The following is a 53,925-nucleotide window of genomic DNA, read 5'->3' on the forward strand; positions in this document are numbered from 1 at the left end:
GCCTTGGCTTCGGCCCTGGCGCCATCGGGCGCCGGCTCGTCCTCGTCGCTCAGGCGCGCGCGCTTGATCGACACGGCGAGCGTGAACTCGACCACCTGGCGGCTGGTCTTGCCTTGGGTCAGGGCGACGGCGCGGACCTCGGTCAAGTCCGGGTTTTCCAGCCATTGCGAGCCGCCCGACAGGTTACGCAGCAGTTCGGCCACCCTTTCCTGCGACTGGGCGTTACCGCCCAGGATCACGCGCTGGCCGCTCTGCTTGACCGATTTCAGGGACACGCCGTCCGGCGTCTGGCGCACCAGCTCGTCGAGCAGGTGGACCGGCTGGTTGCGATCGCCCTGCAAGTCCTCGACCGCCTGCTGGCGCGCCTGCAGGGCGGCGATGTCTTCTTTCAGGGTCTTGATTTCGCCGATCTTCTGGTCCAGCTCAGCGCTGGCTTTTTTCAGCACCTCGTTGCGCTGGTTCTGGACCGAGATCTGGCTGGCGTTATAGCCGCCGACCAGCATCACCACGATGGCGCCGAGCACGCCGCCCAGCGCCAGCAGGGCCACGAAGGCCTTCTGCCTCTGCTTGCGCTTGGCCTCGCGGTGAGGCAGCAGGTTAATCCGGATCATCAGCCAAACCTCCGCAGCGCCAGGCCGCAGGCGACCAGGTAGGCCGGGCCGTCCTGGCGCAACTGGTGTTCGCGCACGCCGGCGCCCAGCTGCATGCCGTCGAAGGGTGCGGCGAGCAGCGTCGGGATGCGGGTGCGGCCCGCCACGATGTCGAGGATCCCCGGCAGCAGCGCGCAACCGCCGGCCAGGTACAGCTGGTCGATCCGGGTGTACGGGGTCGAGGTATAGAAGAACTGGATGGCGCGCGTGATTTCCAGCGCCGCGCTTTCCAGGAACGGCGCCAGGATGTCGGCGCGGTAGTTCTCGGGCAGGTCGCCCGCCTTCTTGCGCGTCTCGGCTTCCTCGAACGCCATGCCATAGGCGCGCACGATGTCCTGGGTCAGCGCATTGCCGCCGAACGGCTGCTCGCGCTCGTAGACCGCCTCGCCGTTGAGCAGCACCGACACGTGGGTGGCCTGGGCGCCGATCTGGAACAGGGCCACGATCTGGTCCGGCTTCGGCAGGGCCGCGTGTTCGAGCGCGCTGCGCGCGGCGTAGGAATCGATGTCCATCACGGTGGCGGTGAGGCCGGCCGCTTCGGCGATCGCGACCCGGTCCTCGACTTTTTCGCGACGCGCGGCGGCCAGCATGACTTCCATGTCGTCGAGCGAGTTCTGGGCCGGGCCGATCACGTCGAAGTCGAGACTGACCTCGTCGAGCGCGAACGGGATATACTGGCTGGCCTCGGACTCGACCTGCACTTCGAGCTGGTCTTCCGACAAGCCGGCCGGCAGGATGATCTTCTTGGTGATCACGGCGGCAGGCGGCATGCCGAGCACCACGTGGCGGGCGCGGGTGCCGCTTTTCTTCCAGACCCGGCGCACGGCGTCCGCGACCTGGTCCATGTTTTCAATATTGCCGTCCACCACGGCGCCACGCGGCAGCGCCTCCAGGGTGTAGCGCTCCAGGCGCACGATGCCCTTGCCGGCGTCGGCCAGCTCGACCAGGCGAACGCCGGACGTGCTGATATCGAGCCCAACCATCGGTGGACTCGATTGTGCAAACAAGGAACCCAGATTGATCACCAATACACTCCCTTGGCTGTCTTTTGGACAGAATGAGCTGAAATGCCCGACGTTGGATGTTGTCGTAAGTAAAACAGATATTTACTTCTTATAAATTTCTCATAAAAATCCGATACTTACGTGCAGCACCGCCAAGGATCGTAGCAACAAAGGATGACTACGGACAAGAAATTTCTGTACTGGAACACTCTATTCCGGGCGTCCGCGCCACACTCTGACGTGTTTCTTGCCAGGTCAATATTGCCCTTGAGTTCCGTTAAGCTCCGGCCAGTGTCGGGCACCAAACTGCTGCCTTATAATGAGGCGGATCAACAAAGCGAAAGTCAGCATGAAAGAGAAACAAGCAGCAGCCTCTTCCTCCTCGAAGTTCAGCCCCAAACGCCTGGTTCTGTGGGCCGTCGCCGGCCTGTTCGGCCTGGGCGCCATCGGCGTGCTGGTCGTCGTGTTCGCCCTGGCGATGGCCTATCCGAACCTGCCGGCGCTGGACACGATCACCGACTACCGGCCCAAGATGCCGCTGCGTATCTTTACGGCGGATAACGTCCTGATCGGCGAATTCGGCGAGGAGCGCCGTACCCTGGTCCACTTCAAGGATATCCCCGACGTCATGAAGAAGGCCGTGCTGTCGATCGAGGACGACCGCTTCTACGAGCACAGCGGCATCGACTACCTGGGCATCATGCGCGCCGCCTTCCGCAACGCCACCGGCGGCTCGCGCCAGGGCGCCTCGACCATCACCCAGCAGGTCGCGCGCAACTTCTTCCTGTCGTCCGAGCAGACCTTCAAGCGCAAGGCCTACGAGGCTCTGCTGGCCTGGAAGATCGAGAAGAACCTGACGAAAGACCAGATCCTCGAGCTGTACATGAACCAGATCTACCTGGGCCAGCGCGCCTTCGGCTTCCAGTCGGCGGCCCAGATCTATTTCGGCAAGGACCTGCGCGACATCACCGTGGCCGAAGCGGCCATGCTGGCCGGCCTGCCGAAAGCGCCGTCGGCCTACAACCCGGTCGTCAACCCGACCCGTGCCAGGACCCGCCAGCAGTACATCCTGCAGCGCATGCACTCGCTGGGCTATATCACCGATGCGCAGTTCGCCCAGGCCAAGGACGAGCCCCTCAAGATCAAGTCGGACAGCACCGCCTTCGGCGTGCACGCCGAATACGTGGCCGAGATGGCGCGCCAGCTGGTCTACGAGCAGTTCAAGGAAGACACCTATACCCGCGGCCTGAACGTGTTTACCACCATCACCAAGGCCGACCAGGACGCCGCCTACCTGGCCCTGCGCCGCGGCGTGATGGACTACGAGCGCCGCCGCGCCTACCGCGGCCCGGAATCGTTCATCGAGATCCCGGGTGCCAAGGGCGAGGCCGACGAAGCGATCGAGGCCGAGCTGGCCGAGCATCCGGACAGCGACAACATCATTGCCGCCGTCGTGCTGCAAGCCTCCGCCACGCAGGTCCAGGCGACCATCGCTTCGGGAGACACGATCACCATTTCCGGCCCCGGCCTGACCTTCGCGCGCGCCTGGCTGTCCGACAAGGCGGCGCCGAACCGCCGCGTGCGGCGCGGCGCCGTGATCCGCGTGATGCAGGACGACGAGTCGAAATGGCTGATCACGCAGATGCCTGAAGTGGAATCGGCGTTTGTCGCGGCCAATACCGAGGACGGCTCGATCCGCGCCCTGGTCGGCGGCTTCGACTTCAACCGCAACAAGTTCAACCACGTGACGCAGGCCTGGCGCCAGCCTGGCTCCTCGTTCAAGCCATTCATCTATTCGGCTTCGCTCGAGCGCGGGCTGTCGCCGGCGACGATCGTCAACGACGCCCCGATCAGTTTCGACGCCGGCCAGACCGGCGGCCAGGCCTGGGAGCCGAAGAACTACGACAGCAAGTATGACGGCCCGATGACCATGCGGCGCGGCCTGATGCAGTCGAAGAACATGATCTCCATCCGCATCTTGAACAAGATCGGCGCGCGCTACGGCCAGGAATACGCGGCCCGCTTCGGTTTCGAGCCGGAGCGCAATCCCGCTTACCTGACCCTGGCGCTGGGCGCCGGCGCGACCACGCCGCTGCAGATGGCCGGCGCCTATGCGGTGTTCGCCAACGGCGGCTATCGCATCAGCCCCTACCTGATCTCGAAAGTCACCGACAGCGACGGCAAGGTGCTGTCCGAGGCGCGCCCGGCGCGCGCCGGCGACGAGGCGAACCGCGTGATCGACGCGCGCAATGCCTTCCTGATGGACAGCATGCTCAAGGACGTGGTGCGCCACGGTACCGCGGCCAAGGCGATGGCGCTCAAGCGCACCGACCTGGCGGGCAAGACCGGCACCACCAACGATTCGATCGACGCCTGGTTCGCGGGTTACCAGCCGAAGGTGGTCGGCATCGCCTGGATGGGTTACGACAAGCCGCGCAACCTGGGCGCCCGCGAAACCGGCGGCGGCCTGGCCCTGCCGATCTGGATCGGCTATATGCAGAAGGCGCTCAAGGGCGAGCCGAACGTCGAACGCGAGGTGCCGGCCGGGCTGGTGCAGTATGGGTCGGAGTACTACTATGCCGAGACGCCGCCGGGCAGCGGGGTCGAGACGCTGGACGTCGGACCGCCACCGGCGCCGGAGCAGCAGAAGGAGCGTGATGCGGTGAGGAACGAGCTGTTCTGATCCGCTGATGCGGAAATGACAAAGGCGGCCAATGGCCGCCTTTGTTCATGCCATGGTCAGACCAGCGACACCTGGGCTCCGCCCTGCTCGCCCGCGTACCTCGACAGCGACGCGAAGAACTCGCTGTCGTCACGCGTATTACGCCACTCGTCGCCCACGCGCTTGTAGTGATAACCACCCGAACGCGCCGCCACCCACATCTCTTGCAGGGGCGCCTGGCTGTTGACGATGATCTTGGAGCCGTTGTCGATGAATTCGATCTCCAGCACGTTGCCGCTGCGCTTGCACTCGACGTCGATCACGTCCTCGTCGTTCAGGCGATCGAAGGCTTCCTCGATCTGCTTGAGAGTCAGGTCGGCAAGGTCCAAAAATTCGGTTTCGGTCATGCTACACTCCAAAATCTGCTAATCAAACCGTGATTCTAATCGTGAAGTCCTCTCTTGCGCTTCTTCCGGCTGTTTTACTCGCCGCCGCACTGTCCGGCTGCGGCCAGACCGGTGACCTGTACATGCCGACGCCACCGAGCAGGCCGGCATCTGCCCCGGTCGCGGCGCCGATCGAACAACCACCCCAGCCCGTCCCTTCGAACAACACTTCCACCCCTGCCCCGCACCGCTGATGTCCTATTTTTCGCACCAAGACGGCGTCCTGCACGCCGAAAACGTGTCGCTGTCCGCCATCGCGGAACAATTCGGCACCCCGACCTACGTCTACTCGAAGGCCGCCCTGCTCGAGAATTTCGCCGCCTACCACGACGCCTGCCAGGGCCGCGACGCCCTGGTCTGCTATGCGATGAAGGCCAACTCGAACCTGGCCGTGCTCGACCTGCTGGCGCGCCAGGGCGCGGGCTTCGACATCGTCTCGGGCGGCGAGCTGCTGCGCGTGATCGCCGCCGGCGGCGATCCGGGCAAGACCATCTTCTCGGGCGTCGGCAAGACCGTCGAAGAGATGCAGCTGGCCCTGGAAAAAGGCATTTTGTGCTTCAACGTCGAATCGATTCCGGAGCTGCACCGGCTGGATGAAGTCGCCGGCAAGCTCGGCATGCGCGCGCCGGTCTCGCTGCGCGTGAACCCGAACGTCGACGCCAAGACCCATCCGTATATCGCGACCGGCCTGAAGGCCAACAAGTTCGGCGTGGCCTTCGACGATGCGCTCGACACCTACCGCACCGCGGCGTCGCTGCCCAACCTCGACGTGATCGGCATCGACTGCCATATCGGCTCGCAGCTGCTGGACGACGCCCCACTGCTCGAAGCGCTCGATAAGCTGATCGAATTGATCGATACCTTGCACGCCGAGGGCATCCACCTGCATCACCTGGACATCGGCGGCGGCATCGGCGTCGACTACGGCGTGGCCGGCGACAAGCCGCCGGTGCCGGTCGGCGACTACCTGGGTCGCCTGTTCCAGCGCATCGACGCCTGGCGCACTGAAAAACATGGCGGCCAGCCGGTCAAGGTGATCTTCGAGCCGGGCCGCTCGATCGTGGCCAATGCCGGCGTGCTGCTGACGAAAACCGAGTTCCTGAAGCCGGGTTCGGAAAAGAACTTCTGCATCGTCGACGCCGCGATGAACGACTTGATGCGTCCGACCCTGTACCAGGCCTGGATGAACGTGCAGCCGGTGACCCCGCGCGACGGCGAAAAGCTGGTGTGGGATATCGTCGGCCCGGTGTGCGAATCCGGCGACTGGCTGGCGCGCGAACGCACGCTGGCGCTCGAGCCGGGCGACCTGCTGGCCATCATGACGGCCGGCGCCTACGGCATGACGATGGCGTCCAACTACAATACCCGCGGCCGTGCGGCCGAGGTGATCGTCGACGCTGACGTCACCCATCTGGTGCGGCGCCGCGAGACACCGGCCGAGGTGTTTGCGCTGGAGACGATGATCAATACCTGATCAAACCAGGCGCTAGGTTGCCCTGGAGGCGGCGACATCCGGCATCCGCGTTCGCGTGACGAGCCAGATGCCGCCGCACACCAGCACCAGCGCCACGAGGTTCTTCCACTCGAAGATGGTCTCGCCCAGGAACAGCGCCGACAGCGCGGCGCCGAACACCGGCACCAGGAACGCAAAGATCGTGATCCTGCCGACCGGATTGTGCTTGAGCAGCAGGCTCCACAGCGTGAAGGCGACCGCCGACAGCAAGGCGAGGTAGAGCAGCAGGACGGTCGACGCCGGCGTCATCGCGCCGTAGACGCCGCCGCTCGCGTAACCGCCGGCCAGCAGGGCCAGGCCGCCGATGGCCAGCTGCCAGCCAGTCATCACCATGGCATCCATGCCCGCGGAAACGCGTTTGCCATAGATGGACGCGGCCGACAGCACGAACGCGGCGATCACGATGAAGCCCTCGCCCTGCAGGGAAGCCGGCGCATCGAGCGGGCCGGCGCCGGCATTGACGGTCAGTACGCCGGCAAAGCCGAGCAGGCACCCCACGCTCTTGCGCGTTGACAACTTGTCATTGTGGTAGACGAAATGCGCCAGGAGCACGCTGAAGAAAGTAGTCGTCGCATTCAGGATCGAAGCGCGCACCCCGGTCGTGTAGGCCAGTCCAATGTAGAAAAACACGTATTGCAGGCCGGTCTGGGTCGCGCCGAGCACGACGAGCTGCCCGAATTGATGCCGGCTGAGCCGCAGGACGGGTTTGCCCATGATCGCCGCCAGCACCAGCAGGCACAGGCCGGCCAGCAGGAAGCGGTAGCCTGCGAAAATCAGCTTGGACGGTACATCCTGCTGGGCGATGCCGAGCATCTCGTAGCCGGTCTTGATCGCAGGATAAGAGCTGCCCCACAAGACACAGCATAGCGTCGCCAGTACCAGCACGACCCTGGCCTGGGAGAAAAACTGCAGCCCGTAGCGCTGAGCTGTTTGATTCATTGCTTTGACTCACTGGAACGGTGGCAAAGCTGACAATGATACTAGGCATTGGACGACCCTGCCTGGCGTCGCCCGAGTCGACGCTAGGCCCGGCGCCTGACATGCCAGAACACCCGCAATGCGAGCAGCGCGGTCACGATGGCCCCGAACAGGATTGGCTGCGCGAAGTCGCTCTTGCCCTCCTTCATCCACCAGAAATGCAGGATCGCCAGCGGGCCGATCACATAGACGAGCCGATGCAGCCACTGCCAGCGCTTGCCGCCCAGGCGCTTGATCATCGCGTTGGTCGACGTCGCCGCCAGCGGGATCAACAGCACGAAGGCGATGAAGCCGACCAGGATGAACGGCCGTTTCACGACGTCGGCCAGCATGGCCGCCACATCGAAGAAGTGGTCGAACCACAGGAAGGCGACAAAGTGCACGAATGCATAGAAGAAGGTGAACAGCCCGACCATGCGCCGCAGCTTGACCAGCCAGTTCCAGCCCGTCACGCGTCTGAGCGGCGTGATGGCCAGAGTGATGCACAGGAAATACAGCGCCCACTCGCCGCTGCCGCTCGTGATCGCCGCCAGCGGGTCGGTGAAGGCGCCGGTCGCCGTCCCCCACGCCAGGCGCGCGAAGGGCAGCAGCGCCAGCACGAAGATGGCGACCTTGAGCCACCCGACCTGCTTATTGGAAAGCTGCAACGCCATCAGTAATAGCGCTTCAGGTCCATGCCGGTGTACAGCGAGGCGACCTGGTCATAACCATTGAACATGAGCGTCTTGCGCTTGGGCTGGAACAGGCCGGTCTCGCCGATGCGGCGCTCGCTGGCCTGCGACCAGCGCGGATGGTCGACATTCGGGTTCACGTTCGAATAGAAACCGTATTCGCGCGGCGCCGAGTCGTTCCAGGCGGTGCGCGGCTGGCGCGACACCAGGCGGATGCGCACGATCGACTTGGCGGACTTGAAACCGTATTTCCAGGGCACGATGAGGCGCACCGGGGCGCCATTCTGGTTCGGCAGCACCTGGCCATACATGCCCATCGTCAACAGGGTGAGCGGATGCATGGCTTCGTCGATGCGCAGTCCCTCGACATAAGGCCAGTCGAGCACGCCGCTGCGCAGGCCCGGCATCTGCTTGCGGTCGGCCAGGGTAGTGAATTCGACGAACTTGGCGTTGCCCGTCGGCTCGACCTGCTTGAGCAGGTTCGACAGCGAATAGCCGACCCAGGGGATGACCATCGACCAGCCTTCGACGCAGCGCAGGCGGTAGATGCGCTCCTCGAGCGGCGCCAGCTTGAGCAGGCCGTCGATATCGAGCGTGAGCGGTTTGTTGACTTCACCCTCGATGCGCACGGTCCATGGACGGGTGCGCAAGGTGTGCGCGTTCTGGGCCGGGTCGCCCTTGTCGAGGCCGAATTCGTAGAAATTGTTGTAGCCGGCGACGTCCTTGAACGGCGTCTGCTTTTCATCGGTCGACAGCGCCACATTGGCGCGCGCCGCCAGTTTCTGGGCAGGCGCGCCCTGGGCGAAGGCTTCGCGGTTCGCCATCTCCCAGACGCCGCTGCCGACTGCCGCCGTGGCCGCCATGCGGGTGATGAACTGGCGGCGTCCTTCGTACACCGCCCGCGGTGTGATCTCGGACGGGAACGGGAGGTCGATCCCGTTCGGATTGCGTTTGAAGAGCATGGCTGGCCTCGCGAACAAATGGTGTGCTTACATTACACCAAGTTCACTTAAGCCAAGGTTAGGTGCCCAACCCAGGGGCTTACAGCTCGCCGTACGAGTGCAATCCCGACAGGAACATATTTACGCCCAGGAAGGCGAACGTCGTCACCAGGAGACCCACCAGCGCCCACCAGGCCGCCACCCGCCCGCGCAGTCCCGTCATGAGACGCATGTGCAGCCACGCCGCATAGTTGAGCCAGACGATCAGCGCCCAGGTCTCTTTCGGGTCCCACGACCAGTAACCGCCCCAGGCCTCGGCCGCCCACAGGGCGCCCAGGATGGTCGCGACGGTAAAGAACGCGAAGCCGACCGAGATCGACTTGTACATCACGTCGTCCAGCACCTCGAACGATGGCAGGCGGTCGGCCAGGATGCCGTGCGACTTGAGCAGGTAGGCGCTGGCGACCATCGCCGCCAGGGCGAAGGTGCCGTAGCCGATGAAGTTGGCCGGTACGTGGATCTTCATCCACCAGCTCTGCAGCGCGGGCACCAGCGGCTGGATCTGGGCGGCGTCGCGCGACACCGTGTACCACAGCAGGAAGGCCACGGCCGCGCCGATGATCAGCATCACGAACGGGCCCAGCTGGCGGGTGGCGTAGTGTTCTTCGTAGTAGAGGTGGAACAGCGCGGTGATGATCGCGAACAGGATGAACACTTCGTACAGGTTCGACACCGGGATGTGGCCGACGTCCGGCCCGATCAGGTAGCTTTCGTACCAGCGCACCATCATGCCGACCGAGCCGAGCACCACGGCGGCCCAGCACAGGTTGGCGCCGACGCTGCCGCCGAACTTGCCGCGGCTGAACAGGCCGACCCAGTAGAACACGGTCGAGAACATGAACAGCGCGCTCATCCACAGAATGGCCGAGCCGCTCGACAGCATGTATTTCAAGAAGAACTTTTGCTCGGCCGCCGCCAGGCTGCCGTCGTACATCGAGATCGCGCCCAGGGACAGGACGCCGACCAGCGGCACCAGCCAGCGCATCGGTTTCCAGTACCAGCCCAGCGCCGCGAACACCGGCGCGGTACAGATCAGGATCGCTTCTTCATAGATGTCCATGAAATAGCCGTATTGAATCTGCGCGTACAGGGCCGCCGCGCACAGCGCGAGTCCGTACAGCCAGTCGGCCACGGTCAGGCGGCGGAAGTAGCCGACCCGTTCCTGGTATCGCTCAGTCGAACGCGCTGCGGCGCCGGTTTTGGTTTGGGACAATTCCATCGTTTTCTCCAGATCGCCACCAGCTTACGCCGGTTGCGGCAGCTTGACCGACAAGTCGTCGAATTCGCGCTCGAAATCGAGCGTCTTGCGCTGGGTGCTCATCGCCATCAGGGCTTCGGCCCCACCATCTACGTCACGCACCCAGATCCAGACGCGCCGCTCGCGAATATAAAACATCGCGAACACTCCCAGCGTCAGCAGCACGCAGCCGAAGTACACCACATTCTTGCCCGGCGAACGTGTCATCTGCAGCACCGACGCCTTCACTTCGGTGAATTCATCGAGCTGCAGATACACCGGCGCGCCGTACAGGAAGCTGTCGGACAGCGCATTGGTGGCCAGTTGCAGGAAGCGGCCGCTTGCCTCGGTCGGCTCGGCCGCCGCGTCGCCGTTCCGCTCGCGCGCCACCTGCCACAGCTCCCACAGCGCGCCGTTGAGCATCTTCATGAAGATGCCGGCGGCCTTTTCCTGCTCGGCTTGCGGGATCTGTTCCAGGAAGCGGGCCACGCCGACGAAGCCGCCACGACCATCGCCGCCGGCGAAGATGTCGAGCGTGCGCGCCGCCGAATCCTTCAACTGGCCGGCCAGCGCGCCGCTGCGCTGCTCGGCGCTCAGGGCGCGGGCGGCGTAGCGGGTCGCGGCTTCCTGGCGCGCGACCGGATCCGACAGCGCCGCGCGCAGGCGCATCCAGTCGCCCACGCCATGGCGTTCGTCGGAAGGAATGCGCAGGAAGCTGAAGTTCTCGGACGGGTTCGCGCGCACGCCGGCCAGGTAGACTTGCGCGCCTTCGAGCGTCAGCGGCTGCATGTAGTTCATGTATTCGCGCGCCTGCCCCGTTTGGTCGCGCAGCTTGTATTGCACGCTGGGGCCGACGTTTTTCAGGTCCTTGTTGGCGTCCGGGTCGGCCGCGGCGCCCGATGCCTTGCCCAGGGTGGCGGACAGCTGGGCGTTGAGCGAGGTGTTCCTGCTCACCCCGCGCGTGTCGTTGCCCTGGGCGATATTCTCGACGTTGAAGGGACGGAAGCCCGACCACTCGACCGAATAGATGTCCTTGCCGAACTTGAGCTCGGTCTCGCCATTGACGATGCCCTCGATCGCGAAGCTGGCCGCGCTGCCGCCCGTCATCGGGAAACCCGTCAACTTGAGCTTGCTGCCGCCATCGTCGAAGCTCGACTGGTAGACGGCGATGCCCTTGTAGATCAGCGGGTGGTTGACCTTGATGGTGGACTCGAACTTGTGGCCGGTTTCCAGGTCGTGCACCACGACGTCGCTGGCGAACAGCTTGGGCATGCCGGTCGAGTAGAACTCGATATGGAATTTCTTGAGCTCGATCCCGAACGGCAATTCCTGCACCAGCACGCCGGACGGTTGATTCAGGATCGCGGTATGGCTGGTCTGGCCCTCGGCGATCGCGGTATTGCCGCGAAAGCTCGGGTTGCCCACGCCCAGGCGGTGCTGGGCCGGGATCTCGGCGATCACGCCACTGCCGGTGAAGGGCGTTTTACCAAGGAACCACTGCTGGACGCGCACCGGGAGTTCCGAGTCCAGCATGCCGCCCAGCAGGATCACGATGATCGCCGTGTGGGCGAAGATATAGCCGAACTTGTTGCCGGCGCCCTTCTTGGCCGATACCAGGACCGCACCGTCTTTTTCGACCATCCTGGTCGCGTAGCCGGCGTGGCGCAGGCGCAGCGCGCTCTGGGTGGCCAGCTCGGTGCGCGCCAGCGGCGACTGCCATTGGTGCTTATGATGGAAATTGCGCAGCGACTCATAGCGCACGCTGTCGCGCCAGCTGCGCATATCGCGCAGCATCCGGGGCGTGTTGCGTACCACGCACAGGGCGGTGGAGACGATCAGCACCACCAGGATCACCAGGAACCACCAGCTCGAATAGACGTTGTACAGGCCGAGCTTGCTGAAGATCTCGAACCAGAACGGCCCGAACTGGTTTACGTAATTGGGCATCGGCTCGTTCTGCTTGAGCACGGTTCCAATCACGGAGGCGATGGAGATGATCGTGAGCAGGCTGATCGCGAAACGCATCGACGAGACCAGCTCGACCGCCTCGGCCAGCCAGCGGCGGCGGGTATTGAGTTCAATTCCGGTGGTACTCATACGCTACAACTTTCATCCGGCGCGGGTTCTGGCCCGCGCGTGGAAAAAAGGGCGCCAGCTCCACGCTGCCGCCCTTTCTCCGTTCATCTCATGCTCATGCTGGCGCTAAAGAAACACTTAACGCAGGCCGGCGATATAGTCGGCCACGGCACGCATCTCTTCTGGCGACATGCGCTGCGACAGCACCGTCATCTGCGGGCTGTTGGCGCGGGTACCGGTCTTGAACGCCTCGAGCTGGGCGGTGGTGTAATCCTGGTGCTGGCCGGCCAGGCGCGGGTATTGCGCCGGGATGCCGTTGGCGGTGGCGCCGTGACAGCTGGCGCAGGCGGCCACCCCTTTCTCGGCGATACCGCCACGATAGATCTTGCGACCCAGCTCGACGGTATCCTTGTTTTTCGCCGCGCCAGGCTTGTGCGCCTGCGTCGCGAGCCAGGCTGCGATATCCTTCTTCTCCTGCTCCGTCAGCATCTTGGCATACGTCGTCATGATCGGCTGCTGGCGGTGGGCGGTGGTAAAGTCGATCAGCTGCTTGTGCGTATAGGTCGCGAACTGGCCCGACAGCTTGGGATTGACCGCGATCGTCGAGTTGCCGGCAGCGCCGTGGCAAGAAAGGCAGGAAGGCAGGCCGCGTGCGGGATCGCCGTTTTCGTACAGGGCGCCACCCTTGGCCGGATCGGCTTTGACCGCTGGCGCGGTTGCGGCGGACGCCGCCATCGCCGCCGGTAATCCCCCAAAAACAGTTAGCGATGTAACCAACAGTGTTGTGAGCAGGGGGGACGACAAGCGATTCATAAACGCACCTTGAAAAAGTCAACGTTGAAAAGTTCAGTGCAGCGCCTCTAGATCGTGACCGCCGGAGGGCGGAGCAGCAATCAACCCCTTATTGTACAATAGCTTTGTTTCCCAAACGCCATTTCGTAGCCTCTTATCCCTCTCCCCAATGTCCAGATTATGGCAAGCCCGGTTCTTCACGACCGTTAACCAGCTACGCGATTTGCCCGGCACGCAAGTACCGGAAATCGCCTTCGCCGGGCGCTCGAACGCCGGCAAATCGACAGCGATCAATATCCTGACGAACCAGAAGGGTCTGGCGTTCGCGTCCAAGACGCCTGGCCGTACCCAGCACATCAATTATTTCTCGATCGGCGGCGCCCACGTGGGCCAGCACCGCAAGGATGCCGTCCGCGTCGACGAGATCGAAGCGCTGCTGGTCGACTTGCCGGGCTATGGCTATGCCGAAGTCTCGGGCACCGCCAAGCTGCACTGGCAAAAGCTGCTGGGCGACTACGTCCAGCGCCGCGACCAGCTGGCGGCGCTCATCCTGATCATGGATTCGCGCCGTCCGTTCACCGACCTCGACGTGCAAATGCTGGAATGGTTCGCCCCGACCGGCAAGCCGATCCACTGCATCCTGACCAAGGCCGATAAGCTCAACCGCAACGAGTCGACCAACGCCCTGCGCGAAGCGCGCGCCGTGCTCGACAGCTATGTCGATGAAGAAGGCAATGGCTTCCCGTTCACGGTGCAGCTGTTCTCGGCGCTCAAGCGCATCGGCATCGAAGAGGCGGACGCGAAGATCCTGGAACTGGCCGGCTTGACCGGCACGGATGGCGAGGCAGAAGCAGGTGAAGACACCGGCAACATAGAAAGTGCTGCGCCGTCGGCGGACGACGATAATCCCTCCGCCTGAATTTGCAAGACCCTTTGCAAGGACCAACACGATGACCATCATCACCTCCGCCTATCCGGCGGCCCGCCCGCGGCGCATGCGCCGCGACCCGTTCTCGCGCGCCATGATGCGCGAAAACACCATCACGTCCGCCGACCTGATCTATCCGGTGTTCGTGCTCGAGGGACAGAACCAGCGCCAGCAGGTGGCGTCGATGCCGGGCGTGGAACGCGTCTCGCTCGACCTGCTGCTGAAAATCGCCGAAGAGTGCGTGCAACTGGGCATTCCGGCCATGGCGCTGTTCCCGCTGGTCGACCAGTCGGTCAAGACCTATGACGGCATCGAGGCCACCAATCCTGACGGCCTGGTGCCGCGCGTGGTGCGCGAACTGAAAAAGAATTTCCCGGAGCTGGGCGTCATCACCGACATCGCGCTCGATCCCTACACGACCCACGGCCAGGACGGTCTGCCGGACGAGAACGGCTACATCGTCAACGAAAAGACGATCGAGATGCTGGTGAAGCAGGCGCTCACCCACGCCGAGGCCGGCGTCGACATCGTGGCGCCGTCGGACATGATGGACGGCCGCATCGGCGCCATCCGCCAGGCGCTTGAAGCCCAGGGCCACATCCATACCCGTATCATGGCCTATTCGGCCAAGTACGCGTCGAGCTTCTACGGTCCGTTCCGTGACGCGGTGGGCTCCAGCGCCAACCTGGGCAAGGCCGACAAGAATACCTACCAGATGGATCCGGCCAACAGCGACGAGGCGCTGCGCGAAGTGGCGCTCGACCTGGCCGAAGGCGCCGACATGGTGATGGTCAAGCCGGGCATGCCCTACCTGGACGTGGTGCGCCGTGTGAAGGACGAGTTCAAGGTACCGACCTTTGCCTACCAGGTCAGCGGCGAGTACGCGATGCTGAAGGCGGCGGCGCTGAACGGCTGGCTCGATCACGACAAGGTCATGATGGAATCGATGATGGCGTTCAAGCGCGCCGGGGCCGATGGCGTGCTGACCTACTTTGCGCTGGATATCGCGCGCAAGCTCAAGGCCGGCTGACCAATGCTGTTCCGTTGAAGTCGCTGGTGGACGGCTCTGCCGTCCACGCGTTCAACTCACGGATGCGATCTGACAGTGCATGCCTGGTTTGAACGCGTGGCGGCTGCCGCCCACCCACGGTTCTCGCTGACTGGCCGCCATGCGTGCCGAGGCACGGTTTTTGTTGGCGCGCCGATTACCGTCCCGGCACTGGCCGATAATCGGGGAACATTTCTTTATACAGGAACTCCATCAGCCGATCGGTATCCTGCGGTCGTGCGCTCAGTTTCACGACCCGTCCCAGGCGGTGCGAATCCCACTCGAAATCGCCCTTCTTCTCGCGCCGGATCAGCTCGATCATCTTCTTGATCACCGCGGTCTCGATATCGCGCTCGCTGCCCTGCTCCACCGTCACCGCCGTCAGCCAGCGCCGCTTGAAGCTCGGGTTCCAGCCGCGGAACTTGAGGTCCATGGTGTTGAAGGTCTTGTTCGTGACCGAGAAGATGCCGCCGGTCTCGTTGCTGTCGTCGGTGCCGCGGCCGTTGATGGCGGCGATGTTCGCCAGCGCGTTGCGGGTGCCGCGCGCGGCGTCGCTTTCCTGGGCCTGGACTTCACTGCCGGTGGGCGCGCCGCGGCGCTCGCGCTGGGCTTTCACGTAGGCCGCCATGTCCATGTCGGGCGGCACCTCGGTCGGCGGCTGCTGGCGCGGCGGTTGCGGCGGGGCCGGCGGTGCGGGCCGCTCGTTGGGAATGGTGATCGTGTCCGGCAGGCGCTGGACGATGATGCGTTCCTGCTCGACGCGCGGTACCGGCGGCGCCGGCAGCGGCCGGGGTGTCGGACTTGGCGTCGCCTCGACCGGCGAGGTTTCCTGCAAGGGGGCGACATAGACCACCTGGCTGTCGCCCTGGTCCTCGGACGCCGGACGCGCCGTACGCTGTTCCTGCTCTTTCGGCTCATAGAACCACAGCAGCACCAGCAGCAGGTGGACGGCGATCGTGCCGCCCACGCCGAAGCGGTTCGGTCTCTTGCGACCGTAAGTCATCCCCAGCCCATAGCGCGGCCCCGAGGGCGGCAACGGCTGCCCGCAGTGGGAACACACTTCACTGTCCTGGTCGTAGGTGTGGGAATGGTCACGCAAGATGGATCGATTTCCTGGAAGCTACGTCTAAAAAAACGGCAGAGAGCCGCAGTCTAACCGTTTTAGGGCGCAACCGCATCACGCTAGCTACCGCGCCACCCTGCCCGGACCGTTGATGGTTGTTACCAAATGTTTCCGGCCGCCAGTATTAGAACAGTTTCGTTCCAACGCTGGCGGCCGGTGGGCTCCTGTCGTGCGTTCGGCTCAGGCCGGATGCACGGGGGCCGGGTGCGCAGGATGCGCCACGTGGTCCGCGTCTGCCTTGGCGATCTGCTCGTCGGTCATTGGGCCGGTGCCGCTGTAGCGGTCCAGGTACAGGTAGATCACCGGGGTGATGTACAGGGTGATCACTTGCGAGAAAATCAGGCCGCCGCACACCGCCAGGCCCAGCGGCTGGCGCAGCTCGGCGCCGGCGCCGATGCCCAGCGCGATCGGCAGAGCGCCCATCAGCGCGGCCAGGGTCGTCATCAGGATCGGACGGAAGCGCAGGATGCAGGCCTCGCGGATCGCCTCCTGCGGGCTCATGCCCAGGTTGCGCTGGGCGTCGAGGGCGAAGTCGATCATCATGATCGCGTTCTTCTTGACGATACCGATCAGCATCAGGATGCCGATCATGGCGATCAGGGTCAGGTCCTTGTCGAAGACCCACAGGGTGATCAGGGCGCCGACGGCCGCCGACGGCAGGCCGGCCAGGATGGTCAGCGGATGGATATAGCTTTCGTACAGGACGCCCAGCAGCACATAGATGACGCCGACCGCCGTGATGATCAGGATGAGCTGGCTCGACTGCGTGTCCTGGAACACGGCGGCGTCGCCGCCATAGGTGGCGATGACCGAGGCCGGCAGCTTCATCGCACGGCCCATCTCGTCGATGGCGGCGGTGGCATCGCCCAGCGGCACGCCCGGCGCCAGGTTGAACGACAGCGTGATCGCCTGCAATTGGCCCTGGTGATTGACCTGCAATGGGCCGACCGTGCGGCGCACGCTGGCGATGCTCGACAGCTTCACCAGCTCGCCCGATTTCGAGCGCACCGAGACCCGCGACAGCGCTTCGTCGTAGTAGCGGTCGCTCGCGGCGGCCTCCAGGATCACGTAGTAGCTGGCCGCCGTCGAATAAATGGTCGACACCTGGCGCTCGCCGAACGAGGCGTACATCACGGTGCGGATATCGTCCATTTCCACGCCCAGCAGCGCCGCCTTGTCGCGGTCGATGTCGACCGTGGCCTGCAGCGCCTTGTTCTGCGAATCGCTGTTGACGTCGCGGAAGCGCTCGTCCTTGCGCATGCCGTCCAGGAACTGCTCGGCCCAGCCGCCGATCTCGCCGCCCGACACGCTCTGCAGCGTGTACTGGTAGCGCGCCTTGCTCTGGCGGCCGCCCAGCTGCAGGTTCTGCTGCGGCGACAGGAAGACCTGCACGCCCGGCACGGCGCGGGTGGCCTTGCGCAGGTCGTCGATCACCAGGTCCATCGGCGGCCGCTCGCCACGGTCCTTCAGCACCAGGAACATCCGGCCGACGTTGCCGCCGCCGCTGAACGAGGTCGTGTCCTTCACATACGGGTTGGCGCGGATGATGTCGACCACCTTGCCCTGCAGCTCGGCCAGCGCCATCGACGAGGTGTCTTCCGAGGCTTCGACCATCACGCGGATCTGGCCGATGTCCTCTTCAGGGAAGAAGCCTTTCGGCATGGTCGAATACAGCACGCCGGTCAGTACGAAGGTGCCCGCCGCCAGCATCAGCACCACGAAACGAAAGCGCAGCGCCAGGTCCAGCGTACGGCCGTAGCCGTTGCGCAGCCGCGTGAAGCCCGCCTCGAAGCGGCGGCCGATCCATGACATGTCCTTCGGATCGACGTGGCCGCCATCCTTGAGCAGGCGCGAGCACAGCATCGGCACCAGGGTCAGCGAGATCAGTGCCGACACCAGCACCGCCAGGCCGACGATGACGGCGAATTCACGGAACAGCAGGCCGATCACGCCCGGCATGAAGAAGATCGGGATGAACACCGCCACCAGCGAGATCGAGATCGAGATGATGGTAAAGCCCACTTCGCGCGCGCCGATGAGGGCTGCCGCCATCGGTTTCTTGCCCATTTCCATGTGACGGACGATGTTTTCCAGCACCACGATCGCATCGTCGACCACCAGGCCGACCGCCAGCGTGATGCCCAGCAGGGAGATGTTGTCCAGGCTGTAGCCGAGCCAGTACAGCAGCGACAGCGCGCCCAGCAGAGAAATCGGCACCGTTACCGCCGGGATGAAGGTGGCGGCCGCGCGGTGCAGGAACAGGAAGATCACCAGGATCACCAGCAGCACGGTGCCGGCCAGGGTCAGGTTGACGTCGTGGATGGCTTCGCGGATCGACAGCGAGCGGTCGTTCACCAGTTCGATCTTGATCGAGGCCGGCAGCTGGCCTTCGAAGCGCGGGATCAGCGCCCGCACCGCATCGACCACCTGCACCGTGTTTGCATTCGGCTGGCGCTGCACCATCAGCGAGATCGAGCGCTCGCCGTTGAGGCTGCCCATGGCCTTGACCGACTGGTAGCTGTCCTGCACCTCGGCGATGTCGCGCAGGCGCACCGGCAGGCTGTCGCGGGTGGCAATGATCAGGTTGGCGAAGTCGGCCGCCTTCATCAGCTGGCCGCCGCCCTGGATGGTCAGCGCCTGGGTCGGGCCGTCGAGGATGCCCAGCGGCGTGTTCGAATTGGCGGCGCGCAGGGCGGCCGCCAGCTCGTCCATCGAGATGTTACGTGCATTCATCAAGTCGGAACGGGCGCGCACCCGTACTGCAAAACGCTTGCCGCCGTTGATCGACACCTGCGACACGCCTTGCACGGTCGAAATCGCCGGCGAGATCAAATTTTCTGCGTAGTCGTTCAGTTCCGACAAGTCCATCGACGGCGACGTCAGGTGCATGAACAGGATCGGGGCGTCGGCCGGATTGACCTTGCGGTAGGACGGCATCTCGGTCATCTCGAGCGGCAGCCGGCGCTGGGCCACCAGCAGGGCGGCCTGGACGTCCACCGCCGCCTTGTCGACGTCGATCTCGTTGTCGAACTCGAGCACGATATTGGTGTCGCCCTGGGTGCTGGTCGAGGTGATCAGCTTGATGCCGGCGATGGTCGAGAACTGCTTCTCGAGCGGCAGCGCGACCGATGACGCCATCGTCTCGGGGCTGGCCCCGGCCAGGTTGGCGTAGACGTTGATGACCGGCGTGTTATAGCTGGGCAGCGCGGCGACCGGGATCTGCATGTACGACAGGATGCCGACCAGCACCAGGCTGAGCGACAGCAGCACCACCATCACCGGACGGCGGATACACAGTTCGGACAGATTCATGCCTGCTCGCCCTTGTTAGCGACGGCTGGCGCGGCCGGCTTGGCGCCCTGCCCCGCCACGCGTACCTTGCCGCCCGGACGCAGGTTCTGCTTGCCCTCGGTGATGACTTGCTCGTCGCCTTTCAGTCCGGTGACCGCGGCGCGGTCGCCGAAAGCGTACAGGCGCTGCACCGGCACCTGGCGCGCCGCGTTCCCTTCGCCCAGCACGTAGACGAACGTACCGTTGGTCGAGGTGATGATGGCGGTCTGCGGGATCACCACCGCGTTCTTCAGGGTCTGCACCACCACGTTGGCGGTCACGTACTGGCCCGGCCACAGCGTGGTGTCGCGGTTCGAGAACTCGCCCTTCACGCGGATCGTGCCGGCCTGCGGATCGACCGCGTTGTCGATGAAGCTCAGGCGGCCGACGACCGGCTCGGCGTCCTGATTGCTGTTGCCCCCACCGCTGCCAGGGTTGACCCGCACCTCGACATTGCCCAGCTTCTGGGCCGCGAGCAGCGCGCCGAGGGTCGATTCGGGCAGCGTAAACGAGACGTTGATCGGGTCGAGCTGGGTGACCGTGGTGAGCGAAGTGGTCATCTGCACCAGGGCGCCCGGGTGGACGTCGATGGCGCCGACCCGGCCCGACATCGGCGCCCGGATCGTGGTGTAGCTGGCGCTTACTTGCGTGGCGCGGGCCGCGGCCTGGTTCGACTGCACCAGCGCGCGCTGGGCTTCAACCTGACTGAGCAGCGAGTCGAGGGCGCTCTGGGCCAGGAAGTTCTGCGCCACCAGCTCCTGGCTGCGCTTGTACTGGCGTTCGAGGTCGGCCAGGGTGGCCGAGTCGCGCGCCACCTGCGCTTCGGCGCGGGCGACGTTGGCCATGTCGGCGCGGTCGTCGAGCGAAAACATCAGCTGGCCTTCCTTGACGAACTGGCCTTCGCGGATATGCACCTGGCGGATCGTGGTGACGGTCTGCGGATGCAGGTTGACGGTGCGCACCGGTGTCACGCTGCCGTTGGCGAACAGCTCGACGCCGACATCGCGCCGCTCCGGCGCGATCACGTTGACGGTGACCGGCGGCGGGCCGCCCGCGCCTCCCGGCCCCTTGCCACCCGGGCCTTCGGCCTTGGCGTCGTTGCCCTGGTTCAGATACCAGCCGCCAGCCACGACCAGCGCCGCGATTCCGGCGATGACGCCGACATTCTTCTTGTTCATTCTCGTCCCTTGCCGCCCGTTGTCGGCGACTCCATCATTGATCGTGGAGGCATTCGCGCTCGCCCTGGGTAAGGGCGCCGCATTGTCCCACATTGTTATTACTGGAATATGTACTGAATTGTTGAAGCGACTACTTGCTCGACAGCTTGTTCGGGTAATACGCCGGCAGCATCAAGGTCACTTCGAGGCCGCCTTCCGAGTGGTTGGCCAGGCTGATGCTGCCGCCGTGCTGCTCGGTGATGTTGCGGGCGATCGTCAGCCCCAGGCCGGTGCCGCCCGACTCGCGCGAGCGCGAAGTCTCGATCCGGTAGAAGGGATCGAACACCCGTCCCAGTTCACTGCGCGGGATCCCCGGTCCGCTGTCGCGGATGCGGATGCGCGCCGTGCCGTTGATGCGGTCGACGCAGACGCGCGCATCGTGGCCGTACTTGACCGCATTATCGATCAGGTTGCCCAGGCAGCGGCGCAGGTCCATCGGCCGGCCCAGCACCGCCATCGTCGCCTTGCCCTCGAGCGTGACTTGCTGGCCGGCGTCGCTGGCGTCGTCGCATACCGAGCCGAGCAGCGAATCGAGGTCGAGCATCTGCATCGTCTCGGTGGTGTCCATGCTGCGCGCAAGCACCAGGCCTTCGCGCACCATTTCCTGCATCGCCGACAGGTCGCCGATCAGGCGTTCCTGCAGCTCGCCATCCGACACTTTCTCGAGCCGCAGGCGCATGCGCGTGAGCGGCGTCTGCAGGTCGTGGGTGATCGCGGCCAGCATCTGGGTGCGCTGGAAGATGTACTGGCGGATGCGCGCCTGCATCGCATTGAAGGCGGCGCTGGCCTGGCGGATCTCGCTGGCGCCGGTCAGGTCGAGCGGCGGGCGGTTGATGTCCTGGCCCAGGTCTTGCGCGGCCTGCGCCAGCTGCTTGAACGGGCGCGTGGTCATGCGCGCCACCAGGTAGGCCAGGACGGCGATGCTGATCATGAACAGGGCCACCAGCATGCGCAGGTCGGTGTCGCCCGGCACGAACGGGCGCGGCGGCAGCACCGACAGGCGCAGTTCGGCGCCGTCGCGCAGGTGAACGTTGAGCGACTCGCAGGAGCCGCGGTACTGCATGCTGAGCAGGCCGTACATGATCGGCTGGCGCTGTGCGCTGTCGCAGGCGGCAGGCCGCGTGACGACCGATTCGACCTTGTAGCCCTTGCCCAGGCGCCCGGCCAGGGACTGGGCGAACGGCGTGGCAGGGCCCGACGCCGGCAGCGTATCGCTGACTTCGAGCTCCAGGCCCGGGCGGTTGGCCACCTCGAGGTAGATCGAGCGCGCCGAGGCCGGCACGATCTCGGTGGCCATGATCAGCTGTTCGGCGCGCTCCAGCAGGTGCTGGTCGCGCTGGCGTTCCCAGTCGCGCTGGCGCTGGTAGTCGGCCGCCAGCTGGGTCAGCGCGGCCGAGATCCACACGCCCAGCAGCAGCGTGAGGAAGACCCGGCCAGTCATCGACCCGAAGAAATCCTTCACGCCGCCGGCTCCACCGTCACCTGGCCGGCCAGCACATAGCCGCCGTTGCGAACCGTCTTGATGATCTGCGGCATGCGCGCATCCTCGCCCAGCTTCTGGCGCAGGCGGCTGATCTGGATGTCGATCGAGCGGTCGAACGGGTCGGCGTCGCGGCCCTGCGTGAGGTTGAGCAGCTGGTCGCGGTTGAGCACGCGGTTGGGGTGCTCGAGGAACACGCGCAGCAGGCGGAACTCGGCGCCCGAGAGCATGATCACGATGCCATCCGGGTTCAGCAGGTGGCGCGCGGTAAGGTCGAGGGTCCAGCCCGAGAAGCGCATCTGCTGCACGTTCTCGGACTGCGTATTGGACGGCATGGCGTGCGAGCGGCGCAGCACGCTGCGGATGCGCGCCAGCAGCTCGCGCGGCTCGAAAGGCTTGGGCAGGTAGTCGTCGGCGCCCATCTCGAGGCCGAGGATGCGGTCGAGCGGTTCATTGCGGGCGGTCAGCATGATGACCGGCAGGGTCGAGGTGGCGCGCAGCTTGCGGCACAGCGTCAGCCCGTCGTCGCCGGGCATGTTCAGGTCGAGCACGATGAGATCGGGACGCGTTTCGTCGAGCGCCTTCCACATCGCGGTGCCGTCGGCGGCGGCCAGCGTCCGGTAGCCGTTCGACTCGAGGTAGTCGGCGAGCAGGCTCCGAATGTCGCGGTCGTCGTCGACGATCAGAATGGTTGAAGGATTGTCCATGACCGCAATTATCCGAGTTTATGACAAGCCCGGAAAAGCATTTTGTATCGCTGTGTATAAGCTAATCGGCCCGAAACATATTGATACAATGTACGCGACAGGGGAAACTCCATGGTTACAGTTTTTGCCGATGATGGGAACCGTGCAGCGAGCGTTTCGGATGCACGTCAACCAGACTCTCACAAAAGGAAGAACCATGAATACCCTCCGCAAGAACCTCGTGATCGCCCTCACTGCTGCCGGCCTGTTCGGCGCCACCATCGGCGCCCAGGCCCAGACCGCCGCCCCGGCGGACAGCCGCCCAGCCTTGACTGCCGAACAACGCCTGGCCAAGAAAGCCGAGTGGCAGGCGAAGGCCGGCGAGCGCCGCGCCAAGATGGAACAGCACCGCGCCGAACGCCAGGCCAAGCTGCGCGAGGCGCTCAAGCTCGATGCGAAACAGCAGCCAGCCTGGGATGCCTTCGTGGCAAGCCAGGCGCCGCAGAAGAAGGGTGAACGCGCCGCACGTCCCGACCGCGCCGCCTGGGCCAGCCTGACCGCCCCACAACGCATGGAAAAGCGGATCGCGATGCACAAGCAGCGTACCGCGCGCATGGAAGCGCGACTGGGCGCCCTGAACAGCTTCTACGCCCAGCTGACGCCCGAGCAGCGCAAGACCTTCGATGCGCAGGCACAGCACCGCAAGGGCCCGCGCCATCACGGCCATCACGGCCAGCGCGCGAATGCCTGAGCGTGTGATCGCCCGATCGCATTGACGTAGCGTGGGCGGCCTTGCCGCCCACGCGTCCGTTGGGCACGGACGTTACCGCTCCAGCCTCTTCAGCGAATTCAAGAACTTCTCGGCATTCTGGAAGCCGATCACCCGGCTATCCGCAATCTCTTGCCCCTGTCCGTCGAACAGGATGATCCCGGGCGGCCCGAACAGGCCGAAGCGCCTGAGCATGGCCTTGTCATCGGCATCGTTGGCCGTCACGTCGACCTGCAGCAGCACCGTATCGGCCAGCGCCCGCCGCACGCCCGGATCGATGAAAGTGAACTTCTCCATCTCGATGCACGACACGCACCAGTCGGCATAAAAATCGAGCATGACGGTCTTGCCGGCATTGGCCGCCAGCGCCGCGTCGAGCTGGTCGACCGTCTTGACGCGGGTGAACACCAGCCCATGATCCCGGGGCGCGCCACCCAGGTGCGCCAGCGGCGCCCAGGCGTCGCGCCCGCCGCTGGCAAGCCCCACCAGCTGCGTCGCGCCCAGTACGGCGAAGGCCGCGCAAGCGGCCATCGCGGCCCAGTGGCGGGTATGGCGCAACAGGTAGAAACCATAGCCGAGCAACAGCGCCGCCCACAGCAGCATCTGGGCGACTGGAGGCAGCACCGGCGACACCAGCCAGATCGCCATCGCCAGCATCAGCACGCCGAACAGGCGCTTGACCGACTCCATCCAGGGGCCCACGCGCGGCAGCAGCGAACCGGCCGACAGGCCCACCAGCAGCAGCGGGATGCTCATCCCGACCGCCATCGAAAACAGCGCCGCGCCGCCAATGAAGACGTCGCGCGTCTGGCTGATGTAGACCAGCGCCCCGGCCAGCGGCGCGGCTACGCACGGCCCCACGATCAGGGCTGAAATCGCCCCCATGACGAATACCCCGAGCAGCTTGCCGCCCGGCTGGCGGTTGCTCGCCTGCGCCAGACGGGTCTGCAAGGTGTTAGGAAGTTGTAACTCATAGAAACCGAACATCGACAGCGCCATGGCCACGATCAGCACCGCGAAGGCGCCCAGCACCCAGGGATTCTGCAGCGCCGCGGCCAGGCCTTCCCCGGCCAGGCCGGCGGCGATGCCCAGCAGCGTGTAGACGATCGCCATGCCCAGCGCATAGGCCAGTGACAGCACGAAGCCCCGCGAGCGGCTCACGCCCTTGCCTTCGCCGACGATGATCGAGGACAGGATCGGCACCATCGGCAGCACGCAGGGCGTGAACGCCAGGCCCAGGCCGAGCAGGATGAAGGCGGGTACGATGGCCAGCAGGCTGCCGGCGCCGAGCAGGCCGGCCAGGTCCGACATCTCGGAAGCGGCCGGCGCCGCAGCGGGTGCGGCCGGCGCGCGACCGGCCTGCGGCGGCGCCGACGGCGACGCGCCCGCCTGCCGGGCCTTGGCGCCGAAGGGCAAGCTTGTGGCAGCCTTCGCACCGCCGGCGCCGAGATTGACCGTGTGATCTTGCGGCGGATAGCACAGACCCGCGTCGGCGCAGCCCTGGCTGGTGGCCGTCAGCGTGAACGGACCAGCGCCTTCGACCGGGATGCGGATGACCAGCGTGCCCGTATGGGTTTCGACATCCTTTTCGAAAGTCGGGTCGTATTTCACCTTGCCCGGCGGGATCTGCGGCGCGCCGAGCTGGACACCTTCGCCGTTCGCCCTGAAGGCGAAACGCTCGCGGTACATATAGTACGCCGGTGCGATCGCGTAGGTGATCTCCGCCGTCTGCGGGTCGGCCATGCGCGCCTCGAAACGGAAAGCGACGGCCGGGTCGAGGAATTCCTCGGCGGCGCCGGCCGGCGTGGCGGCAAACAGCAAGCCCAGGGAAAACAGTGCCGCGAACAGCGACAGGAACGGCTGCGTCAGGCGACGAACGGTAGATCGGTGCATGGTATGGAGGGAAAGTTGCTGCACCGAATATGGTACACCTGCTTGGTGTTGCTCGTCCGCTGACAAGTACATTGCGTGTCGAAAAACTTTACAGTCGCATGCCGGCATTTGCCCAAGAGCAAGCTAACACGTTGATTTATAGGATTATTTATTTCCTGGCACAAACATTGCTTTATATATGGCATCCAACTTACACACTAAGAATGTCATGAAAAAAATCTACATCGCTACCTTCCTCGCCACCGCGTTCGCTGCTTCCTTCGCATCGGCCACGCCGGTCGCCTCGAATACCTTGACTGCGAACCTGCGCGTCGACAATCTTTACACCGTCTATCTGTCGACCGACGACAGCAAGGCGGGGACGGCTTTTGGCACGCTCAATAACTACAATGCCACCGAGGACTGGTCGACCGGCCTGGTCGAAGGCAAGGACTATTACCTGCACGTCTTTGCGCAGGATACCAACGGCATCGCCGGCATGCTGGGCCAGTTCTCGCTGACCGGCACCAACTTCCAGTTCGTGAACGGCACCCAGAACCTGCTCACCAATACCACAGACTGGAAAGCCAGCAAGACCGGTTTCGGCAAGGATTACATCACCCCATCCGCCGCCAGCGCGACGGACATCAAGAACTCTTGGGGCGAGACCAGCGGCATCTCGAAAGATGCGCAGTGGATCTGGGCTGGCCATAACTGGGACGTCAACCAGGCTTACTTCAGCACCAAGATCAGCGCCGTCAAGGCGCCGGCCGACGTTCCGGAACCAGGCTCGCTGGCACTGCTCGGCCTGGGCCTGGCAGGCCTCGCCGCTGCAGCACGCCGCCGCCGCGGCTGATCGATACTCAGCCCCAGGCAGCACGGCCCAACGGCCCGATCGCGACAGCGGCCGGGCCGTTTTTCTTTGCCCGGCCCGATTGCCATCACAAGGAAAAGGGCAAAAAAAATGCCGCTCAGTCAGACTGAACGGCATGCGGGCCGGAGCCCGTTTTTCCAGCAGGTGATACTGGATTACTCGGCGGTCGGTGCTTCTTCAGCCGAGGTGACTTCTGGACGGTCCAGCAGTTCGACGTAAGCCATCGGTGCATTGTCGCCAACGCGGAAGCCCATCTTCAGGATACGCAGGTAGCCGCCGTTGCGGTTTGCGTAGCGTGGACCCAGTTCAGCGAACAGCTTCTGGACCATTTCGCGGTCGCGCAGGCGAGCGAAGGCCAGGCGCTTGTTGGCCAGGGTGTCGGTCTTGCCCAGGGTCAGGATCGGTTCGATGACGCGACGCAGTTCCTTGGCTTTCGGGACGGTGGTCTTGATGGCTTCGTGACGCAGCAGCGAAACAGTCATGTTGCGCAGCATTGCCAGACGGTGGGACGAAGTACGGTTCAGTTTACGAAGGCCGTGACGGTGACGCATGGTATTTCCTTTCGGGTGTTTTCAAATCCAGTTCTTCGATCGTTCATGCTTGCACATGACCGCGGACCGGTTCGGTTTGGTTTTAACTACGGTTTACCATCCAAAAAGGATCCGGCTCTGCCGGTCCTTTTTGGCTGTTACCACCCGAAAGTAGAGTTCCACTTTCGGGTGAATTTCTTACTACGGTTTACCATCCAAAAAGGATCCGGCTCTGCCGGTCCTTTTTGGCTGTTACCACCCGAAAGTAGGGTTCCACTTTCGGGTGAATACTCTTACTACGGTTACCATCCAAAAAGGATCCGGCTCTGCCGGTCCTTTTTGGCTGTTACCACCCGAAAGTAGGGTTCCACTTTCGGGTGAATACTCTTACTACGGTTTACCATCCAAAAAGGATCCGGCTCTGTCGGTCCTTTTTGGCTGTTACCACCCGAAAGTAGGTGTGTACTTTCGGATGAGTATCTTATTTCTCAAGGCCGGCTGGCGGCCAGTTTTCCAGCTTCATGCCCAGGGTCAGGCCGCGCGAAGCCAAGACTTCCTTGATTTCGTTGAGCGACTTGCGACCCAGGTTCGGCGTCTTGAGCAGTTCGTTTTCCGAACGCTGGATCAGGTCGCCGATGTAGTAGATGTTTTCTGCTTTCAGGCAGTTGGCCGAGCGGACGGTCAGCTCCAGGTCGTCGACTGGACGCAGCAGGATCGGATCGACCAGCGGTGCGCGCGATGGCGCTTCGGCGGCGGCTTCGGTGCCTTCCAGAGCGGCGAACACGTTCAACTGGTCGACCAGGACGCGGGCCGACTGGCGGATCGCTTCTTCTGGCGTGATGACGCCGTTGGTTTCGATGTTGATGATCAGCTTGTCCAGGTCGGTACGCTGTTCGACACGGGCCGATTCCACGGCATACGACACGCGGCGCACTGGCGAGAACGAAGCGTCCAGGATGATGCGGCCGATGGTCTTGTTGGTGTCTTCCGACAGGCGACGGACGTTGCCCGGCACATAGCCGCGGCCTTTTTCGACCTTGATCTGCATGTCCAGCTTGCCGCCTGCGGTCAGGTGCGCGATGACATGGTCAGGGTTGATCAGTTCGACGTCGTGCGGCAGGTCGATGTCCGAAGCCAGGACGGCTCCTTCGCCTTCCTTCTTCAGGGTCAGCGTGACGGAATCGCGGTTGTGGACCTTGAAGACCACGCCCTTCAGGTTCAGCAGCAGGTCGACGACGTCTTCCTGCACGCCATCCAGCGACGAGTATTCATGCACGACACCAGCGATCGTCACTTCGGTCGGCGCATAGCCCACCATCGACGACAGCAGCACGCGGCGCAGTGCGTTGCCGAGCGTGTGACCATAGCCACGCTCGAACGGCTCCATCACGACTTTCGCGTGGCCGGCGCCCAGTGCTTCGACGTCGATGATACGTGGCTTCAACAAACTATTTTGCATGAATGAGTCCTTTTCAATACCCTCGGCTCGTTACACCGATAAGGCTGATGGCTTTAAAGAGAACGCCTGCACGAAGGCAGGCGGTAAAACGGATTCTGGTTCGATGTGATGATGGAAACCGGCGATGAATTGCTGTCTTGGTTTGCTGCGGGTGCCGACCTTGGGTCGCTGCGTCCGCACCACCACCACGTCGTTCCCGCGAAGGCGGAAATCCAAGTTTTTCGATGTAGCCGGCAAACCTGGATCCCCGCCTTCGCGGGGATGACAAATCGAGCGGCGCGCCGCTCGATTGTCAATTAACGCGAGTACAGTTCGACGATCAGCGCTTCGTTGACGTCAGCAGCGATTTCGTTACGCTCCGGGAACGAACGGAAGGTGCCTTCCAGCTTCTTCGCGTCGACCGAGACCCAGCTCGGGAAGCCGACTTGTTCAGCCAGCGACAGCGCTTCAGCGATACGCACTTGCTTCTTGGCCTTTTCGCGCACAGCGACGACGTCGCCGGTCTTGATCTGGTACGAAGCGATGTTCACGACGTTGCCGTTCACGGTGAAGGCCTTGTGGCTCACCAGCTGGCGTGCTTCGGCGCGGGTCGAGCCGAAGCCCATGCGGTAAGCGACGTTGTCCAGGCGCGATTCCAGCAGCTTCAGCAGGGTTTCGCCGGTGTTGCCCTTGCGGCGCGACGCTTCAGCGAAGTAGCGGCGGAACTGACGCTCGAGCACGCCGTAGATACGCTTGACCTTCTGCTTTTCGCGCAGCTGGTTGCCGTAGTCCGAGGTGCGGGCACCCGACTTGACACCGTGCTGGCCTGGCTTGACGTCCAGTTTGCACTTCGAATCGAGCGAACGACGTGCGCTCTTCAGGAACAGGTCGGTGCCTTCACGGCGCGACAGTTTTGCTTTTGGTCCGATATAACGTGCCACGTTAGATTTCCTTTAATATTTGATCACGCCCCAGCAGTGCACATGCACCCAGGCGCTAGTCCAGCTCTGCAGTCGATGGCGACTCAGGCCGGACGTGGCTTACAACATCGCCTGCGATCAAGGATGGCAGGCGACAAGAGCCGGGCAGTATAACCCATTTCTGGGCAACTGCACCGGCGATCTCGTAAAACACAACGGGGCTTGCGCCCCGTGCGTCGTGTTCAAGACACGGATCGGGCGGCGAAGCGCCAGAAGGCGCTCCGACAGTCCGACGTCTTAGATGCGACGACGCTTCGGCGGACGGCAGCCGTTGTGTGGAACTGGGGTCACGTCCTGGATCTCGGTGATCTTGATGCCGAGATTGTTCAGAGCGCGCACAGCCGATTCACGGCCTGGGCCTGGGCCCTTGATACGCACTTCCAGGTTCTTGACGCCCGATTCCTGAGCGACCTTGCCTGCAGCTTCGGCAGCGACCTGAGCCGCGAACGGGGTCGATTTGCGCGAACCCTTGAAGCCGGCGCCGCCGGAGGTTGCCCACGACAGAGCATTGCCCTGGCGGTCGGTGATGGTGATGATCGTGTTGTTGAACGAAGCGTGCACGTGGGCGATGCCCTCTGCAACGTTCTTCTTCACTTTCTTGCGCACGCGTGCTGCTGCTGCGCTGCTTTGTTGCTTGGCCATGGTCGGTTCCTAGATTATTTCTTGAGCGATTGAGCTGCCTTGCGCGGACCTTTACGGGTACGAGCATTGGTGCGGGTACGCTGACCGCGGACCGGCAGGCCCTTGCGGTGACGCATGCCGCGGTAGCAACCCAGGTCCATCAGACGCTTGATGTTCATGGACAGCTCGCGGCGCAGGTCACCTTCCACGACAAACTTGCCGACTTCGTCGCGCAGTTTCTCGAGTTCGTTATCGTCCAGGTCCTTGACCTTTTTATTGGTCGCGATACCGGTTGCGTCGCAAATCTTCTGCGAACGCGGACGGCCAATACCGTAGATAGCCGTCAGGCCGATAACGGTGTGCTGATGATTTGGGATGTTTACCCCTGCAATACGTGCCATTCGTTATTCCTCGATTAACCTTGACGCTGCTTGTGACGCGGCTCGACGCAGATCACACGGACCACGCCTTTGCGCTTGATGATCTTGCAGTTGCGGCAGATCCGCTTGACTGAAGCGTTAACTTTCATTTTGCACTCTCTTCGGTTCGTTTACTTGATGATGTTTTTACTTGGTGCGGAACACGATGCGGGCCCGGGACAGGTCATACGGAGTCAACTCCACCGTCACCTTGTCACCCGGGAGGATGCGGATATAGTTCATCCGCATTTTACCCGAGATATGCCCCAGGACCACATGGCCGTTTTCCAGCTTTACGCGGAACGTCGCGTTTGGGAGATTCTCGAGGATCTCCCCCTGCATTTGGATGACGTCGTCTTTTGCCATTCGCTCTATGCACTCCGTCGCTTATCGCGTCGGAACTCCACCCTTGAAGTTAGCCTTACGCAGCAGGGAATCATATTGCTGCGACATGACATAGTTCTGCACTTGTGCCATGAAGTCCATCGTCACCACCACGATGATCAGGAGCGACGTGCCACCGAAGTAGAAGGGAACCTTCCACTGGGCGGTCATGAACTCCGGCACCAGGCACACCAGGGTGATATAGACTGCACCGGCAAGGGTCAGGCGCATCAGGATCTTGTCGATATAACGTGCGGTCTGCTCGCCCGGACGGATGCCCGGAACAAACGCGCCGCTTTTCTTCAAGTTGTCCGCCGTTTCCTTGCTGTTGAAGACCAGCGCGGTATAGAAGAAGCAGAAGAACACGATCGCCACCGCATACAGCAACGCGTGGATTGGCTCGCCTGGCGCCATCGACGCCGCCAGATCCTTCAGGAACCCGATCACGGGGCCGCTGGAGTCCTTGCCGCGCGTGAACCAGTCGACGATCGTCGCCGGGAACAGAATGATCGACGAAGCGAAGATCGGCGGGATCACGCCTGCCATGTTCAGCTTCAAGGGCAGGTGGCTGGTTTGGCCACCGTAGATCTTGTTGCCGACCTGGCGTTTCGCGTAATTGACCAGGATCTTGCGCTGTCCGCGTTCCACGAACACCACCGCATACGTCACCGCAGCCACCAGGACCACGATCAGGATGGCCGAGAAGCTGCCGATCGAACCGTTCGAGACCAGGGTGAACAAGCCGCCCAGGGCCGAAGGCAGACCTGCTGCGATGCCGGCAAAGATGATGATCGAAATGCCGTTGCCAAGACCACGCTCGGTGATCTGCTCGCCCAGCCACATGAGGAACATGGTGCCGGTCAGGAGGGTAACGACGGTCACGAAGCGGAAGCCGAGGCCAGGATCGATGACCAGGCCAGGCTGCGCCTCGAGCGCGACTGCGATGCCGAACGCCTGGAACAACGCCAGCGCAACCGTGAAGTAACGGGTGTACTGGGTGATCTTGCGGCGGCCGGCTTCGCCCTCTTTCTTCAACGCCTCGAGTTGCGGCGAGACGATCGATGCAAGCTGCATGATGATCGAAGCCGAAATGTAAGGCATGATGCCGAGCGCGAACACGGTAAAGCGGGACAAGGCGCCACCCGAGAACATGTTGAACATGCCCAGGATGCCGCCCTCGTTCTGCTTGAACAGCGCAGCGAGCTGCACCGGGTCAATCCCGGGAACCGGGATGTGAGCACCGATGCGGTACACGACCAACGCGCCAAGCAAAAACCACAGCCGGCCCCAGGGGAATCCGGAAGCGGCGCTTTTACCAAGTTGTGAATTAGTCGCCAATTTTTGCTCCGATCAGGCAGCGGTCGCTTTACGCGACCGAGCCGCCAGCTGCTTCGATCGCTGCTTTCGCACCAGCGGTCGCTTTCAGGCCCTTGAGGTTCACCGCCTTGGTGATCTCGCCGGACAGGATGACGCGCACGTCGCGTGCCACGACCGGCAGGATGCCTGCCTGCTTGAGCACCAGGATGTCGACATCGCCGACAGCCAGGTTGTTCAGGTCGGACAGGCGGACTTCTGCCTTGAAGGTCGCGTTCAGCGATTTGAAGCCACGCTTCGGCAGACGGCGCTGCAGAGGCATCTGACCGCCTTCGAAGCCGACTTTGTGGAAGCCGCCCGAACGCGATTTCTGACCCTTGTGACCACGGCCGGCAGTCTTGCCCAGGCCGGAGCCAATGCCGCGACCAACGCGACGCTTGTAGTGCTTGGCGCCGTCAGCTGGTTGAATGGTATTGAGTTCCATTGATTTCTCCGTTCACAAGCCCGAGGGCTTACGAAACAACTTTCACGAGGTACGAGACTTTGTTGATCATGCCACGCACGGCTGGGGTGTCTTGCAGCTCGGAGACCGAGTTGACGCGACGCAGGCCCAGGCCGCGCACGGTGGCACGGTGGTCTTGACGGGTACCGATCAGGCCCTTGACGAGCTGAACTTTAACGGTGTTTGCCATGTTATTTCCCCTTAACCGACGATGTCTTCGACCGACTTGCCGCGCTTGGCAGCGATGTCAGCCGCGGTGCTCATCTTCGACAGGCCGTCGAGGGTTGCGCGCACCAGGTTGTAAGGATTCGACGAACCGGTCGACTTGGCGACCACGTCGGTCACGCCCATCACTTCGAAGATAGCGCGCATTGCGCCACCAGCGATCACGCCGGTACCAGGTTTCGCTGGCATCATCATGACGCGCGAGGCGCCGTGACGACCGGACACGGTGTGATGCAGGGTACCGTTCTTGAGTGGCACCTTGATCAGGTTGCGGCGGGCTTCTTCCATCGCTTTTTGCACGCCGACTGGAACTTCCTTCGACTTGCCCTTGCCCATGCCGATGCGGCCATCGCCGTCACCGACAACGGTCAGCGCTGCAAAACCCATGATACGACCACCCTTGACCACTTTGGTCACGCGGTTGATCGCGATCATTTTTTCGCGCATGCCATCATCCGGCTTGTCGCTTGCCATTTTCGCTTGCATTTTTGCCATGACGATTCTTCCTTAGAACTTCAGACCGGCTTCACGCGCGGCTTCCGCCAGCGCCTTCACACGGCCGTGGTAACGGAAACCCGAGCGATCGAACGCAACTTCGGTGATTCCTGCTTTCAGTGCCTTCTCTGCGACGCGCTTGCCGACCAGGGCAGCTGCAGCAGCGTTGCCGCCGGCGCCGGTCTGGCCAGCCAGTTCGGCGCGCACTTCCGCTTCCAGGGTCGAAGCCGACACCAGTACTTTTGCGTCCGGGCTGATCAGGTTTGCGTAGATGTGCAGGTTGGTGCGGTGAACCGACAGACGGTTCACGCCCAGCTGGGCAATCTTGATGCGGGTCTGACGGCCACGACGCAGACGGGATTGTTTCTTGTCCATGTCTGCTCCGATTATTTCTTCTTGGTTTCTTTAAGCTTGACCACTTCGTCCGAATAACGGACGCCCTTGCCCTTGTAAGGCTCAGGGGAGCGGTAAGCGCGCACTTCAGCGGCAACCTGGCCGACCTTCTGGCGATCGATACCCTTGATCACGATTTCGGTCGGGGTCGGGGTCACTGCGGTGACGCCTTCAGGCATCGCGTGCAGGACCGGGTGCGAGAAGCCCAGCGACAGGTTCAGGGCGTTGCCCTGCACTGCTGCCTTGTAGCCCACGCCGACCAGGTTCAGCTTGCGCTCGAAACCCTTGGTGACGCCGGTGACCATGTTGTTGACCAGGGCGCGCAGGGTGCCCGACATGGCGTTCGATTCACGCGAATCGTCGATCACGTCGAAGGTCAGCGTGCCATTGTTGTTTTCCACTTTGACCAGGCCGTTCAGGGCTTGGGTCAGGGTGCCCAGCGGGCCCTTGACGGTGATCGACGACGCGTTGATCGCGACTTCGGCACCGGCTGGGACTGCGATTGGCATCTTAGCTACTCGAGACATCGTCTACTCCTTAAGCCACGTAGCAAATCACTTCGCCACCGACACCGGTAGCACGTGCTTTGCGATCAGTCATGACGCCTTGCGGAGTCGACACGATTGCCACGCCCAGGCCGTTCATGACGGTTGGGATCTCGTCTTTGCCCTTGTAGATACGCAGGCCAGGACGCGACACGCGCTCGAGGCGCTCGATGACCGGACGGCCAGTGTAATACTTCAAACCGATTTTCAGTTCCGACTTGCCGTCAGCCGACGACACAGCGAAATCTTCAATGTAACCCTCGTCCTTCAGGACGTTGGCAATGGCAACCTTGACTTTCGACGACGGCATTGCGACCGAGGTTTTCTGAACAACTTGTGCGTTGCGAATGCGGGTCAGCATATCGGCGATAGGATCGCTCATACTCATTGCTTATTCTCCTATTACCAGCTAGCTTTGGTCATACCCGGAATTTCGCCCTTCATGGCGAACTCACGGAGTTTGGTACGTGCCAGACCGAATTTACGGAAAGTGCCACGTGGACGGCCGGTCATGGCGCAGCGGTTACGCTGGCGGGTCGGGGCCGAGTTACGCGGCAGCGCTTGCAGCTTCAGGCGCGCTTCGTAACGTTCTTCTTCCGACTTCGACTGGTCGTCGATGATTGCTTTCAGAGCTGCACGCTTCGGGGCGAATTTCGCCACCAAGTCTGCACGCTTCTGTTCGCGGTTAATCAGTGCAAGTTTTGCCATGCTCTTAGTTCCTGAACGGGAATTTGAAGGCGGCGAGCAGCGCTTTGGCTTCTTCGTCGGTCTTAGCAGTCGTGGTGATCGAGATGTTCATGCCGCGCAGTGCATCGATCTTGTCGTAGTCGATCTCTGGGAAGATGATCTGCTCTTTGACACCGATGTTGTAGTTGCCACGACCATCGAACGATTTGCCGCTGACGCCACGGAAGTCACGCACGCGCGGCAGGGCCACGGTGATGAAACGATCCAGGAATTCGTACATGCGGGCGCCGCGCAGGGTCACCATCGTGCCGATCGGGTAGCCTTCGCGGATCTTGAAACCTGCGATTGCCTTGCGAGCCTTGGTCACGACTGGCTTCTGGCCAGCGATCTTGGTCAGGTCGCCGGTTGCGTGCTCGATGATCTTCTTGTCGGCGACAGCTTCCGACAGACCCATGTTCAGGGTGATCTTGGTCAGGCGCGGCACTTCCATCACCGACTTGTAACCGAATTTCTCGGTCAGCTCGGCAACGACTTTGTCTTTGTAAATCTCTTGGAGACGGGCCATTTCTTATTACCCTTTCACTACTTCGCCGTTCGACTTGAAGACGCGGACTTTTTTGCCGTCCTGGTCTTTGAAGCCAACGCGATCTGCCTTGCCGGTCGCAGCGTTGAACAGCGCAACGTTCGACACGTGAATCGGCATAGTCTTGTCGACGATACCACCAGTAACACCGGTCATCGGGTTCGGCTTGGTCGCTTTCTTAGCGACGTTGACGCCTTCGACGATAACGTGTTCAGCGTCTACACGCTTTTGAACGACGCCACGCTTGCCCTTGTCCTTACCGGTCAGAACGATGACTTCGTCGTTTTTACGAATCTTATCCATGTCGAATCCTTACAGAACTTCAGGTGCCAGCGACACGATCTTCATGAACTTCTCGGTACGCAGTTCGCGCGTGACCGGTCCGAAGATACGGGTACCGATTGGCTCCAGCTTGGCGTTCAGCAGGACAGCGGCATTGCCGTCGAACTTGACCAGGGAACCATCCTGGCGGCGCACACCTTTGGCGGTACGCACAACCACGGCATTGTAAATTTCACCCTTTTTGACGCGGCCACGTGGGGCAGCGACTTTCACGGTGACCTTGATGATGTCGCCAATGCTCGCGTAACGGCGCTTCGAGCCGCCCAACACCTTGATGCACAGAACTTCCTTGGCACCGGTGTTGTCGGCTACTTCGAGCCGGCTTTCGGTTTGAATCATAGTATTTTCTTTCCCAACTTAAGCCGTAGAAAACCCCACGGAAAACCGTGGGCCTGCGGTCAGTCTTGGTCCCGCCATGACGCCCCTGCTGGAGCCCCATGTTTGGGTGATTGGACTTTCCAATAACACTTTCGTTACAGGCCGCTGTACCGCGGGGGATAACTGCGGCAACACATGAACGAAGCCCGCTAGTATCTCAGATACCAGCGGGCCACGCAAGACAAATTTTACGAGTACTTACAGTACCTGTGCGACTTGCAACACTTTGGTCACAGTCCACGCCTTCGTCTTCGAGATCGGGCGACCTTCTGCGATCTCGACGGTGTCACCGATTTTCGCTTCGTTCGCTTCGTCGTGCGCGTGATACTTGTTCGAGCGCACGATGATCTTGCCGTACAGCGGGTGCTTGACGTGACGCTCGATCAGGACGGTCACCGTCTTGTCCATTTTGTCGGACACGACCTTGCCGACCAGCGTACGCTTCAGCGCCGTTTTAGTGGTGTCGTTCATTTGGCTTCCTTCGAGTTCATCACAGTCTTCACACGCGCGATATCGCGACGTACTTTCTTCAGCTGCGCGGTGTTACCGAGCTGCTGGGTAGCGACTTGCATGCGCAGACCGAACTGGGCCTTCAGCAGCTCGTTCAGCTCCTTTTGCAGCGCTTCCTGGTCCTTGCCGCGGAGTTCCGATGCTTTCATATTCAACTCCTGTTATTGGCCAACTTGGCGAACCACGAAAGTGGTAGCCAGTGGCAGTTTGGCAGCGGCCAGGCGGAACGCTTCGCGCGCCAGTTCTTCAGCGACGCCGTCCATCTCGTACAGGACTTTGCCTGGCTGGATTTCAGCGACGTAGTACTCTGGGTTACCCTTACCGTTACCCATACGGACTTCGGCCGGCTTGTTCGAAATCGGCTTGTCCGGGAAGATACGGATCCAGATACGACCGCCACGCTTGATGTGACGGGTCATGGCACGACGGGCCGCCTCGATCTGGCGTGCGGTGATACGGCCGCGGGCAACTGCCTTCAGACCGAATTCGCCGAACGACACAGCGGTGCCGCGGGTGTGCGAAATGCCGGTGTTACGGCCTTTCTGCTCTTTACGATATTTCCTGCGCGATGGCTGCAGCATGCTTATTCTCCTGCTTTCTCAGCTGCCGGCTTGGCAGCGGCGCGGCGGCCCGCTGGAGCGGCACCTGGCTTCGCGCCTGGGCGTGGACGGCTGCCTGGCTTGCCGTCGTCACGACGTGGGCCGCGTGGCTTCTTCTCGTCCGGCGGGGTGTCGATCACTGGCGCTTCGCCCGTTGGGGAGCGGTCGCCCTTGTAGACCCAGACCTTGACGCCGATGATGCCGTAGGTGGTCGATGCTTCGCTGGTGCCGTAGTCGATATCGGCGCGCAGGGTGTGCAGAGGCACACGGCCTTCGCGGTACCATTCGGTACGTGCGATTTCGATGCCGTTCAGGCGGCCCGACGACATGATCTTGATGCCGACGGCGCCCAGGCGCATGGCGTTCTGCATCGCGCGCTTCATGGCGCGACGGAACATGATGCGCTTTTCGAGCTGCTGCGAGATCGAATCGGCGATCAGCTGCGAATCGATCTCTGGCTTGCGGATCTCTTCGATGTTGACGTGCACAGGCACGCCCATGATCTTCGTCAGCGACGACTTCAGCACTTCGATGTCTTCGCCTTTTTTACCGATCACGACACCAGGACGCGACGAGTAAATGGTGAAGCGTGCGTTCTTGGCAGGACGCTCGATGACAATGCGGCCGACCGAAGCGTTTTTCAGCTTCTTTTTCAGGAAAGCGCGCGCTTCCAGGTCTTCCTTCAGCATGTCAGCGAAGTTGCCGTTACCAGCATACCAGCGCGATGCCCAGTTACGGGTGACCGCCAGGCGGAAGCCGGTTGGGTGGATTTTCTGACCCATCGTATGACTCCTTAGTTACCGACAGTCACGTAAACGTGACAGGATTGTTTGGAAATGCGATCACCGCGGCCTTTTGCACGTGCAGTAAAGCGCTTCAGGATCGGGCCCTTTTCGACATAGATCTGAACCACTTTCAGTTCGTCGATGTCGGCGCCATCATTGTGTTCCGCGTTGGCGATTGCCGACTCGAGAACCTTCTTGATGATGGTGGCACCCTTTTTTGGGCTGAACTGCAGAATGTTGAGTGCTGCGTCAACTTTCTTGCCACGGATCATGTCGGCGACCAGGCGGCCTTTTTGTTCCGACAGACGCACGCCTTTGAGGATTGCTTTAGTTTCCATTATCGTTTCGCCTTCTTGTCAGCGGCGTGGCCCTTGAACGTACGGGTCAGCGCGAATTCGCCGAGCTTGTGGCCGACCATGTTCTCCGACACGTACACAGGCACGTGCACTTTGCCGTTGTGCACGGCGATCGTCAGACCGATGAAGTCTGGCGAGATCGTCGAGCGGCGCGACCAGGTTTTGACTGGCTTCTTGTCTTTGGTCGCTTGCGCGGCTTCGACTTTTTTCACCAGGTGGGCGTCAATGAACGGCCCTTTTTTCAATGAACGAGTCATTTTTTATCCTTATTTCTTGCCGCGGCGCGAAACGATCATCGACGACGTGCGCTTGTTCGAACGCGTACGCTTGCCCTTGGTCTGCTGGCCCCATGGCGACACTGGGTGACGGCCGGCTGCAGTTTTACCTTCACCACCACCGTGCGGGTGATCGACCGGGTTCATGACCACACCGCGGACGGTAGGACGAACACCGCGCCAGCGCATCGCGCCAGCCTTACCGATCTTGCGCAGGCTGTGTTCGGCATTGCCGACTTCGCCAACGGTCGCGCGGCACTCGATGTGCACGCGACGAACTTCACCCGAGCGCAGGCGGACCTGGGCGTAGGTGCCTTCACGGGCCATCAGCACGACGCCGGCGCCGGCGGTACGGGCCATCTGGGCACCCTTACCTGGCAGCATTTCGACGCAGTTCATCACGGTACCGACCGGGATGTTGCGGATTGGCAGGCAGTTACCGGCCTTGATCGGAGCTTCCGCGCCGTTCATGACCGCGTCGCCGACAGCCATGCCCTTGGTGGCGATGATGTACTGACGCTCGCCGTCCGCGTAGCACAGCAGTGCGATGTGCGCGGTACGGTTCGGGTCATATTCAATACGCTCGACCTTGGCAGGAATGCCGTCCTTCTGGCGCTTGAAGTCGACCAGACGGTAGTGCTGCTTGTGGCCACCGCCCTTGTGACGGGTGGTGATGTGACCGTTGTTGTTACGGCCGGCAGTTTTCGATTTCTTTTCAACCAGGGCTGCGAGCGGACGGCCTTTGTACAGGCCTTCGGTCACAACTTTCACCATGCCGCGACGGCCTGGGGAGGTTGGCTTCATCTTAACGAGTGCCATTATTTAGCCTCCTCGACAAAATTGATTTCCTGGCCTGGCTTCAGGCACACGAAAGCACGCTTGGTGTGGTTGCGACGGCCGGTGAAACGGCCCGAACGCTTTTGCTTGCCTTCGCGGTTCACGGTTTGCACCGATTCCACTTCGACCTTGAACAGCATCTCGACGGCAGCCTTGATTTCTGGCTTGGTCGCGTCAGGCAGGACCTTGAACACGATCTGCTCGTTCTTTTCCGCGACGAAGGTAGCCTTCTCGGAAATGATCGGAGCCAGCAGCACCTTCATCAGGCGCTCTTCGCTGAATTTGATTGCGGCGCTCATGCGTACATCTCCTCGATCTTGGCCAGAGCAGCTTTCGTGACCAGGACTTTTTTGTAGAACACCAGCGACATCGGATCAGCGTGCTTCGGCTCGACGACCAGCACGTGCGGCAGGTTGCGCGATGCCAGTTCGAGGTTCTCATCGATGGTGTCGGTGATCACCAGGACCGATTCCAGGCCCATGCTCTGCAGCTTTTGCGACAGCAGCTTGGTCTTTGGAGCTTCGATCGACAGGTTCTCGACCACGTTCAGGCGGTCTTCGCGAGCCAGTTGCGAGAAGATCGAGCAGATACCTGCACGGAACATCTTCTTGTTAACTTTGTGCGAGAAGTTCTCGTCCGGGGTGTTCGGGAAGATACGACCACCACCGCGCCACAGAGGCGACGACGACATACCAGCACGAGCGCGGCCGGTACCTTTTTGGCGCCATGGCTTCTTGGTCGTGTGGTGGACTTCTTCACGGTCCTTCTGCTTGCGGTTGCCGCTACGTGCGTTGGCGGCGTAGGCGACGACGATCTGGTGGATCAGGGCTTCGTTGTATTCACGACCGAACACTTCGTCGGTGGCTGCAACGTTGGCGCCAGCTTGACCTTGCTCATTCAGGAGCTTCAGTTCCATGCTTACGCTCCTTTCTTGGCTTTGGTTTTGACAGCTGGCTTGACGACCACTTGGCCGTTCTTCGCGCCAGGAACGGCACCCTTGATCAGCAGCAGCTGACGTTCGGTGTCGATGCGAGCGACTTCCAGGTTCTGGGTGGTGACGGTAACGTCGCCCATGTGACCGGTCATGCGCTTGCCTGGGAACACGCGGCCTGGATCCTGGGCCATACCGATCGAGCCAGGAACGTTGTGCGAACGCGAGTTACCGTGGGTCTGGCGACCCGAGGCGAAGTTGTGACGCTTGATGGTACCGGCGTAGCCCTTACCGATCGAGGTGCCCTGCACGTCGATTTTCTGGCCCACTTCGAACATCGAAGCATCGATGGTGTCACCGGCTTTGAGTTCGGCGGCTTTGGTGGAATCGATGCGGAATTCTTTCAGCATCGTACCGGCTTCGACGCCAGCTTTGGCGTAGTGGCCGGCGGCAGCCTTGTTCACGCGCGAGGCGCGACGCTGACCGTAGACGACCTGGACTGCGGTGTAGCCATCAGTTTCAGGGGTTTTGATTTGTGCGACACGGTTGTTCGACACATCCAGCACAGTGACAGGGATCGAATCGCCGTCATCCGTGAAGATACGCATCATGCCAACCTTGCGACCGAGAAGGCCCAAGCTCATTTTTTCTCCATTCCCACCTACGATTGGGCGGGGGTAGTTGAACTACTAAATAATATGGGCAATAAAAGAGGCACCCATACCGAAGCCGGCTAGTATAGCGCGCAAAAGGCTTCGGCGCAACAGGAAAAATCGGAGTCGAGACCGGCCTGTTGCGCATTTCGCAGTATCTGGAGAAAGAAGAATCCGTTCGAGCTGAACGGCACAGAAAAGGCGCACCGCTGCGCCTTTTCTCTACAGGCTACGACCATTACTGGGAGCCTGCGATCTGGAAGTCTGGTGGGCGGTGCAGGATTCGAACCTGCGACCCCTTGGATGTCGACCAAGTATTCTAACCAGCTGAACTAACCGCCCGGGGAGCCGAATTATACGAGGCCTGCTTGAAGTTTTGCAATAGCTTTTTTCGCCTGCCAGCAGATTGGTCGGCGTATTGATGGCGAGCCAAGGCTGGCCACGCTGGGAAATCATGGGTTGTCGATGCCGCCTTGAAATGCTATTGTACAAATGTACTTCGGAGACGAGAAACGTCGCGCGCACCTGGCGCACGTGGTTCTCCGGCAGCCATGCCGGCGTTTCCCGCCTTCTTCCGCCTGGCGGACACCGGTGTGTCGATCGCGTATTCCATATAGAACATGAGCGCCGATCCGCACCGCCCGCCTTTTCTCCGGCCCGCGCGCCTCCCCGGCCACCATCGCGAGCCCAGACCCGGTCCGTCACCCAGCCCCCGGCTGCAGTGGGCGGACGCATCGCTGCAAAGGATGAAGAATGACCGTCATCGAATCCCGACACTGGCCACGCCAGCTCGATCCCTCACGCCTGGTGCTCGCCACCGACCTCGACGGCACGCTGCTGGCCGGCACGCACGAGGCGCGGCGCCGCATCCGCGAACTGTTTTCCGGGGCGTTGCCGGATGCGAAGCTGGTATTCGTCACCGGCCGCGGCCTGGAAACCGTGATTCCCCTGCTGTCCGACCCGACCGTTCCCCGCCCCCACTACATCATCGCCGACGTCGGCGCCACCATCGTCGACGCCGACCTGCGGCCGGTGGAACCCCTGGCCCATGACATCGCGGCGCGCTGGCCGGGCAGCCAGGCGGTATTGAAAGCGCTGGCCGACTTCCCCGAACTGGTGCGCCAGTCGGTGCCGCAGGAACGCCGCGTGTCCTTCTACGCCACCGAAGAGGCGATCACGCCCGCGCTGCGCGCCGCCGTCGATGCGCTCGGCTGCGACCTGCTGTTCTCGGCCGGCCGCTACCTCGACGTGCTGCCGCGCGGCGTCGGCAAGGGCGTGGCGGTGCGCCGCCTGGCCGAGGTGGCCGGCTTCGATCCGGGCCATATCGTGGTCGCCGGCGACACCCTGAACGACCTGTCGATGTTCGAAGCGGGCTTTCGTGGCGTGGTGGTCGGCGCCGCCGAGCCGGCACTGGTACAGGCGGTGCGCAAGATGCCGCGCGTGGTGGTGGCCGACGCCGCCGGCTGCGGCGGCATCCTGCAGGCTTTTGATCGCCACGGCCTGCGCCTGGACGACGATGGCGCTGCGCTCGAGGCGACCTCCTATGGCGAGGCCGAGCTGGTCATGGTCTACCACCGCCTGCCCTACGATGAAGTCGTGGAAAACGGCGTCACCTGCCAGCGCCGTCCGAAAAGCCCGAACGGCATCATGCCGACGCTGCTCAGCTTCTTCGCCGGCGGGCGCAAGGGCTCGTGGGTGGCCTGGTCGCAGCAGGCCAGCCGAACGCCAGCCGGATTCATCCCCCATGTCGCGGTCGACGCGCAGCGCTACCCACAACTGAAAGCGGCGCGGATTGCGCTGACCGCGGACGACATCGACCAGTTCTACAAAAAATTCTCGAAAGAGGCGTTCTGGCCGATCATCTTCTCGTTCCCGGACAAAGCTGAATTCCGCCAGGACCACTGGGAGCGCTACCTTGAAGTGAACCGCCTGTTCGCCGAACAGACCGCGCGCGAAGCGGCGCCCGGCGCCACCGCCTGGATCCACGACTACAACCTGTGGATGGTGCCGGCCTTCCTGCGGCCGCTGAGGCCCGACCTGACGATCGCCTTCTTCCACCACACCGCCTTCCCGTCGAGCGACGTCTTCAACATCCTGCCGTGGAGGAACGACATCATCGGCAGCCTGCTGCAATGCGACTATGTGGGCTTCCATATCCCGCGCTATGTCGAGAACTTCGTCGACGCCGCCCGCTCCTGCGCGCCGGTCGAGGTGGGCTTTGCGGTGCCGTGCGCGCCGCGCTACCTCACCTTCGGCTGCGCGCTCGGTGTCGACCGCATGCACGGCGCGCTCGAAGTGGGCGGACGCCGGGTCACACTGGGCGCCCATCCGGTCGGTACCAACACGCAGCTGATCGACCACCTGGTCAAGAGCGACGACGTCCAGCGCCAGATCACCGAATGGGACGACTACCTGGACGGGCGCACCGGCATCATCTCGATCGAGCGCCTCGACTACGTGAAGGGGTCGCTGGAAAAACTGCAGGCCTACGAACGCATGCTGGAACAGCATCCTGAACTGCTGGGCAAGGTCATGCTGATCAATATCATCACGCCGGCGGCGTCGGGCATGGAGATCTATGACAGCCTGCGCGAGGAACTGGACCGCACCGTGGGCCGCATCAACGGCCGCTTCTCGACCCTGGACTGGGTGCCGGTGCGCTACTTCTACCGCTCGCTGCCCTTCGAAGAGGTCGTGGCACACTACGCCGCCTGCGATGTCGCCTGGATCACGCCGCTGCGCGACGGCCTGAACCTGGTGGCCAAGGAGTACGTCGCCACCCGCCACGCCGCCGGCCGTCCGGGCACGCTGGTGCTGTCCGAGTTCGCCGGCGCCGCGGTCGAGCTGCACGGCGCGCTGCTCGTCAACCCCTATGACCGCAACGCGATGAGCGCGACCCTGTACCAGGCGCTGACCATGGGCGCCGACGAGGTCGCCTACCGCTCCGGACGCATGGCCGCGATCGTCAACGACCGCGACGTGGCGCGCTGGGGCGACGACTTCCTGGCCGCGCTGGCGACGCTGCCATCCTCCGGCCAGGAGGATGCGCCGGCAGAACGCTCCGCCGCCTGAAGCTTGAATATTGATTGCAAAGGGAAATAGAACAGTGATGGAATACGTCATTCTCAAGAATCCGGTGGCCGACTGGCTGGTCGCGCTGGTCGTGGTCGTGGCCGTGGCGGCCGGGCTGGACGCCGTCAAGTCGATCCTGGCGCGGCGCCTGGGGGTACTGGCCGCGCGCACAGACGCCAAATGGGACGACATCGCGGTTGCCGCGCTGCGCTCGACCAAGCTGCTGGTGCTGGTCATCGTCGGCCTCTATGCCGGCGCCAGCTTCCTGGCCCTGCCCGACAAGGCGCATCTGTTCATCGGCCGCATCGCCATCACGGCGCTGCTGTTCCAGGTCGCGATCTGGGGCGACCGCGCGTTGCGCACCTGGCTGGCCGCCACGCGCGCCCAGCGCAACGAGGACCCGGACCGCATCACCTCCTCGGCCGCGATCGCCTTCCTGGTGCGAGTGGCCCTGTGGGCAGTAGTGGCCCTGATGGTGCTGGACAACCTGGGCGTCAACATCACCACCCTGGTGGCCAGCCTCGGCATCGGCGGTATCGCGATCGCGCTGGCGGTGCAAAGCATCCTGGGCGACCTGTTCGCGTCGCTCTCGATCGTGCTGGACAAGCCCTTCGTGGTGGGCGACTTCATCATCGTCGACAAGATGCTCGGCACGGTCGAGAAGATCGGCCTCAAGACCACCCGCGTGCGCAGCCTGAGCGGCGAGCAGATCGTGTTTTCCAACAACGACCTGCTCAAGAGCCGGGTCCAGAACCTGCGCCGCATGGAATCTCGCCGCGTCGTTTTCTCCTTCGGGGTGTCGCACGAGACCCCGGCTGCGGTGCTGCGCGAGCTGCCGGCCATGCTCAAGGAGATCGTCCTGGCCCAGCCCCAGGTGCGCTTCGATCGCGCCCACCTGAACAGCATCGCGGCGCCCGTCTTCAACTACGAGGTGGTGTACTACGTCGACAACGTCGACTATGGCGTGTACATGGATGTGCAGCAGGAAATCTACCTGAGCATCCTCGGCGGACTCGAGGGCCGTGGCGTGGCGCTGGCGCTGCCGGTGCAGGCGGTACGGCTGGCGCGCGAACCGGTCACGGCGGCGCGGCCGGCGGACCAGCCGGCCGCGCCGCCTCGGGCCGGAGAAGAGGCGAAGGCCGCCTGATCCCTCAGGCGGTTCTGGCCAGGACCGCCAGCACGCCGTCGGCGGTCGCCGCGCTCGACGCCGGGTTCTGGCCGGTGACCAGCCTGCCATCGGTGATCGCGAACGGGGCCCAGTCCGCGTTTCCGCGTTCATAGCGGGCGCCCAGCTCGCGCATCCGCGAGGCCAGCAGCCAGGGGGCGTTGTCTGCGGTGCCGAAGGCGATTTCTTCCTCGTCGCTGAAGCCGGTCAGGCGGCGGCCCGCGAACAGCCAGCCGCCGTCGTCCCTGATCGCGCTGAGCAGCGCCGCCGGGCCATGGCATACCGAGCCGATCACCTTGTCCGTCCGTTCGGCCTCGAACAGCACCCGCGCCATGTCGGCGTCGCGGTAAAGGTCCTCGGCCGGGCCGTGGCCGCCCGGGATCACCACCGCGACATAGCGCGACACGTCGACGTCGGCGAGGATCAAGGGCTGGGCCAGGCTGGCGCCGATCTCGTCCAGGTAGGCGGCGTAACGCGGCGCTTGCGGGCCGCCATACTGGACGTCGAGGCTGCGCCAGTCGGCGGTCGGCTCGACGCCGCCGGGCGTGGCCAACTCGACCCGGTAGCCGGCCTGCACGAATTTTTCGTGGATGACGACGAATTCCTCGGCCCAGTAGCCGGTGTCGTACGTGCTGCCATCAAGACGGGTCCAGTGATCGGCGGCCGAGAGGACGATCAGGATGGTGTCGTTGGTATGCATGGTCGGGCTCCTTGTTGTGGATTCAGGGGGATGGCGCCGTCGTGATGTTCTCCGCGCCGGTGATGCCATCTTCGCCGCCCCGGCCCTCCCCCCGTTACCGAAAACTGGGCAATCTTTGCCCAATCCTCCAAACGCGTTTTCAAGCGCGCAAAGCAGCGCTACTATTGGCGGCATGGCCCCCCAACTTCTCGATGCCGTGTCGCGCCATGCGCACGACAACGCCGATGCCGGCGGCATTGCCCGCACCCCCATCCCCGGCCTGATCACGATCCATTCGACCACCCGCACGGAACTGAGCTACCAGATCCCGCGGCCACTCGCCTGCCTGGTCCTGCAAGGCAGCAAGCACGTGACGATGGGCAGCCAGGCGTTTACTTTCAACGCCGGCGATTCGCTGCTGATCATGGCCGACGTCCCGACCGTCAGCCAGATCACGCAAGCCAGCGTCGCGGCGCCGTATTGCGCGCTGGCGCTGGACCTGTCGCCCGAAGTCATCGCCGGCCTGATGACCGACATCGCGGTGGTGGAAGCTGGCGACGACGCACCGGTGCGGCTGGAACCGACCGAGGGCCAGGTCGCGGACGTCGCGCTGCGCCTGATGCGCATGCTGGAACGGCCGGCATCGATCCCGGTGCTGAAGGGGGCCTTGATCAGGGAGTTCCATTACTGGCTGCTGGCCGGACGCCATGGGGCCGCGATCCGCCGCCTGGGACTGCCGGACAGCCAGGTGCGGCGCATCGCGCGCGCGGTGGCGCTGCTGCGCACGAACTATGCCCAGCGCATGCCGGTGGAGCAGCTGGCGACGCTGGCCGGCATGAGTCCTTCATCCTTCCACCAGCATTTCCGCGCCGTGACCTCGCTCACGCCGCTGCAGTTCCAGAAGCAGCTGCGCCTGATCGAGGCGCGGCGCCTGATGCTGGCCGAAGGCAAAAATGCGAGCAACGCCGCCCATGCGGTCGGCTATGAAAGCGTGCAGCAGTTTACCCGCGAGTACGGGCGCATGTTCGGCATGCCCCCGGTGCGCGAGGTCACGGCCCAGACCCGGCTGCACGCCGCGGCCTGAGCGCCGCCATCACTCGAAGCGCCGGTGCAGGCGCATCAGGGCCGTGCCCAGGGCGCTTTCGCGCAGAAAGGCGGCGATGGCGCCGACCAGCAGGCACAGGCCAAGCCCGCCGGCGACTACCATGACCTGGGCAGCCAGCGCAGCCGCGCCGGCATGGCTGGCGGCGATGAAGGCGCCGAGCAGCGCTGCGAAGCTGGTCAAGCCGAACAGGCCGACCGCCGCATACAGCAGGTTCAGGCCCCCGAGCAGCAGCGCGATGCGGCGCTCGGCCAGTTGCCCCGCCAGCGCGGTGTCGGCATACAGCCGGGTGAATCGCTCGTCGCCGGCCGCCAGCGAGGCACGGAACTCGCGCAGGTGGGTAATCGCCAGGCTGTAGCGGATGGCGGCGCCGTTCTGCATGATGGCGCAGGCATTGGTCAGGATTGCAGGCCCGGCGATCAAGGACAGGGGCAGGAAAGGGTTATCGGAGGTCATGGGCGCTCCTTGCATGGATGGTGAGTAGCCGGGGCCGGGGCCCCGGCGCGGCATTCAGATGACCTGGCCGCCCGAGACCTCGATGCGCTGGCCAGTGATCCAGCGGTTGTCCTCGCCCAGCAGGCTGGCGACCATCGGACCGATATCGTCCGGCACGCCGACCCGGCCGAGCGCGATCATGCCGGCGAACGCCGCGTTCATGGCCGGCGTGTCGCGCACGGCGCCCCCCAGGAAGTCGGTCTCGATCGCGCCCGGCGCCACTGTGTTGACCGCGATGCCGCGGCTACCCAGCTCCCTGGCCAGGTACACGCTCAGGATCTCGACCGCGCCCTTGACCGCGGCGTAGGCCGAAAAGCCCGGATAGGACACGCGGGTCAGGCCGCTCGACAGGTTGACGATGCGCCCGCCGTCGGCCAGCAGCGGCAACAGCGCCTGGGTCAAAAAGTACACGCCCTTGAAGTGGACGTCGACCAGGCGGTCGAACTGGGACTCGCGTGTTTCCTCGAAGGGCGCGGCGTCGCCGTGGCCGGCGTTGTTGACCAGATGGTCGAAGCTGTCGCGGCCCCAGGTTTGGCCAAGCGCGGCGCGCAGGTGTTCGACGAACAGCGGGAAGCCGCTCACGTCGCCCACATCGAGCCGCAGCGCCAGCGCCCGGCGGCCCATGGCGCGGATCTCGTCGACCACGGCCTGGGCGTCCCGCTCGCGGCTCTGGTAAGTAATGATGACATCACCGCCCTTTCTGGCGATGTGCAGGGCGGTGTTGCGGCCAAGGCCGCGGCTGGCGCCGGTAACGAGTGCGATCTTGTTCATGGGTGCTCCTTCAGGGTGGGGTGGAAGAGCACCCAGTATCAGGTTCGCCCATGCTCTTCCGTTGCCGGAAACCGGACAGTTTTTGCCTGATCCTCCAAATCGGGAAATGTGACATTCCTGGGCCTGGCTGCAGCGTAAGTACGTACATACCCCTATGAAAAATGTTGAAATCCGGCCAGCCCGGCCCCATGTACAATTGATCAATTACCGCCTATATTGGCGGATGCAATCCCGATGGCGGCACGCATATCGCCGTCCATTTCATCCCTCAACGGAAAAGGAGTTCGCATGGCAATCAGTCTGCAAAAAGGCGGCAACGTCAACCTGAGCAAGGAAGCACCGGGCCTGACCAAGGTCATCATCGGCCTCGGCTGGGATCCCCGCTCGACCGACGGTTCTGCCTTCGACCTGGACGGTAGCGCCTTCCTGCTGAAGGCCGACGCCAAGGTCCGCGGCGATACCGACTTTATCTTCTACAACAACTTGAAATCGAGCGACGGCTCGGTGGTCCACGCCGGCGACAACACCACCGGCCAGGGCGAGGGCGACGACGAGAAACTGACCGTCGACCTGGCGATGGTCCCGGCCGACATCGACAAGGTCTCGTTCTGCGTCACGATCCACGACGCCGAGGCGCGCCGCCAGAGCTTCGGCCAGGTGAGCAAGGCCTATATCCGCTGCCTGAACGCCGCCGGCGAAGCCGAGATCGCGCGCTACGACCTGTCCGAGGACAGCTCGACCGAAACCGCGATGATCTTCGGCGAGCTGTACCGCGCCGGCAGCGAGTGGAAGTTCCGCGCCGTCGGCCAGGGCTTCAAGGGCGGCCTCGGTCCGCTGGCCCGCTCGTTCGGCGTCAACGTCTAAGCCGCAGCAGGATACTCCCTGTGCCCGCGCCGCTTGTCGGCGCGGGCCGTACCACCCGGGCATGCCCGCCGCGGGACCACCCATCATTTACCTGAAAAGTCCCATGCGCGTCTGGTACAACAGAACCTTCTCGTCCGTCTACGCCGCGATCAAGCTGATCCGCGAGGCCGATACCGAAGGCCGCTACACGATCGTCCACAGCAGCCCTAACCGCCATGCGCCGGCCGCGCGCCTGGCCCATGAATTCCACGTCGAGCCGACCGGCCTGAAAGGTGACGCCTATATCGACTGGTGCCTCACTTTCTGCCGCGACCACAAGATCGACGTCTTCGTGCCGGGCCGTGAAGCGACCACGCTGGCCGCCGAACACGCGCGCTTCGCCGACGTGGGCACGCGCGTGCTCAGCGCCGCCCCGCCGGCGCAGCTGAAACGCATCCACGACAAGGCCGACTTCTATGCCGAGACCGTGCTGCGGGACGCGCCGGTGGCAGCCTTCCGCCCCTTCGAGACGCTGGAGGAATTCGACGCCGCCTATGCCGAGCTGCGCCCGCAATTCAAGAAGCTGTGCGTGAAGCCGGCGCACGGCATCTATGGCCTGGGCTTCGCCATCGTCGATGAGCAGCGCAGCAGCGCGGCGCTGCTGCTGGGCGGCGTGGAGTACCACATCGGCTACCAGGACCTGCGCCGCGGCCTGGGTGAACTCGGCACCTTCAAGACCATGCTGCTGATGGAGTTCCTGGACGGTTCAGAATACAGCGTCGACTGCGTCGGCGACCATGGCCGCCTGGTGGCCGCCGTGGTGCGCCGCAAGCTGGCGCAGGCCGGCAGCGGCCAGCTGATCGACATGCGCCAGGATATCCTGGACGCCACCGCGCGCCTATGCGCCGACTACCAGCTCAATGGCGTGTTCAACGTCCAGTTCCGCGAAGGCGGCGGACGCCCGCGCCTGCTGGAGATCAATCCGCGCATGTCGGGCGGGATCGGCATGGCCTGCCTTGCCGGCCCGAACCTGCCCTACATCGCACTGCGCGGCTTCGCCCACGGCTACGACGGCCTCGCGATCCCGGCGCCGCGCCACGGCATGCGGGTGGCCGAACTGAGCGTCGCGACGGAGCTGGCATGAACGCGCCGCATCCGACGCCTTGCCAGCGCATCGAGCTGCCGACCGGCACGCTCGACCTGCGCCTCGACAGCGGCGCCGCCGAACTCGACGCCCTGCTCGGCTTCGCCGCGCGCGCCAACGCCAAGCGCGGCTTCCTGTTCCTGAGCAAGGTGCTCGGCAAGCACTGGCCGGCGCGGCCGGCCGCCATGCTGATGGTGCACGAGCGCCTGGCGGCGACCGTGCCGCCGCTGGGTGGCGCGGTCCAGGGCCCGGTGGTCTTCATCGCCATGGCGGAAACCGCGATCGGCCTGGGCCAGGGCGTGTTCGAAGCCTGGCTGCGCGCCCATCCGGGCCAGCAGGCGCTGTTCCTGCACACCACCCGCTACCGGGTCGGCACTGGTGCGTTGATCGAATTCGAGGAAGCGCACAGCCATGCGCCGCGCCAGTTCCTGCACGAGCCGGTCGAGCCTGAGCTCCAGGCCCTGCTGCGTAAAGCGCGCACCCTGGTGCTGGTCGACGACGAGGCCAGCACTGGCAACACCTTCGTCAACCTGGCCGCCGCCTGCCGCCGCCTGAATCCGGGCCTCGAGCGCGTGCACCTGGCCACCATCACCAATTTCATGGGCCGCGCCGCGACCGGCGCGCTGGATGGCCGCTTCGGCATGCCGGTCACCAGCGGCGCGCTCATCGAAGGTGAATTCACTTTCGCGCAAGGTGCGCTGCCGCCCGACCAGGGCGCGGCCCAGCGTTACGAAGAAGGCGCCGACCGCGGCGCCAGCACTGCCTTCGGGCGCCTCGGCAGCGCGCGCGCCCTGCGGTCGCCCGAAGCGCTGGCAGCGCGCCTGGCCGGCGAGTTCGCCCCTGGCAGCCGGGTGCTGGTGCTGGGCACCGGAGAATTCATGCACGCCTCGACCCTGCTCGGCGCCGCGCTGCAGCGCCACGGCGTGGACGTGGTCGTGCAGTCGACCACGCGCTCGCCGATCCTTACCTGGGGCGCGGTGGACCATGTCTTGCGCTTCCCTGATAACTACGGCGAAGGCATCGCCAACTACCTGTACAACGTCGCGCCAGGCCACTACGACCACGTGCTGGCCTGCCACGAGACCGCGCCCGGCCCCGCGCTGCACCAGCTGGCGCGCCTGCTCGATGCGCGCCTGTTCCACTTCCAGTCCGAGGACCACGTTGAAGAAGTTCCTGTTCGCTGACCTGGACGACACGCTGTTCCAGACCTTCGGCAAATGCGGCGCGCACGCGCCGGACCGGCTGGAGCCGGCCGCCTATTACAAGGACGGCAGTATCTGTTCGTACACCACGCCCGCCCAGCGCTCCTTCCTGGCGCTGCTGCAGGATGGGATGACGATGATCCCGACCACCGCGCGCGACCTCGACGGCCTGCGCCGCGTCTCGCTGCCGTTCGCCAGCTACGCCGTCATCAATTATGGCGGCGTGGTGCTGGAGCCGGGCGGCGCGCTCGACCAGCCGTGGCTGGACGGCATGCGCACGGCCATGCATGCCGCCCTGCCCGGCCTGCAGGAGCTGGCGGTCCACATCGACGACCATGGCAAGCGCACCGGCTATGGCGGCCGCGCGCGCATGATCGAGGATTTCGCGACCCCGTTCTTTTTGGTGGTGAAGGATCCGGACAAGCAGGCCGAGCGCCTGGCGCCGCTCGAGGAAGACGTCGTACGGCCGTGGATCGAGGATGGCGATCGCGACTACTTCATCCACCGCAACGGCAACAATCTTGCGATCCTGCCGAAGGCGCTGAACAAGGCCAATGCGGTGGCCCACATCACCGCGCGCCTGCGCGCCGAGCATGGCGAGATCGTCACCTTCGGCATGGGCGACAGCCGCTCGGACGCGCGCTTCATGGCCGCCTGCGATTACGCCATCATCCCGCGCGGCACCCAGCTCGCCGGCATCACCGTGGGGGCGCTGTGAGCGACTGGCAAGACTTCTCCGGCAGCTACCGCGCGGGCGAGGTCAGCTTCCTGCTGCGGCGCCTGCCGCAAGGCGATTTCGTCGACGTGGCCGAGAAGGAAGCGCTGATCCAGAGCGGCCGCCGCCACTACAGCCAGATGCTGTCGCCCGAGTCCAAGCCGTCGGAACGCTATATGCGGTTGTTCGACGAGGCCTGCAGCGCCAACAATGCGCGCATGGCGCGCGACTGCCTGCGCCTGGCGCACCTGATAGCGGCCCGCAGCCATCACCGCCTGGCGCTCGTGTCGCTGGCGCGCGGCGGCACCCCGGTTGGCGTTGTGGTCACGCGCCTGCTGCGCGAGCTGTTCGGGCGCGACGCCGTGCATTACTCGGTATCGATCGTGCGCGACCGCGGCATCGACGCCGCCGCCCTGCGCCATATCCTGGCGCGTGGGCACCGCCCGGACGGCATCGTCTTCGTGGACGGCTGGACCGGCAAGGGCGTGATCGCACGCGAGCTGGCCAGCTCGATCGACGTGTTCAACGTACGCCACGGAACGCACATCGACGCCGGCCTGCACGTCTTGTCCGACCTGGCCGGCGCCGCCGCCTGCGCCGCCTCGTGCGACGACTACCTGATCCCGTCGAGCATCCTGAACGCCACGGTGTCGGGCCTGGTGAGCCGCACCGTGATGAACGACGACATGCGCGCCGACGACTTCCATGGCTGCGTCCATTACGCGCAGTTCGCGGACGTGGACCGCTCGCAATCGTTCGTCGACGAACTGGTGCGGCTGGCAATGTCGCTGGCGCTGGCGCAACCGGACCAGCTGCCGCGCGCCGCGCCGATCGACGCGCTGGCTGCGCGCGCGCGTTCGCAAACCTATATCGCCGCCGCCATGCGGCGCTACGGCGTGGCCGACGTCAACCTGGTCAAGCCGGGCATCGGCGAAGCCACGCGCGTGCTGCTGCGCCGCGTGCCGCGCCTGGTCGTACTGCGTGACCCGGCGGCCGCCGAAGTGGCGCACCTGGCCGTGCTGGCCAAAGAAAAACGGGTGCCGGTCGAGATCGACCCGCACCTGCCCTACCACGCAGTATCGCTGATCAGGAGTGCATCGGATGGCTAAATCACTGGGCGCGTCGCTGTACGTGCCGGCCAATCACAAGAACCTGACCGAGATCGCCAACGGCGACCGGTTGCCGCATGCGCGCTCGCTGATCTTCTGCACCGAGGATTCGATCTCCGACCGGGAGCTCAGCTGGTCGCTGTTCAACCTGTCGGTGGTGCTGGCGAACATGCGCCTGGACGTGGCGGCCGACCGCTTCGTGCGGGTGCGCAATCCAGAAGTCCTGGCGCGCGTGCTCGCCATGCCCGGCGCCGAAAAGCTGACCGGCTTCGTGCTGCCGAAGATCACGCGCCACAATTTCGACAACTACTTCAAGCTGGTGCGCCACACCGAACACGTCTTGATGCCGACGCTGGAAACGGCCGAAGCGTTCGACGACCACGAGATGCAGGGCCTGCGCGCGGCACTGGAAGCGCCGGGCGTACGCCACCGCATCCTGGCGCTGCGTATCGGCGGCAACGACTTGCTGGCCCTGCTCGGCCTGCGCCG

General features: G+C 63.7%; 63 protein-coding genes and 1 tRNA gene (2 of these 64 running past the window's edge). 16 read left to right on the forward strand and 48 right to left on the reverse strand.

All coding sequences use genetic code 11. From position 1 onward, the window contains the following. Together AC56KW_RS21160 and AC56KW_RS21165 are read right to left on the reverse strand one after the other, a co-directional pair. Positions 1 to 611: the 5' portion of a PilN domain-containing protein gene (locus tag AC56KW_RS21160; protein ID WP_497172644.1), read on the reverse strand. The gene continues 31 nt to the left of window position 1, outside the view; the window shows 611 of its 642 coding nt (coding positions 1-611); it begins with the start codon at positions 609 to 611; the stop codon falls past the left edge of the window. Next, positions 611 to 1,633: a pilus assembly protein PilM gene (locus AC56KW_RS21165; protein WP_497172645.1), complete on the reverse strand. Its 1,023-nt coding sequence runs from the start codon at positions 1,631 to 1,633 to the stop codon at positions 611 to 613. The genes AC56KW_RS21160 and AC56KW_RS21165 overlap by 1 nt, the downstream gene beginning before the upstream one ends. A 370-nt stretch (positions 1,634 to 2,003) precedes the next feature. Between AC56KW_RS21165 and AC56KW_RS21170 the strand changes: the two genes are divergently transcribed. Beyond that, positions 2,004 to 4,337, forward strand: coding sequence for a penicillin-binding protein 1A (locus AC56KW_RS21170; protein WP_497172646.1), 2,334 nt, complete (start codon positions 2,004 to 2,006; stop codon positions 4,335 to 4,337). Positions 4,338 to 4,393: 56 nt separating this feature from the next. Here the strand turns inward: AC56KW_RS21170 and cyaY are convergent, their stop codons facing one another. Then, a complete protein-coding gene (gene cyaY / locus AC56KW_RS21175; protein WP_497172647.1) occupies positions 4,394 to 4,723 on the reverse strand; it encodes an iron donor protein CyaY in 330 nt (109 codons plus the stop codon). Positions 4,724 to 4,764: 41 nt separating this feature from the next. Here cyaY and lptM point away from each other — a divergent pair, with 41 nt between their 5' ends. Together lptM and lysA are read left to right on the forward strand one after the other, a co-directional pair. After that, positions 4,765 to 4,956 carry an LPS translocon maturation chaperone LptM gene (lptM, locus tag AC56KW_RS21180; protein ID WP_497172648.1) on the forward strand — a complete coding sequence of 64 codons (192 nt, stop codon included), beginning with the start codon at positions 4,765 to 4,767 and terminating at the stop codon, positions 4,954 to 4,956. Next, entirely contained in the window at positions 4,956 to 6,236 is a 1,281-nt protein-coding gene (gene lysA, locus AC56KW_RS21185) for a diaminopimelate decarboxylase (protein WP_497172649.1), read from the forward strand. Before lptM ends, lysA begins: the two co-directional genes overlap by 1 nt. Positions 6,237 to 6,248: 12 nt before the next feature. Here the strand turns inward: lysA and AC56KW_RS21190 are convergent, their stop codons facing one another. From AC56KW_RS21190 to AC56KW_RS21215, 6 genes are all read right to left on the reverse strand, one after another. Next, a complete protein-coding gene (locus tag AC56KW_RS21190) occupies positions 6,249 to 7,214 on the reverse strand; it encodes a DMT family transporter (protein WP_497172650.1) in 966 nt (321 codons plus the stop codon). 83 nt (positions 7,215 to 7,297) lie between these two features. Further along, positions 7,298 to 7,906, reverse strand: coding sequence for a protein-methionine-sulfoxide reductase heme-binding subunit MsrQ (gene msrQ / locus AC56KW_RS21195; RefSeq protein WP_497172651.1), 609 nt, complete (start codon positions 7,904 to 7,906; stop codon positions 7,298 to 7,300). After that, a complete protein-coding gene (msrP, locus tag AC56KW_RS21200) occupies positions 7,906 to 8,886 on the reverse strand; it encodes a protein-methionine-sulfoxide reductase catalytic subunit MsrP (protein ID WP_497172652.1) in 981 nt (326 codons plus the stop codon). The genes msrQ and msrP overlap by 1 nt, the downstream gene beginning before the upstream one ends. 79 nt (positions 8,887 to 8,965) lie before the next feature. Continuing rightward, positions 8,966 to 10,144 (reverse strand): c-type cytochrome biogenesis protein CcsB, encoded by a 1,179-nt coding sequence (ccsB, locus tag AC56KW_RS21205; protein ID WP_497172653.1) that lies wholly within the window; start codon positions 10,142 to 10,144, stop codon positions 8,966 to 8,968. A 24-nt stretch (positions 10,145 to 10,168) separates the two neighbouring features. Continuing rightward, positions 10,169 to 12,259 carry a cytochrome c biogenesis protein ResB gene (locus AC56KW_RS21210; protein ID WP_497172654.1) on the reverse strand — a complete coding sequence of 697 codons (2,091 nt, stop codon included), beginning with the start codon at positions 12,257 to 12,259 and terminating at the stop codon, positions 10,169 to 10,171. 117 nt (positions 12,260 to 12,376) lie between these two features. Then, on the reverse strand, positions 12,377 to 13,051 hold the full coding sequence (locus tag AC56KW_RS21215) for a c-type cytochrome (protein ID WP_497172655.1): 675 nt from the start codon (positions 13,049 to 13,051) through the stop codon (positions 12,377 to 12,379). 148 nt (positions 13,052 to 13,199) lie between these two features. Here AC56KW_RS21215 and yihA point away from each other — a divergent pair, with 148 nt between their 5' ends. Continuing rightward, positions 13,200 to 13,949 carry a ribosome biogenesis GTP-binding protein YihA/YsxC gene (gene yihA / locus AC56KW_RS21220; protein ID WP_497172656.1) on the forward strand — a complete coding sequence of 250 codons (750 nt, stop codon included), beginning with the start codon at positions 13,200 to 13,202 and terminating at the stop codon, positions 13,947 to 13,949. Between the two features lie 31 nt (positions 13,950 to 13,980). Beyond that, entirely contained in the window at positions 13,981 to 14,988 is a 1,008-nt protein-coding gene (gene hemB / locus AC56KW_RS21225; protein ID WP_497172657.1) for a porphobilinogen synthase, read from the forward strand. Between the two features lie 175 nt (positions 14,989 to 15,163). Here hemB and AC56KW_RS21230 read toward each other — a convergent pair whose 3' ends face one another. From AC56KW_RS21230 to AC56KW_RS21250, 5 genes are all read right to left on the reverse strand, one after another. Continuing rightward, on the reverse strand, positions 15,164 to 16,105 hold the full coding sequence (locus tag AC56KW_RS21230) for a hypothetical protein (protein ID WP_497172658.1): 942 nt from the start codon (positions 16,103 to 16,105) through the stop codon (positions 15,164 to 15,166). A 204-nt stretch (positions 16,106 to 16,309) separates the two neighbouring features. Continuing rightward, positions 16,310 to 19,441, reverse strand: coding sequence for an efflux RND transporter permease subunit (locus AC56KW_RS21235; protein WP_497172659.1), 3,132 nt, complete (start codon positions 19,439 to 19,441; stop codon positions 16,310 to 16,312). Beyond that, a complete protein-coding gene (locus AC56KW_RS21240) occupies positions 19,438 to 20,637 on the reverse strand; it encodes an efflux RND transporter periplasmic adaptor subunit (protein ID WP_497172660.1) in 1,200 nt (399 codons plus the stop codon). Before AC56KW_RS21240 ends, AC56KW_RS21235 begins: the two co-directional genes overlap by 4 nt. Before the next feature lie 130 nt (positions 20,638 to 20,767). After that, positions 20,768 to 22,138 carry an ATP-binding protein gene (locus AC56KW_RS21245; protein ID WP_497172661.1) on the reverse strand — a complete coding sequence of 457 codons (1,371 nt, stop codon included), beginning with the start codon at positions 22,136 to 22,138 and terminating at the stop codon, positions 20,768 to 20,770. Further along, positions 22,135 to 22,863 carry a response regulator gene (locus AC56KW_RS21250; protein ID WP_497172662.1) on the reverse strand — a complete coding sequence of 243 codons (729 nt, stop codon included), beginning with the start codon at positions 22,861 to 22,863 and terminating at the stop codon, positions 22,135 to 22,137. Before AC56KW_RS21250 ends, AC56KW_RS21245 begins: the two co-directional genes overlap by 4 nt. Before the next feature lie 196 nt (positions 22,864 to 23,059). Between AC56KW_RS21250 and AC56KW_RS21255 the strand changes: the two genes are divergently transcribed. After that, entirely contained in the window at positions 23,060 to 23,593 is a 534-nt protein-coding gene (locus tag AC56KW_RS21255) for a Spy/CpxP family protein refolding chaperone (RefSeq protein ID WP_497172663.1), read from the forward strand. A 72-nt stretch (positions 23,594 to 23,665) separates the two neighbouring features. Here the strand turns inward: AC56KW_RS21255 and dsbD are convergent, their stop codons facing one another. Beyond that, on the reverse strand, positions 23,666 to 25,504 hold the full coding sequence (gene dsbD / locus AC56KW_RS21260; RefSeq protein WP_497172664.1) for a protein-disulfide reductase DsbD: 1,839 nt from the start codon (positions 25,502 to 25,504) through the stop codon (positions 23,666 to 23,668). A gap of 208 nt (positions 25,505 to 25,712) precedes the next feature. On the opposite strand from dsbD, the gene AC56KW_RS21265 reads away from it, so the two are divergent. Then, entirely contained in the window at positions 25,713 to 26,339 is a 627-nt protein-coding gene (locus AC56KW_RS21265; RefSeq protein WP_497172665.1) for a PEP-CTERM sorting domain-containing protein, read from the forward strand. Positions 26,340 to 26,512: 173 nt separating this feature from the next. On the opposite strand, the gene rplQ is transcribed toward AC56KW_RS21265, so the two are convergent. The 30 genes from rplQ to AC56KW_RS21415 all read right to left on the reverse strand — a co-directional run bounded on the left by rplQ (position 26,513) and on the right by AC56KW_RS21415 (position 41,481). After that, positions 26,513 to 26,908, reverse strand: coding sequence for a 50S ribosomal protein L17 (rplQ, locus tag AC56KW_RS21270; RefSeq protein WP_005663400.1), 396 nt, complete (start codon positions 26,906 to 26,908; stop codon positions 26,513 to 26,515). A gap of 460 nt (positions 26,909 to 27,368) precedes the next feature. Further along, on the reverse strand, positions 27,369 to 28,346 hold the full coding sequence (locus AC56KW_RS21275; RefSeq protein WP_005663401.1) for a DNA-directed RNA polymerase subunit alpha: 978 nt from the start codon (positions 28,344 to 28,346) through the stop codon (positions 27,369 to 27,371). A gap of 30 nt (positions 28,347 to 28,376) precedes the next feature. Beyond that, positions 28,377 to 28,562, reverse strand: a complete 186-nt coding sequence (locus tag AC56KW_RS21280; protein ID WP_497172666.1) for a hypothetical protein — start codon at positions 28,560 to 28,562, stop codon at positions 28,377 to 28,379. 80 nt (positions 28,563 to 28,642) lie between these two features. Further along, positions 28,643 to 29,266 carry a 30S ribosomal protein S4 gene (gene rpsD, locus AC56KW_RS21285; RefSeq protein ID WP_497172667.1) on the reverse strand — a complete coding sequence of 208 codons (624 nt, stop codon included), beginning with the start codon at positions 29,264 to 29,266 and terminating at the stop codon, positions 28,643 to 28,645. A gap of 276 nt (positions 29,267 to 29,542) precedes the next feature. Continuing rightward, positions 29,543 to 29,947, reverse strand: coding sequence for a 30S ribosomal protein S11 (gene rpsK, locus AC56KW_RS21290; RefSeq protein ID WP_005663404.1), 405 nt, complete (start codon positions 29,945 to 29,947; stop codon positions 29,543 to 29,545). Between the two features lie 14 nt (positions 29,948 to 29,961). Next, positions 29,962 to 30,327: a 30S ribosomal protein S13 gene (gene rpsM, locus AC56KW_RS21295; RefSeq protein WP_005663405.1), complete on the reverse strand. Its 366-nt coding sequence runs from the start codon at positions 30,325 to 30,327 to the stop codon at positions 29,962 to 29,964. A gap of 14 nt (positions 30,328 to 30,341) precedes the next feature. After that, on the reverse strand, positions 30,342 to 30,455 hold the full coding sequence (rpmJ, locus tag AC56KW_RS21300) for a 50S ribosomal protein L36 (protein ID WP_005663407.1): 114 nt from the start codon (positions 30,453 to 30,455) through the stop codon (positions 30,342 to 30,344). 37 nt (positions 30,456 to 30,492) lie between these two features. Then, complete coding sequence (gene infA / locus AC56KW_RS21305; protein WP_005663428.1) at positions 30,493 to 30,711, reverse strand: translation initiation factor IF-1; 219 nt, start codon at positions 30,709 to 30,711, stop codon at positions 30,493 to 30,495. Between the two features lie 21 nt (positions 30,712 to 30,732). Beyond that, positions 30,733 to 32,067 (reverse strand): preprotein translocase subunit SecY, encoded by a 1,335-nt coding sequence (gene secY / locus AC56KW_RS21310; protein ID WP_005663430.1) that lies wholly within the window; start codon positions 32,065 to 32,067, stop codon positions 30,733 to 30,735. Positions 32,068 to 32,095: 28 nt separating this feature from the next. Further along, positions 32,096 to 32,527: a 50S ribosomal protein L15 gene (gene rplO / locus AC56KW_RS21315; RefSeq protein WP_159627936.1), complete on the reverse strand. Its 432-nt coding sequence runs from the start codon at positions 32,525 to 32,527 to the stop codon at positions 32,096 to 32,098. Positions 32,528 to 32,555: 28 nt separating this feature from the next. Further along, on the reverse strand, positions 32,556 to 32,735 hold the full coding sequence (gene rpmD, locus AC56KW_RS21320) for a 50S ribosomal protein L30 (protein ID WP_429201601.1): 180 nt from the start codon (positions 32,733 to 32,735) through the stop codon (positions 32,556 to 32,558). Positions 32,736 to 32,746: 11 nt separating this feature from the next. Beyond that, complete coding sequence (rpsE, locus tag AC56KW_RS21325) at positions 32,747 to 33,265, reverse strand: 30S ribosomal protein S5 (RefSeq protein ID WP_005663437.1); 519 nt, start codon at positions 33,263 to 33,265, stop codon at positions 32,747 to 32,749. A gap of 12 nt (positions 33,266 to 33,277) precedes the next feature. Further along, entirely contained in the window at positions 33,278 to 33,640 is a 363-nt protein-coding gene (gene rplR / locus AC56KW_RS21330) for a 50S ribosomal protein L18 (RefSeq protein ID WP_123069946.1), read from the reverse strand. 11 nt (positions 33,641 to 33,651) lie between these two features. Then, the gene (gene rplF / locus AC56KW_RS21335; protein ID WP_497172668.1) at positions 33,652 to 34,185 is read right to left on the reverse strand and encodes a 50S ribosomal protein L6; all 534 of its coding nucleotides are present in this window, start codon (positions 34,183 to 34,185) and stop codon (positions 33,652 to 33,654) included. Positions 34,186 to 34,195: 10 nt separating this feature from the next. Continuing rightward, positions 34,196 to 34,591, reverse strand: coding sequence for a 30S ribosomal protein S8 (gene rpsH / locus AC56KW_RS21340; protein WP_497172669.1), 396 nt, complete (start codon positions 34,589 to 34,591; stop codon positions 34,196 to 34,198). Between the two features lie 14 nt (positions 34,592 to 34,605). Beyond that, positions 34,606 to 34,911: a 30S ribosomal protein S14 gene (rpsN, locus tag AC56KW_RS21345; RefSeq protein ID WP_497172670.1), complete on the reverse strand. Its 306-nt coding sequence runs from the start codon at positions 34,909 to 34,911 to the stop codon at positions 34,606 to 34,608. A 4-nt stretch (positions 34,912 to 34,915) separates the two neighbouring features. Next, a complete protein-coding gene (gene rplE / locus AC56KW_RS21350) occupies positions 34,916 to 35,455 on the reverse strand; it encodes a 50S ribosomal protein L5 (RefSeq protein ID WP_159627940.1) in 540 nt (179 codons plus the stop codon). A 6-nt stretch (positions 35,456 to 35,461) separates the two neighbouring features. Next, complete coding sequence (gene rplX, locus AC56KW_RS21355; RefSeq protein WP_005663448.1) at positions 35,462 to 35,776, reverse strand: 50S ribosomal protein L24; 315 nt, start codon at positions 35,774 to 35,776, stop codon at positions 35,462 to 35,464. A 9-nt stretch (positions 35,777 to 35,785) separates the two neighbouring features. Then, complete coding sequence (gene rplN, locus AC56KW_RS21360; RefSeq protein WP_005663451.1) at positions 35,786 to 36,154, reverse strand: 50S ribosomal protein L14; 369 nt, start codon at positions 36,152 to 36,154, stop codon at positions 35,786 to 35,788. Between the two features lie 237 nt (positions 36,155 to 36,391). Then, positions 36,392 to 36,664 (reverse strand): 30S ribosomal protein S17, encoded by a 273-nt coding sequence (gene rpsQ / locus AC56KW_RS21365; protein ID WP_005663453.1) that lies wholly within the window; start codon positions 36,662 to 36,664, stop codon positions 36,392 to 36,394. Continuing rightward, positions 36,661 to 36,852, reverse strand: a complete 192-nt coding sequence (rpmC, locus tag AC56KW_RS21370) for a 50S ribosomal protein L29 (protein WP_497172671.1) — start codon at positions 36,850 to 36,852, stop codon at positions 36,661 to 36,663. Before rpmC ends, rpsQ begins: the two co-directional genes overlap by 4 nt. 12 nt (positions 36,853 to 36,864) lie before the next feature. Further along, complete coding sequence (gene rplP / locus AC56KW_RS21375; RefSeq protein WP_005663456.1) at positions 36,865 to 37,284, reverse strand: 50S ribosomal protein L16; 420 nt, start codon at positions 37,282 to 37,284, stop codon at positions 36,865 to 36,867. A gap of 2 nt (positions 37,285 to 37,286) precedes the next feature. Continuing rightward, complete coding sequence (gene rpsC, locus AC56KW_RS21380; protein WP_005663458.1) at positions 37,287 to 38,084, reverse strand: 30S ribosomal protein S3; 798 nt, start codon at positions 38,082 to 38,084, stop codon at positions 37,287 to 37,289. Between the two features lie 11 nt (positions 38,085 to 38,095). Continuing rightward, positions 38,096 to 38,428, reverse strand: a complete 333-nt coding sequence (gene rplV, locus AC56KW_RS21385) for a 50S ribosomal protein L22 (RefSeq protein WP_210735950.1) — start codon at positions 38,426 to 38,428, stop codon at positions 38,096 to 38,098. Next, positions 38,425 to 38,700: a 30S ribosomal protein S19 gene (gene rpsS / locus AC56KW_RS21390; RefSeq protein WP_137172337.1), complete on the reverse strand. Its 276-nt coding sequence runs from the start codon at positions 38,698 to 38,700 to the stop codon at positions 38,425 to 38,427. The genes rplV and rpsS overlap by 4 nt, the downstream gene beginning before the upstream one ends. A gap of 9 nt (positions 38,701 to 38,709) precedes the next feature. Next, on the reverse strand, positions 38,710 to 39,537 hold the full coding sequence (rplB, locus tag AC56KW_RS21395) for a 50S ribosomal protein L2 (RefSeq protein WP_497172672.1): 828 nt from the start codon (positions 39,535 to 39,537) through the stop codon (positions 38,710 to 38,712). Further along, positions 39,537 to 39,854: a 50S ribosomal protein L23 gene (gene rplW, locus AC56KW_RS21400; protein ID WP_123069936.1), complete on the reverse strand. Its 318-nt coding sequence runs from the start codon at positions 39,852 to 39,854 to the stop codon at positions 39,537 to 39,539. The genes rplB and rplW overlap by 1 nt, the downstream gene beginning before the upstream one ends. Continuing rightward, complete coding sequence (rplD, locus tag AC56KW_RS21405; RefSeq protein WP_290420457.1) at positions 39,851 to 40,471, reverse strand: 50S ribosomal protein L4; 621 nt, start codon at positions 40,469 to 40,471, stop codon at positions 39,851 to 39,853. Before rplD ends, rplW begins: the two co-directional genes overlap by 4 nt. Before the next feature lie 2 nt (positions 40,472 to 40,473). Further along, on the reverse strand, positions 40,474 to 41,130 hold the full coding sequence (rplC, locus tag AC56KW_RS21410; protein ID WP_497172673.1) for a 50S ribosomal protein L3: 657 nt from the start codon (positions 41,128 to 41,130) through the stop codon (positions 40,474 to 40,476). A gap of 274 nt (positions 41,131 to 41,404) precedes the next feature. Next, a tRNA-Val gene (locus tag AC56KW_RS21415) sits at positions 41,405 to 41,481 on the reverse strand. Between the two features lie 411 nt (positions 41,482 to 41,892). Here AC56KW_RS21415 and ggpS point away from each other — a divergent pair. Beyond that, positions 41,893 to 44,211, forward strand: a complete 2,319-nt coding sequence (gene ggpS, locus AC56KW_RS21420; protein ID WP_497172674.1) for a glucosylglycerol-phosphate synthase — start codon at positions 41,893 to 41,895, stop codon at positions 44,209 to 44,211. Positions 44,212 to 44,248: 37 nt separating this feature from the next. Continuing rightward, the gene (locus tag AC56KW_RS21425; RefSeq protein ID WP_497172675.1) at positions 44,249 to 45,358 is read left to right on the forward strand and encodes a mechanosensitive ion channel family protein; all 1,110 of its coding nucleotides are present in this window, start codon (positions 44,249 to 44,251) and stop codon (positions 45,356 to 45,358) included. Positions 45,359 to 45,362: 4 nt separating this feature from the next. On the opposite strand, the gene AC56KW_RS21430 is transcribed toward AC56KW_RS21425, so the two are convergent. Then, the gene (locus tag AC56KW_RS21430) at positions 45,363 to 46,076 is read right to left on the reverse strand and encodes a type 1 glutamine amidotransferase domain-containing protein (RefSeq protein WP_497172676.1); all 714 of its coding nucleotides are present in this window, start codon (positions 46,074 to 46,076) and stop codon (positions 45,363 to 45,365) included. A 172-nt stretch (positions 46,077 to 46,248) separates the two neighbouring features. On the opposite strand from AC56KW_RS21430, the gene AC56KW_RS21435 reads away from it, so the two are divergent. Beyond that, entirely contained in the window at positions 46,249 to 47,139 is an 891-nt protein-coding gene (locus tag AC56KW_RS21435; RefSeq protein WP_497172677.1) for an AraC family transcriptional regulator, read from the forward strand. A 9-nt stretch (positions 47,140 to 47,148) separates the two neighbouring features. On the opposite strand, the gene AC56KW_RS21440 is transcribed toward AC56KW_RS21435, so the two are convergent. Both AC56KW_RS21440 and AC56KW_RS21445 read right to left on the reverse strand, forming a co-directional pair. Beyond that, entirely contained in the window at positions 47,149 to 47,613 is a 465-nt protein-coding gene (locus AC56KW_RS21440) for a hypothetical protein (RefSeq protein WP_497172678.1), read from the reverse strand. Between the two features lie 54 nt (positions 47,614 to 47,667). Continuing rightward, a complete protein-coding gene (locus AC56KW_RS21445) occupies positions 47,668 to 48,423 on the reverse strand; it encodes an SDR family NAD(P)-dependent oxidoreductase (RefSeq protein ID WP_497172679.1) in 756 nt (251 codons plus the stop codon). A 288-nt stretch (positions 48,424 to 48,711) separates the two neighbouring features. Here AC56KW_RS21445 and AC56KW_RS21450 point away from each other — a divergent pair, with 288 nt between their 5' ends. The 6 genes from AC56KW_RS21450 to AC56KW_RS21475 form a co-directional block, all read left to right on the forward strand. Beyond that, the gene (locus tag AC56KW_RS21450) at positions 48,712 to 49,287 is read left to right on the forward strand and encodes a TerD family protein (RefSeq protein WP_497172680.1); all 576 of its coding nucleotides are present in this window, start codon (positions 48,712 to 48,714) and stop codon (positions 49,285 to 49,287) included. Positions 49,288 to 49,390: 103 nt separating this feature from the next. Beyond that, on the forward strand, positions 49,391 to 50,410 hold the full coding sequence (locus tag AC56KW_RS21455; RefSeq protein WP_497172681.1) for an ATP-grasp domain-containing protein: 1,020 nt from the start codon (positions 49,391 to 49,393) through the stop codon (positions 50,408 to 50,410). Next, positions 50,407 to 51,594: a phosphoribosyltransferase domain-containing protein gene (locus AC56KW_RS21460; protein WP_497172682.1), complete on the forward strand. Its 1,188-nt coding sequence runs from the start codon at positions 50,407 to 50,409 to the stop codon at positions 51,592 to 51,594. The genes AC56KW_RS21455 and AC56KW_RS21460 overlap by 4 nt, the downstream gene beginning before the upstream one ends. Further along, complete coding sequence (locus tag AC56KW_RS21465) at positions 51,572 to 52,330, forward strand: HAD family hydrolase (protein ID WP_497172683.1); 759 nt, start codon at positions 51,572 to 51,574, stop codon at positions 52,328 to 52,330. Before AC56KW_RS21460 ends, AC56KW_RS21465 begins: the two co-directional genes overlap by 23 nt. Then, positions 52,327 to 53,436: a cysteine protease StiP family protein gene (locus AC56KW_RS21470; RefSeq protein WP_497172684.1), complete on the forward strand. Its 1,110-nt coding sequence runs from the start codon at positions 52,327 to 52,329 to the stop codon at positions 53,434 to 53,436. The genes AC56KW_RS21465 and AC56KW_RS21470 overlap by 4 nt, the downstream gene beginning before the upstream one ends. Continuing rightward, positions 53,429 to 53,925 carry the 5' portion of an HpcH/HpaI aldolase/citrate lyase family protein gene (locus AC56KW_RS21475; RefSeq protein WP_497172685.1) on the forward strand. 418 nt of this gene lie beyond the right edge of the window, so only the first 497 of its 915 coding nucleotides appear in the window; it begins with the start codon at positions 53,429 to 53,431; the stop codon falls past the right edge of the window. The genes AC56KW_RS21470 and AC56KW_RS21475 overlap by 8 nt, the downstream gene beginning before the upstream one ends.

This window comes from Telluria sp. RT2P19 (genome assembly GCF_059685725.1).

Excerpts from the sequence above, each read along its gene's own strand:
- AC56KW_RS21165 (WP_497172645.1), bottom strand. The coding sequence starts at position 1,633 with ATGGTTGGGCTCGATATCAGCACGTCCGGCGTTCGCCTGGTCGAGCTG.
- AC56KW_RS21170 (WP_497172646.1), top strand. The coding sequence starts at position 2,004 with ATGAAAGAGAAACAAGCAGCAGCCTCTTCCTCCTCGAAGTTCAGCCCC.
- cyaY (WP_497172647.1), bottom strand. The coding sequence starts at position 4,723 with ATGACCGAAACCGAATTTTTGGACCTTGCCGACCTGACTCTCAAGCAG.
- lysA (WP_497172649.1), top strand. The coding sequence starts at position 4,956 with ATGTCCTATTTTTCGCACCAAGACGGCGTCCTGCACGCCGAAAACGTG.
- AC56KW_RS21190 (WP_497172650.1), bottom strand. The coding sequence starts at position 7,214 with ATGAATCAAACAGCTCAGCGCTACGGGCTGCAGTTTTTCTCCCAGGCC.
- msrQ (WP_497172651.1), bottom strand. The coding sequence starts at position 7,906 with ATGGCGTTGCAGCTTTCCAATAAGCAGGTCGGGTGGCTCAAGGTCGCC.
- msrP (WP_497172652.1), bottom strand. The coding sequence starts at position 8,886 with ATGCTCTTCAAACGCAATCCGAACGGGATCGACCTCCCGTTCCCGTCC.
- ccsB (WP_497172653.1), bottom strand. The coding sequence starts at position 10,144 with ATGGAATTGTCCCAAACCAAAACCGGCGCCGCAGCGCGTTCGACTGAG.
- AC56KW_RS21210 (WP_497172654.1), bottom strand. The coding sequence starts at position 12,259 with ATGAGTACCACCGGAATTGAACTCAATACCCGCCGCCGCTGGCTGGCC.
- AC56KW_RS21215 (WP_497172655.1), bottom strand. The coding sequence starts at position 13,051 with ATGAATCGCTTGTCGTCCCCCCTGCTCACAACACTGTTGGTTACATCG.
- yihA (WP_497172656.1), top strand. The coding sequence starts at position 13,200 with ATGTCCAGATTATGGCAAGCCCGGTTCTTCACGACCGTTAACCAGCTA.
- hemB (WP_497172657.1), top strand. The coding sequence starts at position 13,981 with ATGACCATCATCACCTCCGCCTATCCGGCGGCCCGCCCGCGGCGCATG.
- AC56KW_RS21235 (WP_497172659.1), bottom strand. The coding sequence starts at position 19,441 with ATGAATCTGTCCGAACTGTGTATCCGCCGTCCGGTGATGGTGGTGCTG.
- AC56KW_RS21240 (WP_497172660.1), bottom strand. The coding sequence starts at position 20,637 with ATGAACAAGAAGAATGTCGGCGTCATCGCCGGAATCGCGGCGCTGGTC.
- AC56KW_RS21250 (WP_497172662.1), bottom strand. The coding sequence starts at position 22,863 with ATGGACAATCCTTCAACCATTCTGATCGTCGACGACGACCGCGACATT.
- AC56KW_RS21255 (WP_497172663.1), top strand. The coding sequence starts at position 23,060 with ATGAATACCCTCCGCAAGAACCTCGTGATCGCCCTCACTGCTGCCGGC.
- dsbD (WP_497172664.1), bottom strand. The coding sequence starts at position 25,504 with ATGCACCGATCTACCGTTCGTCGCCTGACGCAGCCGTTCCTGTCGCTG.
- AC56KW_RS21265 (WP_497172665.1), top strand. The coding sequence starts at position 25,713 with ATGAAAAAAATCTACATCGCTACCTTCCTCGCCACCGCGTTCGCTGCT.
- rplQ (WP_005663400.1), bottom strand. The coding sequence starts at position 26,908 with ATGCGTCACCGTCACGGCCTTCGTAAACTGAACCGTACTTCGTCCCAC.
- AC56KW_RS21275 (WP_005663401.1), bottom strand. The coding sequence starts at position 28,346 with ATGCAAAATAGTTTGTTGAAGCCACGTATCATCGACGTCGAAGCACTG.
- rpsK (WP_005663404.1), bottom strand. The coding sequence starts at position 29,947 with ATGGCCAAGCAACAAAGCAGCGCAGCAGCAGCACGCGTGCGCAAGAAA.
- rpsM (WP_005663405.1), bottom strand. The coding sequence starts at position 30,327 with ATGGCACGTATTGCAGGGGTAAACATCCCAAATCATCAGCACACCGTT.
- rpmJ (WP_005663407.1), bottom strand. The coding sequence starts at position 30,455 with ATGAAAGTTAACGCTTCAGTCAAGCGGATCTGCCGCAACTGCAAGATC.
- infA (WP_005663428.1), bottom strand. The coding sequence starts at position 30,711 with ATGGCAAAAGACGACGTCATCCAAATGCAGGGGGAGATCCTCGAGAAT.
- rplO (WP_159627936.1), bottom strand. The coding sequence starts at position 32,527 with ATGGAACTCAATACCATTCAACCAGCTGACGGCGCCAAGCACTACAAG.
- rpmD (WP_429201601.1), bottom strand. The coding sequence starts at position 32,735 with ATGGCAAACACCGTTAAAGTTCAGCTCGTCAAGGGCCTGATCGGTACC.
- rpsE (WP_005663437.1), bottom strand. The coding sequence starts at position 33,265 with ATGGCAAAAATGCAAGCGAAAATGGCAAGCGACAAGCCGGATGATGGC.
- rplR (WP_123069946.1), bottom strand. The coding sequence starts at position 33,640 with ATGGACAAGAAACAATCCCGTCTGCGTCGTGGCCGTCAGACCCGCATC.
- rplF (WP_497172668.1), bottom strand. The coding sequence starts at position 34,185 with ATGTCTCGAGTAGCTAAGATGCCAATCGCAGTCCCAGCCGGTGCCGAA.
- rpsH (WP_497172669.1), bottom strand. The coding sequence starts at position 34,591 with ATGAGTATGAGCGATCCTATCGCCGATATGCTGACCCGCATTCGCAAC.
- rpsN (WP_497172670.1), bottom strand. The coding sequence starts at position 34,911 with ATGGCAAAACTTGCACTGATTAACCGCGAACAGAAGCGTGCAGACTTG.
- rplE (WP_159627940.1), bottom strand. The coding sequence starts at position 35,455 with ATGGCCCGTCTCCAAGAGATTTACAAAGACAAAGTCGTTGCCGAGCTG.
- rplX (WP_005663448.1), bottom strand. The coding sequence starts at position 35,776 with ATGGATAAGATTCGTAAAAACGACGAAGTCATCGTTCTGACCGGTAAG.
- rplN (WP_005663451.1), bottom strand. The coding sequence starts at position 36,154 with ATGATTCAAACCGAAAGCCGGCTCGAAGTAGCCGACAACACCGGTGCC.
- rpsQ (WP_005663453.1), bottom strand. The coding sequence starts at position 36,664 with ATGAACGACACCACTAAAACGGCGCTGAAGCGTACGCTGGTCGGCAAG.
- rpmC (WP_497172671.1), bottom strand. The coding sequence starts at position 36,852 with ATGAAAGCATCGGAACTCCGCGGCAAGGACCAGGAAGCGCTGCAAAAG.
- rplP (WP_005663456.1), bottom strand. The coding sequence starts at position 37,284 with ATGCTGCAGCCATCGCGCAGGAAATATCGTAAAGAGCAGAAAGGCCGT.
- rpsC (WP_005663458.1), bottom strand. The coding sequence starts at position 38,084 with ATGGGTCAGAAAATCCACCCAACCGGCTTCCGCCTGGCGGTCACCCGT.
- rpsS (WP_137172337.1), bottom strand. The coding sequence starts at position 38,700 with ATGACTCGTTCATTGAAAAAAGGGCCGTTCATTGACGCCCACCTGGTG.
- rplB (WP_497172672.1), bottom strand. The coding sequence starts at position 39,537 with ATGGCACTCGTTAAGATGAAGCCAACCTCCCCAGGCCGTCGCGGCATG.
- rplW (WP_123069936.1), bottom strand. The coding sequence starts at position 39,854 with ATGAGCGCCGCAATCAAATTCAGCGAAGAGCGCCTGATGAAGGTGCTG.
- rplD (WP_290420457.1), bottom strand. The coding sequence starts at position 40,471 with ATGGAACTGAAGCTCCTGAATGAGCAAGGTCAAGCTGGCGCCAACGTT.
- rplC (WP_497172673.1), bottom strand. The coding sequence starts at position 41,130 with ATGAGCTTGGGCCTTCTCGGTCGCAAGGTTGGCATGATGCGTATCTTC.
- ggpS (WP_497172674.1), top strand. The coding sequence starts at position 41,893 with ATGACCGTCATCGAATCCCGACACTGGCCACGCCAGCTCGATCCCTCA.
- AC56KW_RS21425 (WP_497172675.1), top strand. The coding sequence starts at position 44,249 with ATGGAATACGTCATTCTCAAGAATCCGGTGGCCGACTGGCTGGTCGCG.
- AC56KW_RS21430 (WP_497172676.1), bottom strand. The coding sequence starts at position 46,076 with ATGCATACCAACGACACCATCCTGATCGTCCTCTCGGCCGCCGATCAC.
- AC56KW_RS21435 (WP_497172677.1), top strand. The coding sequence starts at position 46,249 with ATGGCCCCCCAACTTCTCGATGCCGTGTCGCGCCATGCGCACGACAAC.
- AC56KW_RS21440 (WP_497172678.1), bottom strand. The coding sequence starts at position 47,613 with ATGACCTCCGATAACCCTTTCCTGCCCCTGTCCTTGATCGCCGGGCCT.
- AC56KW_RS21445 (WP_497172679.1), bottom strand. The coding sequence starts at position 48,423 with ATGAACAAGATCGCACTCGTTACCGGCGCCAGCCGCGGCCTTGGCCGC.
- AC56KW_RS21450 (WP_497172680.1), top strand. The coding sequence starts at position 48,712 with ATGGCAATCAGTCTGCAAAAAGGCGGCAACGTCAACCTGAGCAAGGAA.
- AC56KW_RS21455 (WP_497172681.1), top strand. The coding sequence starts at position 49,391 with ATGCGCGTCTGGTACAACAGAACCTTCTCGTCCGTCTACGCCGCGATC.
- AC56KW_RS21460 (WP_497172682.1), top strand. The coding sequence starts at position 50,407 with ATGAACGCGCCGCATCCGACGCCTTGCCAGCGCATCGAGCTGCCGACC.